Here is a 57,671-nt window from a genome sequence, read left to right as displayed (position 1 = left end):
TCCTTAATTGCCGTCTGTTCCGCCATATTGGACTTTCTCGTTGCATTCAGCTTGATCCGCATCGCCATCTTGTCCGGAGACAGCTGGCCGGTCGACGCCAATTGATTCAGCAAATAAAGCGCTTTATCCGTCTTGTCCACACTTTCGATCAACTGCTTCAGCTGTGCGCGAAGCTCGGCCAATTCGTTGCGCAGGTCTGGAAGCACACCGACCTCAATGACGGTCGCCGTTGACATGCTATTGCCGACAGTTCGTGCGACGACCATCTCTCCGGCTTGCAAAACGCCGCCGACGACCAAGCCTTTCGTTCCATTGCATTCGATATTCCGACCCGCGCGGATGTTGGAGTGCATAATGCTCTGGGAAACGATCACGTTCGCTCCGGCAATGACATTTCCGTCCTGGATAAAGGAGCTCTTCACATCCTGGCCGGCCTTGACGTATCCTTTGTTATAGCCGATAATGCCGCCGGAAATATCGATCGAGCCCTCTGCATCAAGCTCGGCGCCTTCCACAAAACCCGTCACCCGGATATCGCCGGCCGCCTTGATTCGAAATCCGGTCAGGACATTTCCGCGGACAACGACCGTTCCGACAAAGTCGATATTGCCGATGCTGTAATCGACGTCCCCATTAATTTCGTATACCGGAAACACGTTGATTTTTCCCTTGTCGGTCCTTGTAAGCAGACCATCGATCGCCGCATACATCGCCGTTTTCTCCGCGTTTACCACTACGTTTTTACCGATCTTGAAATGAGCTTCCTTTCCCGGCTTGCTCGGGATCTCTTCACCGGTGACCGTCGTCCCGGGCTCTCCCTTTGTCGGTGGGACTCGGGTCGCCAGCAGCTGGCCCTTCTTTACATTATTTAAACGAATGATTTCTTTATAATCGACTTTGCCGTCCTCAATCTCGAGCGGCTTTACATGGGTCTGCCCTCCGAAATCGACGGTGAATTCAATTCTTCCGTTCTGTCCGTGTACAGGCTCCGTTCCGATGGCTATCGGCGTTCTGCTGTATTGATATTCCTCCGCATGACCGGCGATGCGCTGCAGGATATCCCGCTGGATCCCGTAACGAATGCCATGACTTCGCAAGAACTGCTCCAGCGCTTCAATCGAGCAGGAGAACCCGTCCTCCCATTTCGTGAACTGAATATAGGCGATAACCTTGTCATCCGAAAACGTGACGCTCATGTACTGATCCAATGCATAATCTAGAGACAATCCAGCCAACCCCCTTCCTAAATGGCAAGCGTCAATCGTTTTGCATCAGCAAATCCCGATCTTTATCAAGCGCGCCCCGTAGTCTCATTATCGCCTTGGAGTGAAGCTGTGAAATACGCGATGGTGATAACGACATCACTTCAGCGATTTCACTAAGTGATAAGTCCTCATAATATAATAATGAAACGACGGTTCTTTCCTTTGGGGTTAATTTACTGATCCCTTTCTTCAGCGCTTCCCGCAGGTAAAATTCATGCACCTTATGATCCGGATTTTTTGCTTTCTCGTCAACCAGAACCGACATGCGTGTCTCCGACTCCTCCTCGCGAATCGGATCCTCCAGCGATGTCAGCGTCATCACCGCCACCTCCTGCAGCATGTGCCGAAATTCCTTCTCGGACACCTCCAGGTAGCTGCTCATCTCCGAATCGCTAACGCTGCGCAAATACTTTTGTTCAAGTTGCTGGTACGCAGTTTCGATCTTCTTCGCCTTCTCTCGGACGGAACGAGGCACCCAATCCCCCTGGCGAAGCGAATCAAGGATTGCGCCCCGAACCCGCCAGGAGGCATAGGTTTCGAACTGCAGACCGCGCTTGTAGTCGAATTTCTCGATGGCATCGATCAGCCCCATAACGCCGTTGCTGGCGAGATCTCCCTTCGAGACGTTCTTGGGAAGGCCGATGGCCAAGCGGCTTGAAACATAGTCAACGATGTGCAAATGATTTTCGATTAATTTCTTTTTCGCTTCCGGGTCCCCATCTTCCTTCCATGCACTCCATAAATCCGCATGATTCAGCATTGTAGCCTTACGTTCGTCCAATTGCCTTCACCCTCCTTATTTTTCCGCAAGGTGACGAACGGCCTTGGCCAGTTCCTCGGGATCTTTAGTTGAGACCAGCTTGGGCGGGTTGAGCGGAACGAATCCGCCCTTGCCTTTGCTGCCGTTTTCGGAGTGGATCATATCCATCAGCTCCTCATCTTCGTCCGGCGTAGCCAGATCAAGGACGGCCCCTCGTTCATCCTCTTGAGCCGTTCCGGTATCGGCGCTCTTCCCTGCCTTCGGGCTGTTTCCGTTTCGGCCGGCGATGATGTCCAGCAGCCCTTTCAATAAGAATGCCAGCACAAACCAGATCACGAAGGCGAGGAACGCCCGGGCCATACTGGTTGTCCATAGATTGTTGCGTATGGAAAAAATAAAAGTGAAAATAAATCCGGCAATTCCCGATAGGATATAAAAACGCAGTTTTTCCATCATCTCTACAGTTCCTTTATGCCCTTTTGTACACTTCGCACGGTAAATTTCCCCGTCGAACAGTCCAGTTCCACGGTTCTTCCGTAATTTTCTCCAGTATCCTCCGCAATGAGGGCAATGCCCATCTGCTGGAGTCCCTCTTTGCACGATTCGACATTCCGAGGGCCGATCCGCATGGTATCGCCGGCTCCGGCAAAGGAGAACATTTGCGCGCCGCCGGCCATTTTTGCAACCAACCTGGCTTGAACGGCGCCCAGTCCCTTCATTTTGTTCAGAAGGACCGGAAGGGCCGTGTCCGCATACTTCGCCAGATTCAGCTGCCCCTCCCTGGCAATCGAGGAGGACGGAAGCATGATATGGGCCAGCCCCCCGATCTTCGCAACCGGATCATACAAGGTCAGTCCGACGCAGGAGCCAAGCCCGGTCGTGCGCAATATGCCGTTTGGACCTGCGACGTTCAGATCCGCCATGGCCACCTTCACGATGCTTTGCTCATCAATCATGCTCTAAAGGCACTCCCAAGGCTTCGAATATTTGCGCGAACGAAGGTGGATCGGGTATGAGAAAAAACTGGCCTTCCACTTCATTCTGTCCCTCTAGAAACGTCGTGTTGATCAAGAGCGCATCGTCTCCCATTTCTCCGAATTGAAGGAGTCCGTAGCTTAATATGGCGCCCGCCATGTCCATGGCCAGTCCCGGAACGGTCGGCGTCATGGATAAATTGGTAAAATCCGCAAGCGAGGAAAGATAGGAACCGGCCAGGATGTTGCCGATTTCGCACAATGCCGACAGCTCCATCTCGGAGAATTGTTCGTCCTCCGACACTTCGATGCCCGCCAGGTTCTGGAGCAGATTTTTTCCCGCTTCAGGGCTCATGATAAAGAACAGATTGCCCGGTGCGCTGCCTTCCACCCGCAGGAAGACGGCCAGCACCACTTGCTCGCTGCCGCCCACGCTTTCCGCGATTTCTTTAAAAGGAAGCAGCTGCACTTTCGGTACGGCCATATCGATGGGCTTGTCCAGCAAGCGGGACAATGCCGTTGCAGCATTCCCCGCACCGATGTTCCCCACTTCCTTCAGCACATCCATCTTGACTTCCCTGCCATACTTAAACAGCTCCACGATTAATCCTCAAGGCCTTCAAGCTGAATAATTTCGCTCTTGTTCAGCACTTCGGACAGATTCAGCATGACCAGAAGGCGCTCCTCTCCTACCCGCGCGACGCCGCGAAGATATTTCGCTTTAATCCCGCCGACAACTTCTGGCGGTGAATCGATGTCGTCGGTATTAAGGTCGATGACGTCGCTGGCGGAATCGACGATAAAGCCGACCTGCATATCGCTGACCGCAACGATGATGATCCGGGTTTGATCGGTCGGCTCCACCTCAGCCAATCCGAAGCGCCCCCGCAGATCAATAACCGGGATGACTACGCCGCGAAGGTTGATCACACCTTTTACAAAAGCGTAGGTTTTCGGTACGCGCGTAATCGGCATCATCCGTTCAATCGTTTGAACCTTATCCACCTCAATGCCGTATTCCTCAGTGCCGAGCTTAAAGACGATAACCTTGATTTCTTCTCCCATGACTGAATCCTCCTTTAAATTATGTGGCCTGCCGCTATACGAATGAAACTTGTTTTACTTAATGAACGCATTCGCATCGATAATAAGAGCAACTTGTCCGTCGCCGAGGATCGTTGCCCCGGAAATTCCTTGAATCGCCGGCAAGTATTTGCCCAGATTTTTAATAACGATTTCGCTTTGGCCGATAAAATCATCGATCGCGAGCGCGGCTAGACGATCGCCTTTTCGAATCACGACAATTTCGGTTTCTTCTTCCTGCTCATCATCGAAATCCGGCACCTCGAACACCTTGCTGAGCGAAATAATCGGTATCATCGAATCGCGGAAGTGAACCATGCGGCTGCCGTGCACATTTTTGACGTGGCCGCGTTTGATGACAGCCGTTTCCACGATGGATGACAGCGGGATCGCATATTTCTCGGAGCCCATCTTGATCAGCATGGCTGCGATGATCGACAATGTCAGCGGAAGCTGTACAGAGAAGTTGGTTCCTTTCCCAGGGGTCGAATAGATGGTCACGTTGCCGCCAAGCGAAACGATCTTGGATTTGACGACGTCAAGCCCTACTCCGCGGCCCGATACGTCGGATATTTTCTCCGCCGTGCTGAATCCCGGAGCAAAGAGCAGCTGATGCACTTCTTCATCCGACATCGACTCCGCTTCGGACTCGGTAACCACACCCTTCTTGAGCGCATTCTGCAAGATCTTCTCACGGTAAATGCCCCGGCCGTCATCCTCAATCTCAATGAATACGTTGTTGCCGCTGTGGAAGGCCCGCAGATGGACCGTTCCGGTTTCCGGCTTGCCGGCGGCTATCCGGTCCGCGACAGGCTCGATGCCATGGTCAGCCGAGTTGCGCAGCAGGTGGACCAGCGGATCGCCGATTTCGTCGATAACGGTCCGATCCAGCTCCGTATCGGCCCCGGTGATAATGAGATCGATTTTTTTATCCAGTGTTTTCGCAAGGTCCCGGACCATCCGCGGAAAGCGGTTGAAAACTGTATCCACGGGAACCATGCGCAGCTTCAGCACGATATTTTGAAGATCGCTGCTGACCCGGCTCATATGCTCGACAGTATCGGTAAGCTCCTGGTTCTGGGCCTCGCTCGCCAATTGCTCAAGCCGTACCCGGTCAATAAGCAGCTCGCTGAACAGGTTCATCAGGACGTCCAGCCGTTCAATGTCCACGCGGATCGTTCGGGACGGGTTCGCCCCGCCGCTTCGGGCCGGAGCCTTCGCTTCCTTGGCGGCTGCAGGGGTGCTCTTCGACTCGGGTGCCGAAGGTGCCGAAGCTGCCGCAGCAGGCTGCTGCGCTTCCGGCTTGACGGTTTCGAGTGCTGCCGCAGCTTGTTGTACCATTTGCTGGAGCGTTTCATGATCCAGTGAGACAACCTGGGCTGTCTCGATTTCAGAAACGCCGAGGATTTGGCTCTCAATGTCCGCGGCTTCCCGCTGTGTTATGTAGTACAACGAAAATACGCGATCGAATTCACCTTGCTCAATGTCTTGAACGTCCGGATGCGTCTTTACGATTTCTCCGGATCTTTCCAGCGCCTCGAATACCATGTAGGCCCGAACCGCTTTAAGCTGGCAATCCTCGCGCAGGGTCACTTGTATATAGAGAACCTTATGGCCTTCCGAAATGGATTGTTCAAGCACCGAATACTGAAACTCGTCCAGCGTGATTCCGGGTTGGGAAGCCGATCCTTGATCAGCGCCTTGACCCTCTCCGGTTTGCGCTTGTTGCGCCGGGTTCTCTCCCCGGACGATGGACTGAAGAGCGGCCACAATCGAAGACACATCCGATTTGCCGTCACCTCCGGACGTAATATCCTGCACCATCGATTCAAGCGCGTCCAAGCTTTTGAAGAGCGTGTCGAAGATATAATCCTGCATCGTCAGCTTTTCATTCCGAACGAGGTCCAGCACATTTTCCATCTGGTGCGTTAACGAGGCGAGATCTTCGAAGCCCATCGTTGCGGCCATGCCTTTTAACGTGTGCGCCGACCGGAAAATCACTTGCACGATTCCCAAGTCGTCCGGATTGTTTTCTAATTGCAGCATGTTTTCATTTAATGATTGCAGATGATCATTTGACTCATCAATAAACATTGTCAAATATTGATTCATGTCCATTGAGAGACACCTCCTCCTGAGTTCACTTTCTGTTATTTACAGCTTGAACCACTTTGGGTGCAAGTTCCTGCAGAGGCAACACATCATTGACGCATCCGAGTTCGACAGCCGAGCGAGGCATTCCGTATACAACACAGGTTTCCTCGCTCTCCGCAAAGGTGGATTTAACGCCCGAATCGTAAAGCTTCTTCATCATTCTCGCTCCATCGCTTCCCATGCCGGTCATCAGCACCGCATGACGCGTAAGCTCCGTCAGCGGGAGCAGTGACTCGAACAGCGTATCGACAGATGGGCGATGGCCGTTGCGCGGCTCATCCATGCTTGTAGCAATCACATATCCATTCTTCTCCGTGCGTCTTACCCGGATATGGCTTCCCCCTGGAGCGATATAAGCTTTCCCCGGCTCCAAAGGCATTCCGTCGGCTGCTTCCAGCACCTCCAGCCTGCTAAATGAATTCAGGCGCTGTGCAAGAGATTTCGTAAACTTGGGCGGCATATGCTGCACGATAACGATCGGAGCATGAAAGCCGCTTGGAATCCCCTCCAGAAAAGCCTTCAGCGCCCGAGGCCCCCCAGTGGAGCAGCCCACCGCTACGAGATCCGTAATCGCCGCCAAGGATGACGGACCGTTGTCTGTAGGCCGGCTGTCAGCTCCGGCTGAAGACGGCTTTGGGGACTCCGGCTTCCTTCTTTTCTCCGGAGCGGCGGGCTTCCGGCGTAAAGGATCCGTGCCCGGAAGCACTTCCCGAATCCTCCGTTTCTCCTCGCCGACCGAAGGCGGTTCCTGACGTGCAAGGACCTCAGCAGCATTTGCCCGAATATGACCGGCCTGAGGCAGTTCCTTCGCACTCGGCTTCTTATCCGCCAGCTTGCCGAGAGGCTTGGAAGCTCGGGAAGAGGAGGTTTGACGCTGTGCAGCTTGCCGCGCCCTCTCTTCCTCCTCCCACAAGGCTCTGCGCTGCTTGGCCTGCATCGCCGCATGCAGCTGCTTCATCAGCTCTTGCCCGACCTGCTCGATCCCGAGCGCATTCGTAATGGAAGGCTTTCGTATAAAATCAAATGCGCCGGCCTCTAGGGCCAGAATCGTTTCCTTCATCCCCTCTTCATTCAAGCCGGACAGCATGATCACCGGACGAGGCCCTAACTCCATAATAAATTTCAGAGCGTCCAATCCGTTCATCTCCGGCATTTCCACGTCCAGGGTAACCGCATCCGGGTTCAATTCCTTCACTTTCCGGATGGCCTCTTGCCCGTTCTCAGCCGTTCCGACCACTTGAAAAAGTGCGTCTCGCTCGATGAAATCCGAGAATATTTTCCTCATAAATGCGGAATCGTCCACAACAAGCACACGAAAGGGCTCCACTATCAGTCCACCTCAGTTTCCAATTATCCAAGTAAGGATGATGCAAAAATCCAAAGAGCGACTATCAGTCAGCAATATATAGAGCGAAACGGTTGAATTCGTCTTTATATTGTACTCGGGAGCGGCTTGAATCAAATTTTGCAAAATCCTGAAGTAAGAATCACTTTGTCCGTTTGAGCAGGCGATGCATAAATCCCTTGATTCCTTTCGGGGCATCCGGCTCTGCAGGGACAGGAGATGCCATGCTGCGAAGAGCGATCCGTCTGACGTCGCTTGCAGCATCGCACTTCGGGAACGCTACCGTGAATGGAACCTGCCGCTTGACCGCCTGCCCGACATGCGGATCATCCGCGATCGAGCCCAGCAGCTGCATGTCCAAATCCAGAAAGCGGCGGGCCGTTAACATGATTTTATCCGCTGCTTCACGAGCCTCCCGTTCATCGCCGGCCCGATTGACGATCAGGCTGAGCGGGACTCTAGACCCGGTCCCATGCACGACTTTGATGAGAGCGTACGCATCCGTGATGGAAGTCGGCTCGGGCGTCGTTACGACGTAACAATGATCGGCCGAGGTAATGAACCGCATGTTTTCTTTTGACAAGCCTGCGCCTGTATCAAAAATGATGTAATCCATGTCGGACGATATGCGCTCAAGCTGATCGAGAAAATAATTCATGTCCGAATCGGAGAGAGAAAACAGGTCGGCAAGTCCGGATCCCCCCGCAATAAAGGCAAGCTGCTCGGGCCCATACTGGATCACGTCCTCCATGCTCTTCTCCCGCCGCAGCAAATGATAAAGGCTGTAACGGGACGACACGCCCATTAGCACATCGATATTGGCCATTCCGATATCGGCGTCAAACACCAGCACTTTTTTGCCCATCGATTGCAGCGCAAGCGCAAAGTTCAGCGAGAAATTGGATTTCCCGACACCGCCCTTGCCGCTCGTGACCGTTATGATCTTGGCGCTTCCGGCTGAGGTCTTAGGAGACATTCCCACGTTCTCGCTCCGCTGCGCAGATACGAGCTGTCTGAGTGAATGGGCTTGATCCGTCATGACCGCGTATCTCCCAGCAGCAAATCGCACAGCTGCTCGCTATTGGCCAAAAGCAGGTCGTCCGGTACATTTTGACCATTGGTCATGTAAGACAAGCGCAGGTTGTGCGCATGGAGCAGATTGAAGATCGGACCGAAGCTTCCGGTCTCATCCATCTTGGTGAATATGACTTTATCGAGTGCATATTTGCTGAAATGATCCGCGATTTCAATCATATCCCCGCTCTTGGACGTAAGGCTGAGAACAAGGTAGGTTTCGCTGTGCTCCGAATGGGAAAAGAGGCTTTGCAATTCGGAGACGAGCAGCTCGTTCCGATAATTCCGGCCGGCTGTATCCATTAAGATCAGATCACAGTCTTGAAGCGTTTGAAGCGCCCGCTGCATATCCCCTGGCGACTGGACCACCTCCATAGGGACATTCAAAATCGAGGCATAAGTCCGAAGCTGCTCTACCGCCGATATCCGGTACGTATCCGAGGTTATAAAGCCCACCTTGCGGTGATATCTGAACAGCTGCTCTGCAGCGATTTTGGCGATCGTTGTCGTCTTGCCGACACCCGTCGGCCCGGCGATGTATACGATCCGCGTGTCAGGTTGAATGCCCCCGCCGATGCGCTCATCAATAAAAGCCTTCGCCTGCTCGCGCATAATCGCCTGCAGCTGCTCGCTTCCAAGCTGCATCCCGCTCTCCCGCAGCGCTTCTTCAGCAACCTCAAGCCACTGCTCGCTGAGCCTCGCGGAAACGTCCTGTCTAAGCAGGCGATCCCTTATCGATTCCAGCGGCTCCGGCAGCTGTCTGGCTTCAAGATTGTGCCTGGACAGCTTGGCGATCCATTCCTTCATTTCCTTCAGTTCCTCGAGCACTCGCTGCTCTGATTCACTGATGCCCAGCCGGGAGCTCAAGGGCTCAACCGGAGGATCGTGCAATTTGCCTTGCGCTGCAGCTGCTGCCTTCGGGCTCGGGTAAGCGGCTTCGGCCGAAGCCGTTCCCGTCTGTATCGGTGGCGGGCTGTCCTCCCGGACCTCCTGCGCCTCCCCGGCTGCTGCGGCTTGGCTCATAATCTCGGCAAAGCGGACATAATCCGCTTCTTGTGCACCATCCTTCGGCTTCACCGCTTCCTGGACAGGAGCCTTTGACAAATCGGCTGCCGTCGGATTCGCGATTTCCGCTGCTCGCTGGTATGCCTTCGGTACGGCTGCCTTCGGCACTGCCGCAGGCGGCTTCGGCTTGGCTTTGACGGAGGATTTCGATTTCTCCTCCTGCTCAACCGCGGCGATAACCTCGATCTTCTTTCGGGAGAACATCCCTAGAAAGCCGCCTACCTTAATATCCTTCGTGCTCAATATGACCGCATCCGTACCCAAATCCGATCGGATCTGCGCCATCGCTTCCGGCATCGTGTCGACGATATACCTTTTTACTCTCATAAGTTCACCACTCCGACACTTTGAATTTCGACGTTCGGCTCAAGCTCGCTGTAGGATAGAACCGGAATATCCTGCATCCCGCGTTCAATCACCTGCCGCAAATACATGCGGATGGCCGGAGAGGTAAGCAGCACCGGCTGTTGTCCCATCTGGATAATCCGATTCACTTGCTCGCTCAGCTTCTGGAATACATTCTGCGTAGACACCGGGTCCATCGCCAAGTACGTCCCCTGTTCGCTCTGCTGCACGCTCTCCGCGATTTTCTTCTCAAGCTGCGGTCCGACGGTGATCACCTTCATGGCCTCTCCGTCTTGAGCAAACTGCTGTGTGATTTGCCTGGAGAGCGCTTGTCTTACATACTCTGTCAGCACATCCGGGTCCTTCGAATAATGCCCGTAATCCGCAAGGGTCTCCAGAATCGTAACCATGTCGCGAATGGAGATTTTCTCCCGAAGCAGCTTGGCGAGCACCTTCTGTACCTCCCCGATCGTCAGCACGGAAGGGATCAGCTCGTCGACAAGCACCGGATAGCTTTCCTTGATGTTGTCGACCAGCGCTTTTGTCTCCTGGCGCCCCAGCAGCTCATGAGCGTGCCGCTTGATCAGCTCTGTCAAATGCGTAGCTACGACGGAAGGCGGATCCACGACGGTATATCCCGCCAGATCGGCCCGTTCTTTCGTCGCCTCGTCAATCCAGAGGGCCGGCAGCCCGAATGCGGGCTCCGTCGTTTCGATTCCCGTAACGGAATCGTCCTCGTAGCCGGGACTCATGGCGAGGTAATGATTTAGTAGTAATTCCCCGCCGCCGACAGCATTCCCTTTTATTTTTATGACATATTCATTCGGTTTAAGTTGAATATTGTCGCGGATTCGGATCACCGGCACGACCAGTCCAAGTTCAAGCGCGCATTGTCTCCGGATCATAATAATCCGATCCAGCAAGTCTCCGCCCTGCTGGGTATCCGCAAGCGGGATCAAGCCGTATCCAAACTCGAATTCGATCGGATCCACCTGCAGCAGGTTGATGACACTTTCCGGACTGCGAACCTCTTCGATCTGCTGCTCTTCCTCCATCTGCTCCACCTCGACCTGCTTGCGGTCCAGATTGTTCTGCATTCTCCTTGCTGCTATAAACAGAACAAGCGCGATGGGCGCTGTCGTTATAAAATGAATCGGGGTAAACAATCCCAGCAGCAATACGGTGCCTGATACGATATACAGCAAGCGTGGATAGGAAAACAGCTGACCTGTCAGATCCTCGGCCAGATTTCCTTCGGAGGAAGCTCTGGTGACGATAAGACCTGCCGATGTCGATATGAGAAGCGCCGGAATCTGGCTGACCAGTCCATCCCCGATCGTCAAGATCGAGTACGTGCTCATCGCTTCGGGAAACGACATGCCATGAATCGAGATCCCGATAATAAATCCGCCGATCAGGTTGATCAGCAGGATGATGATCGAAGCGATGGCATCCCCTTTTACGAACTTGCTGGCACCGTCCATCGCACCGTAAAAGTCGGCCTCCCGCTCGATTTTCCGTCTGCGCTCCCGAGCTTGCTGCTCGTTGATTAGGCCTGCATTCAAATCGGCATCAATGCTCATCTGCTTACCGGGCATGGCGTCCAGCGTAAATCGTGCGGCAACCTCAGCCACGCGCTCGGAGCCTTTCGTTATGACGATAAACTGAACCACGATCAAAATTAAAAAGACGATGAACCCGACCGCGATTTCGCCATTGGCAATCCAGCTGCCGAAGGTAGCGACAACCTCACCCGCATTGGCTTCGGACAAAATCAGCTTGGTTGTCGATATGTTCAGCGCAACCCGAAATAAGGTCGTGATGAGAAGCAGGGAAGGAAATATCGAAAAGTCCAGCGCTTCTTTCGTGTTCATGGCCACCAGCAGGATGATCAGTGCCACCGATATATTGATGATAAGCAGTAAATCCAGCAGCCAGATCGGGATCGGAAGAATCATCATAAGTACGATGCCAATGACACCCGCAAGGACAGATAGATCTTTTATTTTCACTGCACTTAGGCCTCCGGTCCCTAATTATTTCGCTTTACCTTTAAGTTTATATACATAGGCCAGCACTTCCGCTACGGCCTGGAACAGGTCTCCGGGAATGGAATCCCCGATCTCGGACCGTTGGTACAACGCTCGTGCCAGCGGCTTGTTTTCCATCGTTATAATGCCGTGTTCCTTGGCAATTTCCTTGATGCGCAGGGCCATATAGTCCTGGCCTTTCGCGATGATCTGCGGAGCTTCCATAGTAGAACCGTCATATTTGAGCGCAACCGCAAAGTGGGTCGGGTTCGTAATAATGACGTCTGCGTTCGGTACTTCCTGCATCATTCGTTGCAGCGCCATCCGGCGCTGGCGTTCCCTGATTTTTCCTTTGATCAGCGGATCGCCTTCCATTTTCTTAAACTCATCCTTAATGTCCTGCTTTGACATGCGGATGTTTTTTTCGTATTCGTACTTCTGGTACAAATAGTCCAGGACGGACAGGATCAGCAGGCCAGCCCCGATCTTAAAGCCAAGCGACATCGTAACATTCGCTACAAATTGAAAAATAGTATCCGGACTCTTCGTCGACAAGGAGGAGAATTCCCCTCTGGCTCCCCAAAGAGTGGTGTATACGAGGTAGCCAATGATCGTTAATTTAAATATGGATTTAAAAAATTCGATCAAGGACCTCATGGAAAAAATATTTTTAAATCCTTTGATCGGATCGATCTTGCTGAGCTTCATTTTCAAGGGCTCGCCCGTCAGGAGAAAACCGACCTGAATATAATTTACGACCAGCGAGATCACAAACACAGCAACAAACAGCGGTGCGAGCAGCAGCAATATTTGAATGGCATACTCGCCCAAGAGCTGCATGACATTCTCATTCGTTACGTCCATGGAGAGCCGGTTAAGGTATACGTCCGTAAACAGCCGGACCGTATGGTCTCTCATGTAACCGCCGAACATCAGCATGCACAGGAAAGCGGATAGTAACACCGAGGCGCCCGATACTTCCATACTTTTGGCCACTTGACCCTTTTTACGCGTATCCTGGCGTTTCTTCGGCGTCGCTTTTTCCGTCTTCTCCCCAGCAAACAGCTGCAAATCCACCGGATAACGGTAGGGGGATCGGTTCCGCATCCTCTTCATCCTCCTTGCGCCGTTCCCTCGTGTAAGACGCCGAGCAGCTGCCGGAGCGCCTCGAACATTTGGGCGAACAAATGATCAAATAATGACACAAGTCCCGGCATAAGCAGCATCAGCAGCACTAACCCGACCAGAATCTTAAGAATAATGCCGATGACAAATACGTTGAACTGCGGTGCCGTTCTCGCCAAGAAGCCGAGGCCGACATCGGTCAGAAACAAGGCCGCCACAAGCGGAGCCGCCATTTGAAGGGCAAGCACGAACGAGTGGGCAAAGGTTCTGACAAGAATATCCGTAACGCTGCCGTCTAGAATCTTTGAAAATACGTTGCCCGTTATAGGCACCCAATCATAGCTGTACATAATGGCATCGAGCAGATAATGATGGCCGTTCATGCCAAGGAATACGAGCAATGCGAGATAGTACTTAAAGTTGCCGATCAGCGGCATGGATGCGCCCGTAAACGGATCGATGACGTTGGCCATGCTAAAGCCGATCTGGATATCGATCAGCGCGCCGGCCGTTTGGACGACGGCCATGATCAGATAGGCGGTGAAGCCGAGCAGCAGTCCTACCAGCACTTCCTGGACAATCAGCAGGGCATAGGATAGATCCTGCGGCACCGTTTCTCCTATTCCGAACGTAAGATAAACGATGACTGTGAGCAGAAAGGAAAACCCGATTTTAAATGAAGTCGGGATGCCCCGCGATGTAAATACGGGAGCTATTACAAAAAAAGATGTTATTCGACAAAAAACAAGCATAAAGACAGGTATACTTTGCTGCAACCATTCCATGGACACTCAGCCTATCCGATATATTTGTAGAGATTGTCCAAAATTCCGTGGGTGAAATCCACCAACGTTGTCAATATCCAAGGACCGAACAGCAGGAGCGCGATAAGAACAATTATGATCTTTGGAACGAATGCCAGCGTCTGCTCCTGTATCTGCGTCGTCGCTTGGAAAATACTTATGATAAGTCCCACTACCAGAGCGAGAACCAGCATGGGCGCGCTCACTTGAAGCACAATGTAAACGGCCTGCCCTGCAAGGCCGATAATAAATTCAGAGCTCACGGCGAGTCCCCCTGTATTCGAATTACTTGCCGTTTCAAACGTTACGGATTAAAGCTCATCAGCATGGATTTGACCACCAGATACCAGCCGTCCACAAGGACAAAGAGCAATATTTTGAACGGCAGCGAGATCATGACCGGCGGAAGCATCATCATCCCCATCGCCATCAGAACGCTGGCAACGACAATATCGATGACCAGAAACGGAATGAAGATCATAAAGCCCATCTGAAAGCCTGTCTTCAGCTCACTGATGGCAAAGGCCGGCACCATGACGGTCAACGGGATGTCCTCGTACGACTCCGGCTTCTCTGTTCCCGTGTAATTCATGAACAGCAGCAGATCCTTCTCCCGCGTATGGGAGAACATGAATTTCTTGATCGGATCCTGGGCCTTCTGCAGCGCCTCGGTTTGGCTGATTTCACCCTTGAGATACGGCTGCAGCGCAACCTCGTTCATGGTTGAAAACGTCGGAGCCATAACGAACAAGGTAAGAAAGAGGGCTAACCCGATCAACACTTGGTTCGGCGGAGTTTGCTGTGTTCCAAGAGATGTGCGGACAAACCCGAGTACAATGACGATCCGCGTAAAGCTTGTCATCAGCACGAGCAAGGCCGGTGCAATGCTAAGAACGGTAATCAGGAGGATCAAGGACAACGAGCTTGTCCCCGGAGTCTCCCCTTCCCCGCCGATTTGAATATCGATGTTCGGAATCGGATCTGCAAATGCCGTACGGGATAGCAGCATCCCGGCCAGCATAAACATCGTGATAGCAATCGTAATCTTTTTATTCATGAATCCTTATGATCCTCCCGCAGCAATTCTTCGACCTTTTGTTTCCGGTTCGGTACGCTGCGCAGTTTAGATTCGAACACCTCGTGAAAAGAGGAGCTGTCATCCCATTCGATTTCTTCCGGTTGCTTGTTTTTACGGAGTTTTGCCGCCAATTTGCTTACAAAAGGCGGCAGCGCCCCGCTGTACATTCCTGAATCCTGTTCAAATGCCGCCTGAATCAGCGCGACCTCCGCGGGATCGGAAATTTTGTCCAAGAGCCGAACGTCTTCGCCAACCCCGATCACATAGATGTTGCCCCCGATTTCAACGAGCTGAAGGGATTTGTTAGGGCCCATCCCAACCGCACCGAGCGTACGAATGGAGCGGCCCTGCATCCAGCTCTGATTCTTTTTGCCTAAGAAGCGAATCAGGAGAACGATCAATGCGATGATGATGGCAAGAACGACAAAGACATAAAATAACTGTAAATAATATCCGCCAGTACCACCTGTGCCGATTTCATCGGAAGCCGCCATCATCATAAGAAACAATCCTTATACGCCAAGCGTTTTGTTGATGGCTTCAATGACGCGGTCCGATTGGAACGGCTTAACAATAAAGTCCTTCGCTCCGGCTTGGATGGCATCGATAACCATCGCTTGTTGACCCATCGCGGAACACATGATGACTTTTGCGTTAGGATCAATCTTTTTAATTTCCTTGAGCGCAGCGATCCCATCCATTTCAGGCATCGTAATATCCATCGTAATCAGATCCGGACGAAGCTCTTTAAATTTCTCGATCGCCTGCGAGCCGTCCTGAGCCTCGCCTACAACCTCGAATCCGTTCTTGACCAGAATGTCACGGATCATCATTCTCATAAATGCAGCGTCGTCCACAATCAGAATTCGGTTAGCCATTGATAAAAATCCTCCCTAAATGTTTGTGCTATTGTAATTTTTGAATTCGGTCCCATTGGCTCACGATATCCGTCACACGTACGCCAAAGTTCTCATCGATGACGACTACCTCGCCTTTGGCAATCAGCTTGTGATTGACCAGGATGTCTACCGGTTCACCCGCCAGCTTGTCCAGCTCGATAATCGAACCTTGGGACATTTCCAGGATATCCTTAATTTGCTTCTGAGTCCTTCCTAATTCTACGGTGACCTTAAGAGGAATGTCCATCAGCAAGTTCAGATTGTTTTCATCCACCTGCGGGTAAGGCGCCGATTGAAAATTGGCGAACTGCACCGGCTGCACGTTCACATTCCGGCCGTGCATGCCGCCGTAATGCTGCGGCCCCGTCTGCGGAGGCATTTGCGGCTGTCCATACGGCATCGCATTCGGAGCCTGTCCTCCTTGGGGTTGCATGGCCGCATTGTAACCATAATGAGCTTCTTCTTGCGCATTCCCTGCATCCTGTGCATAAGCGGGCGGCTGGGTAGGCTGAGCTGCCGGTTCTTGCGCCGGAGCCGGGGCCGGTGTCTCTACCGCCGCTGCAGTCTCTTGTTTCACAGGCTGAGGCTCATCCGTGCCGTTAATCAGCATGCGAACCATGTCTTTGGAAAATTGAACAGGGAGCAGCTGCATGATGGTCGAATCAATCAAGTCGCCGATAATCAGACGGAACGAAATTTTGATCAAGGTTTCGTCCTGCGGCAGATTGTTGACGCCTTCTCCGCTCACCATGTTCAAAATATCGATGCCCGGCGGCGAAATATTGACAAACCGGTTGAATATCGTGGACATGCTCGTTGCGGAAGAGCCCATCATCTGGTTCATCGCTTCCTGGACGGCACTGATATGGATTTCGTTTAACTCCCCTTCTTCGGGGTTGCCTTCTCCGCCCAGCATCAAGTCTGCGATCACCTGGGCGTCGCGAGTCTTGATCACGAGAGAGTTAATGCCTTCGAAGCCGTCGACATACGTAACATGAACGGCAACATGCGGCTTTGGAAACTCCTCCTCGAACTGGCTTCGCTTGATGATGGACACTCTCGGCGTCGTAATATCTACTTTCTTGCCGAGGAGCGTGGATAAGGCCGTAGCGGCGCTGCCAAAGGTAATGTTACCGATCTCCCCTAGCGCATCCTGCTCCAGAGGCGTCAATACATCATCTACGGTAGCCGCCGAAGAAGAAGGATCCGATGCCATTTCCGACTGCTTCAGCAAGGCGTCGATTTCTTCCTGGGATAAATAATCTTTACTCGTCAAGTTCTTCAGCTCCTTCGATGACAATTTCATCGATTTGTACAGCAACCCGGTCTTTTACCGTTCCGGGACTGCCAATAAACTTCAGTCTGTCGCCGACCTTGATGGATAACCCGTCATGCACCGGCTTGTTCAGTGAAATAACGTCCCCGACCGAGAGTCCTAAAAATTCGGAGACGGTCAGCTGTGAAACGCCAAGCTCGGCAACGATCGGAAGCTGAGCTTTGCTTACCCGCTGCTTAAGCGCGTCCACTTCCTCGGGGATTCTGGCTTTTTTCTCAGAGATGAACCACTGATGCGCGGACAGCTTGGACATGATCGGTTCCAGCACGACATGGGGAATACAGAGATTGATCATTCCCGTGGTATCGCCGATTTTAGTGCTCAGCGAGATCAGCGCAATGGTTTCGTTCGGGGAAACGATCTGCATAAACTGAGGATTCGTTTCCAGCGCCTCAAGCCGCGGAGAAATATCCAGCACCGTTTTCCAGGCCTCTTTGAGGCTGTCGAAAGCCCGGCTGAAAATCCGTTCCATGATAATGGTCTCGATTTCGGTCATCGAGTTGATCGTGGACGGCGCGACCCCGGTTCCTCCCAGCAGGCGGTCCAGCATCGCATAGGCGATGTTTGGATGAACCTCAAGCACCATTCGCCCTTCGAGCGGCTCAGCTTCAAAAATGTTGAGCACCGTCATTTTCGGTATGGAACGTATGAATTCATCGTATGGGAGCTGTTCAACCTGCACCACATTGATTTGCACAAAAGTACGCAGCTGTGCCGAGAAATATGTTGTAAGATAACGTGCAAAATTTTCATGGATACGTGTCAAGCTGCGAATATGGTCCTTTGAGAAGCGAAGCGCTCTTTTGAAATCATAAGAACGAATCTTCTTCTGCGTTTCCTCTTTCTTCAGCTCCTCCGCATCCATCTCACCGGAAGAGAGCGCGGCCAATAGGGCGTCGATCTCATTCTGCGATAATACATCAACCATCTACTCACCCCCTTACAGGTCATCCGACGAACAGTCTAGATTCCGGCGATCAGCACATCGGTCATATCGATTTGAATCAATCTGCCGGACGTTAACGACTTGTTGATCAGATTCTGCAGCTTGGCAGTAAACTGTTCACGGCCCTTCGAATCGTTTAACAGCTCGGGCTCCGTGTCGGCTAACGTCTTGATAATGATCGGTTTGATCTTGATTTCCTTGATTTTGTCGAATTCCGCCTTAGCTTTCTTGTCGCTTAACTGAAATGCAAAAGCCATCTGGGCAATGTACTGTGGATCCGCCAGATTTGTCTTAATGCCGGTAATTTCCGATGTCATCTCCACGATCTCGTCTGCCGACAGATTCGCAGCGGCAGGCTTGTCGCTGGCCGAAGCGGTTTTCGGTTCCTCCGTCAGCTTGTCGGACAACAAGAATATCGCAAGCACGATCAATGTGATGGACAACAAAATCGTAATTAACCAGGGTAGCATCTTTTTCATGAAGGTTCCTCCATTTGCTGCACTTTAATGGTTGCTTGATGAATGCCAACCTCGTGATGATACGCTTTAATGGAAGCTACGATGTCATTTGCACTTTCCAACACAATCAATCGTTTTCCATTAATCAATGTGATATAGGTGTCCGGAGTCTCTTCAACCATTTCGATCAGCAGTGCGTTAAGCCACATCTGCGACCCGTTTAACCTCGTTACCGATATCATGGGCTGCCTCCTTGTTCATAAAAGGGAGGGAGGATCCCCCCCTGATCCAACCTTATCGTTTCAGATTAACGACTTCCTGGAGCACTTCATCGGAGGTGGTGATGATCCGTGAATTGGCCTGGAAGCCGCGCTGTGCCACGATCATCTCGGAGAACTCGCCCGTCAGGTCCACATTGGACATTTCCAGCTGCCCCGAAATGATTGCACCGGTGCCTTCCTCTGCGTTATTGCCTTCGAACATGACAGCCTCGAGGTCTCCGTCCGGCACTGCGTTCAATGTCACGCGATACAGATTGCCGCCAATCTTCTCCAAACCTTCAGGGTTCGGCACCTTCGCTACCCCGATAATCGCGCCTTCAGCCGTTGTTCCGTCACTCATCTTCTGGATGATGGCACCGTTCTGAGCGATCGTGAACGCAGTTACGTCGTCTTCCAGCGTGATCGGCTCGCCACCGGAGTCGAGCACTAGGAAACCGTCAGACGTTACAAGGTTTCGCGCAACGTCGACATGGAAATCGCCGGCACGGGTCAGGAAAGGAACTTCTTGGTCATCGCTCAGCTTGACCATGAAAAATCCGTCCCCGTCGATGCGTAAATCCGTCGGGTTGTTGGTGACCATGGCGCTTCCCGGCGTATGCAGGGTATCGATCGAGCCGATCGTTACACCAAGGCCGATCTGCTTGGCATTAACGCCGCCTGTCGGATCGTCCGTTCCCGGCGTCACGCCGGACACCGTCTGGCTAAGAATATCTTTAAACATTACCCGTCCAGCCTTAAATCCAACGGTATTGACATTGGCAATATTGTTGCCGATTACGTCCAGCTTGGTCTGAAAGCCTCTCATCCCGGAAATACCGGAGTACATGGATCTTAACACAGGGATTCATCCTCCTTCTTATATGGGCCGCTTCTGTCGGTCGGCGGCCGCCTGGCTTCCTGACGGGCCAGCCAGTAAATCATGAAATTATGACTGCGCTGTCGATCTGGGTGAACACATTGTCCTTCATGGCGTTGCCATCCATCGCCGTGACCACCGTCCGGTTCGGAATATTGACAATGAGCGCCATATCCTTCATCAGAATCAGTGATTCCTTACTGCCTTTCGCTGCGGCTTTATCGATCGCGCTCTGGATTTGAACGAGCTGGTCACCCTTGATTTCAATCCCCCGCTGCTCCAGTCGCTTCGCGGCATGGTTGCTGATGCGGAGCAGATTTTCATTTAACAGCTCCTTGAAATTGCCCTTTGGCGCATCGGATGAAGCCGATGCCGTTCGCCGCTCGGGCGATAGCGCGGCCGGATGCAATTTTCCGGGGTATAAATGGCCGATCATCATTCGATCACTCATGGCGCATTCCCTCCGGCCGAAGGTTCACCCTGATCCGATTGCCCGGAATCCGGATCTCCTACGTCGGCAGGTGCCGGTTCAGCAGCAAGCGCGTCAGCCGCACCGGCCTCAGCTCCTCCTTGACTAGGCTCCTCGGGCTCGGCAGCCGGGTTCTCAACCCTCAATATATCGCTTAGCAGCACTTCGCTGCTGCCAACCTTGGCGTAATGAACGCCGTCCCGTACAATAATCGACTCCACGATTCCGGTCTTCATGACTAGGGAATCCGTACCGTCCTTCGGCGTTTCCGTCCAGGTGAGATCATCGGTATTGACCGATTTTTCCATCCAGCTGATCTCTTTGCCGATCAGACTTGAAGCCGAGCCTAGGGATTGACTCATTGCCGTTAACTGCGTGTTGATGTTCATCAGCTGTTCAAGGGAGGTGAATTGGGCCATCTGAGCGATAAATTCCCGGTCCTGCATCGGCTGAAGCGGATCTTGGTGCCGCAGCTGTGTAATCAGGATGCTTAGAAACTGATCCTTTCCCAGCTCTTGCCCTTTACCGCCTTTGTTACTGACATTTCCTTTCGAATAGTTCGGCCACATGTTGCTTGTGGATACTGGATTCGTTGCCATTCGTGTTCACCTCCTCGCAATTAAGCTTTCGCGGTAAATGTTCCGGCTTGAACAGCTTGTCCTTCATCGGCCTGCATCTCGGAAATCCAATCATGCCATTCTTCCGTCAAGCTGGCAGCCAGTACGGCATCATCCGAAGGGGTATCTTTCCCTTTCGATCGCTGCTGGGACTGCTGCTGACCTGAGCCCGACTGTCGTCCGTCCTGATACATATTGGCTGTGGAAGGCTGACTGCTTTGCGTAACCTCGATTTTCTCCACTTGAAGACCTTGAGCAACGAGCGCTGTGCGAAGCTGCGCCATTTGCTGGTCGATCAGCTCTCTTGCATCCGCCTTAGCGGTCATGAATTGAGCGATCAGCTGTCCGTTTTGCATCGTTAATTTGATATCTACCTGGCCTAAATGCTCTGGATTAAGCGATATTCTCGCTTCCGTGAAGCCTTGCTGCTTTACGATTTCGAGCTTGTTTATAATGAAGGAAGTCATTTCACTAGCAAACCGCTCGACCGGTACCGGAGGGGCTGCAGGTTTTACCGCTACCTGAGTTCCTGAACGAAGCGCTAGCTGTCCGGCGGTTACGGTGCCGTGTTCAGGCATCCATGGTTCGCCGCTTCCATTCGAGTCAGCCGCTTTAGCGGAGACTTCTCCGCCTTGGCCAGCATTCGGCAGAAGGCCAGCATTCGGACCAGCTGACGGCGCTGCGTTGGTGGACTGTGTTCTTCCAGCCGTCGCGGTTGCCGCTGCATTGGCCTCAGTCGCAGGTGCAGAACCATTTGCCGCCTGATGTGAAGGTTTCACATGCTCGGCTGCCTGCTTCACATTGCCTGCGCTGTTGCCCATCAAGCTGTTGAACGACTGGACCAGCTGGTGTACCGCGGTCTCCGTTCCCGGACTCACCTTTCCGGCACTGCTAATCAAGGCCTTTATCTGAGTGAGTGTGTCCTGGATTACAAAACGTACCGTGTCCGTATGCTGGGCTAGCGGGGACATTGCCGCGCTGCCATCGGATCCTTGAGCCTGGACGCCGGCGCCGTTTAGCACCATGCTTGCTTGAGCAAGCCAGCTCTGCAGCTCTTCAAGCAAGGCAGGGTCTTCCGCCAATGCCTGGTCCAGTTTATCCAGCTCCCCAAGCAGGCTTTGCAGCATTTCGAGCAATCCCTCAATCGCCTCATTTGTTTCAGCCGGCAAGCCTTGTACCAAACCTTCCAGCTTGACCGTTGTCTCCGAAGCAGCTGTAGAGGAGCCGCCGCCTGCGCTCGACATCTGATATGTCAACGTCGCATCAAATGAAGCGCCCGCTGGTGAGCTGCCTTGTGCGCTCGTCTTGCCGCTTGCCGAAGAGCTGCTGATTGTGGAGGACATGCCTTGCACTGTCATCGTCATCGTCTTATTCACCTCCTCTCCCGTGCGACCGGAAAAGTTCAGACCGTAAGCGGATCTGATGTTTATTTGGAGCCCATAAGTCGATTCAGTATTCTTGCTGCAAGCTCCGGGTCTTTCGAGGACATCGCGTTCATAATTCTGGAACGCGTCGCGTCATCGACCGTATTCAAGATGGTCATGGTCTTGGCCGGGCTGATTTTGTAAGTCTGCATCAGCAGCTCCGCCGCATTGGTCGGCGTCATGCCTGCAAACGTCTGATTCAGCTGATTTTTGTCCAGGTTGCTGCTGCTCGTCTTGCTGCTTGCCGCTTCCGTATCATTTTTCTTGATTCGGGATTGCAGCGCCGCGATCGCCAAGTCCTCGGAGGGCTTGGCATCCTTCAGCATCATCGTGGCTTCCGCCGCTGTCTTCGGGTCCATCTTCTCCAGGATCGCCACCCGGTTGCTGCTCTTCATCTGGCTCAGCATCAGCACCATTTCCTCAAGGGTCAAATTTTGCATGATCGGCGCAGCCTTGCTTGGACTCATGTCCGCATACAGCTTGGCGAGCTCACGGATTTGTTTCGTATACGGATCTTCCTCCTGCTCCGGGCTTCCGGTGTTCTGGTTCTGCAGCGAATCAATCTGGCTCTCCAGCTCTTTCACTTTGTTCTCCTGGGCGGCTTTCTGCTCGGTGACCTCGCTTAGCGTCTCCTCGCGCTCCGCCAGCTGCTTCTTCAGCTCAACGATCGTCGCTTCGGCGCTTTCTTCCTGCTCCTTCGCTTCTTTCAGCTTCTGCTCTTCCGGCGTCAGCACCGGATCGGGAACCCAATCCTTCACAATCGGAATTTTGTTCGCCAGATCGATCATGCCGTCCCGAACATCCGCTCTAAAGAAGATCGCAAGCGCCCCTAGAAGAACGATCGTAAAAATGGCCGGTACGAGAATCAGCAAAATCCGTTCAAATCCACCGCTTGATTCTTCCTTATCGAGCGGCATGTCTTTTCTTGCCACGTTCATTCCTCCTTCGCGGTCTTAACCCGGCTGCCAACGGATTCATTATCGGGCTTTGATCGCAAAACGTACCGTCGCCAGCTCGTCCAGCTCGTTTTGTTCCCGAAGGAGACTTTCATGCCGAAATTTCTCGTGCGATTTGTCTCTTGCTTTTAACCACACTTTTTCATCCAGCATTTTTTCCGATAAAATCTCCTGCTTCTTCGTAACATTTACATGGGCGAGCCGAATATCATTCCGTTTCCGCTCAATACACTGCTCCAAGTACTGAGCATAGCTCTGAATATTGCGGATTTCGGCGATTGCCGCGCACCGCGTAACGGCTTCCTGCTCGGCCGCATACATCTGCTCCCGCATCCGGTACAGCTCGGTCAGGCTTTTCTCCTCCGCCTGCAGCTTCCCGATGGCGCTCGACAGCATCCATTCGGCCTGGGTCTTCTCGTTACTCTTCAGGTCTACGATTTTCTGGAATGCGTATTGAAATTTCATTCTTCAAAGTCATCTCCTTGAAAATTCGGAAATCAGACGTTCCTGAACCTCGGCGAGCGTCGTTTTTTCATTTACTTTCTGCTTCGTAAAATCCCATATCCGATGAATGTACTCGATGGATTCGTCGATGTCGGCGTTAGATCCCTGTTGGTAAGCCCCGATGTTAATTAAATCCTCGGAGTCCTTATATATGGCCATCAAGCGTTTTACGTTTTCCGAAGCCTCAATCTGCTCCTCCGGAGCGATGTCCTTCATCACGCGGCTGATACTGGCCAGCACGTCAATCGCAGGGAAATGTCCCTTATTGGCGATGCTCCGGTTCAGCACGATATGACCGTCCAGAATCCCCCGCACCGCATCGGCGATCGGCTCATTCATGTCATCGCCGTCCACCAATACGGTATAGAAGGCCGTAATGGAACCGTTCGGTCCGGTACCAGCGCGTTCAAGCAGCTTTGGAAGGCTTGCAAAGACCGAAGGGGTGTAACCTCTCATTGCCGGCGGCTCCCCGATGGCTAGTCCGACCTCGCGCTGTGCCATCGCATAGCGGGTCACGGAGTCCATCATCAGCATCACATTCAGCCCGCGGTCCCGAAAATATTCGGCAATCGTCGTCGCAATCAAAGCTCCCTTGATCCGGATCAGAGCCGGCTGGTCCGAGGTGGCTACGATGACGACAGAACGCTTCAGACCTTCGGGTCCGAGGTCCCGTTCGATGAAGTCCAGCACCTCGCGCCCGCGTTCTCCGATTAAAGCGATCACGTTCACGTCGGCCGACGTATTACGGGCGATCATTCCCATCAGCGTACTCTTCCCGACGCCCGAACCGGCAAATATGCCGACCCGTTGTCCTTTCCCGATCGAGAGAAGGCCGTCGATGGCTCTCACCCCGATGCTGATCGGCTCCTTCACTCTGGGACGATTCAGCGGATTTTGCGGAACGTTATGGGTTGAATAGTGCGGCATACGGGCCGGGATCAACGAGCCGTCTAGCGGCTGCCCCAATCCGTCAAGCACTTTGCCCAGCAGTTCCGAACCGACCTGAACGCTGAGCGGCTTCCCGGTTCCCACCACATCGCATCCCGGTCCTACGGAATGAAGCTCACCGAGCGGCATTAGCAGCACCTTGTTGTCTCTGAAGCCGACAACCTCGGCTTTCAGCGGCTTGGATTGCTTCGTCGGATAGATATAGCACACGTCCCCGATGCTCGCATCCGGGCCTTCGGACTCTACCATCAAGCCGATGACTTGGGTCACTTTTCCGTTGATGCGGACCGGGTCCAAATGTTTTAAATGCTCGATATACCGGGCGCTATTCAGCTTCTTCATCCTGATTTCTCCGTTCTTCGTCATCGAGGGCGACGCGCACCAGTTCCTTCTTGATTTCCGCCAGCTGCGTATCGATTCGTGCATCCACACTTCCGAAAGACGAGCGGATCACGCAGCCTCGGTCCTTCACCGTAGCATCCGGCAGGATTTGGAGCTCCGCCTGGGAATCGATCGCCAATGATAACTCTTCTCTTGCCGCGTACACAAACTCGAAATGCTCAGGGGCAACGCAGAGCGAAATCAAACCTTTCTCCCGTTTGCGCGCAAGATTCTTCCGAATCAGCTCCAAGGTGAACTCCGGTTCAATCGTCAGCTGATGATCGAGTATTTTCTCGGCAATGCTGCAGCTTAGCTCGACCAGAAACGGTTCAGCCTCCTGGATCAAATCTTCCTTTGCCCGGTGGGCAAGCTGCAGAAGCTCGCTGGCTTCGGCCGTTGCCTTCTCCAGCAGCTCCTTCATTTCCAGCTCGGCTTTGGCAGCTCCCTCGGAGTAGCCTTGGTTGAAGCCCTCTATCTTCAATGTCTCGGACAAATCCTCATCCTGCAGCCTTCGTTCCTTCCACCAAGCATCGATCTGCTGCTCGGCTTCAGCCAGCAGACGCTGGGCTTCCTCGGAGGCCTCGCGTATTTGCCGTTCGGCAAATTCCTGGGCATCGCGCAGCATCTCGCTCTTGATCCGCTCGGCCTCGGCCAGCGTGTGCATGACCGCCGGCGCAGCGGCGGGCGGTGCCGGCTCCGCTTGCGCTTCTTCGGCAGGAGCGGCGTACCGACGCGCTACATCCAACTCTTTCAAGACATCCATCGTTGTATAGTGGGACGGTTTGATCAAGTTAGACAATAATGTCATCTCCTCCGCCGCGGGCAATGATAACCTCGCCCGCTTCTTCGAGTCTTCGGATCGTGCTTACGATCCGTGTCTGAGCTTCCTCCACGTCACGCAGCCGCACAGGGCCCATGTACTCCATCTCTTCGCGGAAGGTTTCCGCCATCCGCTTGGACATATTGCGGAAAATAACATCCCGGACTTCCTCGCTTGCCACCTTAAGCGCAAGCTGCAAATCCGCATTCTCGACATCGCGAATGATGCGCTGGATCGAACGATTGTCGACATTGACGATATCCTCGAATACAAACATTCGCTTCTTGATTTCTTCGGCAAGCTCGGGATCCTGTATTTCGAGCGAATCCAGGATCGTCCGCTCCGTGCCTCGGTCGACTCCGTTCAATATTTGAACGATCGACTCGATGCCGCCTGCGTTGGTGTAATCTTGGGTCACCGTTGCCGACAGCTTCTGCTCCAGCACGCGCTCGACCTGAGCGATAACTTCCGGAGACGTGCTGTCCATGACCGCAACCCGCCGGGCAACCTCGGCCTGCTTCTCTTGAGGAAGCGAGGATAATATCGCCGATGCTTGGTCGTATTGCAGGTAGGAGAGCACAAGCGCGATGGTTTGGGCGTTTTCATTCTGAATGAAATTCAGGATCTGGCTCGGATCAGCCTTGCGGGCAAAATCAAACGGCCTTACCTGAAGCGTTGCGGTCAGGCGATTGATAACCTCCATCGCCTTCTGCTGCCCGAGCGCTTTCTCCAAAATTTCTTTAGCGTAATTAATGCCGCCTTGCGATATATATTCCTGTGCAAGACAAATTTGGTGAAACTCCTGAATGATGCTATCTTTCTCGCCGCTGTCGACCTTGCGCACATTCGCAATCTCCAGCGTCAGCTGCTCGATTTCGTCTTCGCGCAAATGCTTGAATATTTGTGCAGAGACTTCCGGCCCCAGCGTAATCAGCAGTATAGCGGCTTTCTGGCGCCCGGATAATTGTTGGTTGTTTCCCTTAACCAATGCTTCCACCTCTATTCCTCAGCCAGCCATGTACGCAGCAGATTCACGAATTCATCCGGCTTTTTCTTCGCCAACGTTTCGAGCTGCTTTCGGACCTGACTCTCGTTCGTTACACTCTCAAGATTGATCGATGGGAATTCGGTCACCGGCGGAAGCGGAATATCTTCCTCGAATTCTTCCTGCTGTCTTCTGCGTTTGCGAATGAAGAAATACGTGCCTCCCGCGATCAAAGCCAATGCAGCTATGCCTATTCCCCACAGTACCGGCTGGGACAGAACGGTTTTCGAATTTACATCCGGATTTACATTAAATACCTGCGAATTAACCGAAACTTTTTGAAGCAATTGTGCGTCTGTATAGGTAGTACCTGAATCGGCAAGCGAAGCTCTCACAATGTTGATGAGAATGTTCTGGATCGCCGTTCGGGTGTCTTCGTCCAGCGTTTGCTGGCCCGCAGGTGGTTCAACTGCGACATTAATGGTTAAGTCTTTAACAGTATATGGACTCGCAATGATGTCCTTTGTAATGCGATTCACTTCATAGTTGATGGTTGACGACGTCTCTTCCGACGTTGTCTGTCCGCTCTCGGAATCGCTCGGATACCCGGGAACCGCTTCTTCGCCCACACCGGCAACTCCGCCGGCAGGACTGCTGGTTCCGGTATAATTCTTCTGAATTTCCTGTACGCTGAGCTCGATCCCCTTCATCTCTTCTTCATTAACGGGGGTTACGAGATTTTCCTTGCTCTGTACCTGATCGAAATTCAGCTTGGAAGCAACGAGTACGTTCACTTTGCTTGACCCCATGTACTGGGACAGGAACTGTTGCACATTCTGTCGTACTTCGCTTTCAAATTTTTTCTGCAGTGCAAAGTTCTCTTCAACCCTGCCGATCAGTCCGCCCTGACCACCCTTGGCCGTGGCAAGAAGTTCAACTTCGTCATTGGTTATGGTTATATTCTCGATCGGAAGGTTGGGTATGGCCGTCTTCACCAGGTTGTAGTAACCGTCGATCACTTCCTGATTCGGCCGGTATCCCGGTTTAAAATGCAGGACAACGGAGGCGCTGGCCTGATCTTCATTGTTGGTCTTGGCAAACACGCTTTCTTTCGGCAGATTGAGCAGCACGGTGGCATCTTGGACGCCCTGCATCTTCTCAAGCAGACGCTCAACCTCGCCGTTCAGTGCATTTACATATTTCACTTCGAACTCGTTATCGGTCATGCCGATCGCGGATGCATTTTGCTCGAACGTTTCGAAGCCGATCGTTCCGTTTTGCACCAGGCCCTGTGAGCCGACGTCAATCTGTACTCTGGCCGCCTCGGTGCTCGGTACGGAGATGCTTCGTCCGTCCGGGCTCAGCTTGTAGGAAATACTCTGCGATTCCAGGTGGCTGATAATGCCGGCAGCATCACTGGAATTCAAATCCCGGAAAGCCACCTCGTACTTTGTCTTGGAGAACTGCATCGTCATTACAACAAGTGCAATCAGTACGAAGACTACAGTAGCGGTCAACATTATTTTTTGCTTATTGCTAAATTGATTCCAATATTGGGTCACTCGATCCCGATATTGGGCGATTCTCTCGTTCACATCGTCACCCCATCCGAAACTTTGCTAGAAACATTTAGATTTGCGTGCGCATGATCTCTTGATAGGCTTCTACCACTTTGTTTCGGACCTGTGTTGTGAGCTGTATGCTCAACAGTGCCTGCTGGGCGGATATCATCGCCTGATCCACGTTGACTTGTCCAATCATCATTTTGTCGCTCATGACATGAGCCTGTTGTTCCTGTGCGGAAACAGAGTTCAACGCATCACTCAAATACGAACCGAAGCTGCGGATGGATTCGGCAGGAGTCTTCTCTGCCACCGTGGCTTGCTCTCGCATTTGAAGGGGCGAAACGCCCGAGGCTTGGAACATTGTGTTTTGAATCATCGATTTCCCCTCCTAATTTTCTGTATCTAAACGCCTACCCTACACTATCTGCCGATCTCCAGCGCCTTCATGATCATGGCTTTCGATGCATTAATGGCAGTCACATTGGCTTCATAGGACCGGGTAGCCGCGATCATATCCACCATCTCTTTTGTGACGTCGACATTAGGCATATAGACATATCCCTCGGCATTCGCGTCCGGATGAGTCGGGTTGTATACCTGCTTAAGCGGAGATGAATCCTCCTTCACGGCAGCCACCCTTACCCCTTGGCCCGCGGTTTCCCCGTTCATCTGGGCTCTAAGCATCCCTTCGAACGACTCGCTCTGCGGCGAAAGAACTACGGTCTTGCGGCGGTATGGTACCGCTTGTCCATTCTCGATCCGGGCTCTTGTCGTTTCCGCATTGGCAAGGTTCGAAGAAATGACGTCCATGCGAAGACGTTGGGCCGTAAGGGCCGATGCATTGATCGAAAAGCCGTTGCTAATATTCATGAACCTTATCTCCCCTCAATCGCTGTACGCATCATGCGAATTTGCTCATTCACCGCTTGTATGTACGAATGGTATCGGAGCTGGTTCTCCGCGAGCAGCACCATTTCCCGATCCGCATCGACATTATTCTCGTTGTTGTTCATAGAGCTGCTGCTGTCATTCGTAATCGAAGCGCTCGGAATGCTGCCGGTTGGACCGATCGGTATATGTCTTGGATCCGTCCTTCTCCCTTGCAGCGTAAGTTGAGCTCCCTCCATCTCCTGTTTCAAAAGACTCTCGAAGGATACTTCGGATCTCTTAAAATGAGGCGTATCCGCGTTGGCGATATTGTTGGCAATGACGCTGTTTCTCAGATTCGCTGCGTCCAAACCGCCTTGAAGCCGCTGAAAGGAACTATTGTTCAACAGATTCACTAGCTCATTCCTCCTGACTGGACCTGCAGAAAAGTATTCCACTCTTCCTAGCTAAATCCTCTTTTTTCGACAAAAAACATAATCCGTACGCCCTAATCTAGGTCTTAAGTAGAAAAAGACAGCATGATGTCACATAAACTAAGTTTCTTAAAGATTGGGACTTTTTACAATAAGAAAAAAGCCCTATCTTTTTCCAAGAATAAGGGCTTTTTATTCATTTTCGTTTCGTTTTTTTCTAAAATATTGCAAATCTCAATACTGATTTTGTAAAATTTAAAGTTTTCTTCCCAAGGTATAGGTCCAGATGCAGGTCCGCTTGTTCACAAAAAATTACGAATTCGGTCCTGATCGCTTCCAACATACGCAAATATTTCGACATCTTGGACTTCATTTGCATCGACAAACATTTACACCTGAGCGCCTTCTTTGCCGAATTACAAAATATATTGGCTCAAATCCCGATCCTGGGCGATGCCGGCCAGCTTTTCTCTCACATATTGGGGCGTAATGACCATGCGCTCCAGCGTGAGCTCAGGCGCCTCAAACGACAGATCCTCCAGCAGCTTCTCCAGTATGGTATGGAGCCTGCGGGCGCCGATATTTTCAGTGTTTTGGTTTACTGAGGCAGCAATCTGGGCAATCTCCCGAATGGCCTCCGGGGAAAATTCCACTTCGAGCTCTTCGGTGCGCAGTAAATTGATATATTGCTTGGTCAGCGCATTTTTCGGTTCGGTCAAAATGGACACAAAATCATCCAACGTCAAGCTGTTCAGCTCCACGCGGATCGGGAAGCGGCCCTGCAGCTCCGGAATCAGATCTGACGGCTTCGCAATATGGAAAGCGCCTGCGGCGATAAACAGCACGAAATCCGTCTTCACCGGCCCGTACTTCGTCATGATGGTAGAGCCTTCCACGATCGGCAGGATGTCGCGCTGAACGCCTTCCCTGGATACATCCGGTCCCGATTGGCGGCCTTGGCTGGCAACCTTGTCGATCTCATCGATGAAAATAATGCCCGATTGTTCGGCACGCCGGATGGACTCCTGGATGACATCATCCATATCTATCAGCTTGGCCGCCTCCTCTTGCGTAAGCACCTTTCTCGCTTCCTTAACGGACAGCTTGCGCCGCTTCGTCCGCTTCGGCATCAGGCTGCCGAACATCTCCTGCATATTCATGCCCATCTGATCATTTCCCTGCCCCGCGAACATATCAAACATATTCGGAGCGGTGTCCTCGACATCGATTTCGATCGTCTCATCCTCAAGCTTTCCGGACAGCAGATTGAAACGGATCTGTCTCCGTTTCTCCTTCAGGCTTTCGTCTTTATCCTCCGCATCATCCTCTACGGCCTGAGACGGATTGTTGCCTCCGAACAGCATCTCAAACGGATTGCGCTGGCTCTTCTGGCTTTTGGTTGATGGGGCCAGCAGCTGCACGATCCGCTCGTTCGCCATCTCTTCCGCTTTATCCTTGACCTTCTCCGTGCGCTCCAGCTTCACCATGCGAATTGCTGTTTCCACAAGGTCGCGAACCATCGATTCCACGTCACGTCCCACATACCCGACCTCGGTAAACTTCGTAGCCTCCACCTTCACAAAAGGAGCGTTCACCAGTTTTGCAAGCCTCCGGGCAATTTCCGTTTTGCCGACGCCCGTAGGACCGATCATCAGGATGTTTTTCGGAACGATCTCATCGCGCTCCTCATCGGACAGCAAGCTGCGCCGATAACGATTGCGAAGCGCAACCGCAACAGATTTCTTCGCTTCCTTCTGGCCGACAATATATTTATCCAACTCGGAAACAATTTGTCTTGGAGTCATAGATTCTTTATTCACCGTGAATACCTCCCGCCCTGATATGGCTATACGCTGCCGTAAAGCATGATTACAGCTCTTCTACAATAATATTGCTGTTCGTATATACGCAAACCTCTGAAGCAATCTGAAGCGCCTCTCGCGCGATATCCTTGGCCTCCATATGCGATGCATGCCGTTTCAGCGCACGTCCTGCCGAGAGCGCAAAGTTGCCTCCCGAGCCGATCGCCAATACATCGTCGTCGGGCTCAATAATTTCGCCCCCGCCGGAGATCAGCAGCATCCCTGTCTTATCCACCACAATCATTAAAGCTTCCAGCTTCCGCAGCACCCGATCCTGGCGCCAGTCCTTGGCCAGCTCCACGGCCGCGCGCTGCAGGTTTCCATGATGCTCCTCCAGCTTGCCCTCAAATTTCTCAAACAACGTAATCGCATCCGCCACAGAACCGGCAAAACCGGCGACAACTTGTCCCCGGTAAAGACGGCGCACTTTTTTGGCGGTCTGCTTCATGACTACACTTTCTCCGAACGTGACTTGGCCGTCGCCGGCAATGGCTGCTTTGCCATTATGCCGTACTGCACAGATCGTCGTAGCGTGAAAAGTCATTTCCATGATGGCGGACCTCCCCTATTTTTAAAAGTTACAGCGTATTCAGTTGGTTGTCATAAATGAATTCGCGAATATGATCAAGAGCGCGATTAGCCAAAGCTTCATTCTTCTCTTTCTTATTCCGGATCCGGGTCTCAAGCTTCGGCAGCAGTCCGAAATTCGCGTTCATCGGCTGGAAATTATCCGGATCGGCGTGCGTAATATAATAGGCCATGCTGCCGATCGTCGATTCCTGCGGGAATACAATCCCTTCTTGTCCACGCGCTGCTCTTGCCGCATTGATGCCTGCAATCAATCCGGAGGCGGCGGACTCAACGTAGCCCTCGACCCCCGTCATCTGTCCGGCGAGATACAGATTCGGACGCGTCTTCACCTGATAGGTTTGCTGAAGCAGCTTCGGCGAATTGACGAACGTATTGCGGTGCATAACGCCATACCGTACGATCTCGGCATTTTCCAGCCCCGGGATCATCGAAATAATACGCTTCTGCTCTCCCCACTTCAGATGGGTCTGGAAGCCTACCAGATTGTACAGCGTGCCGGCTGCATTATCCTGACGGAGCTGAACGACGGCGTAAGGAAGCTTGCCGGTATGCGGGTTCACCAGTCCGACCGGTTTCATTGGGCCGAACAAAGCCGTTTGCTTGCCCCGCTTCATCATGACTTCGATCGGCATGCAGCCCTCGAAATAAATTTCCTTCTCAAACTCTTTGAGCTGGGCAACTTCGGCGTTGACCAGCGCATCGTAGAAAGCATCGAATTCCTCTTCCGTCATCGGGCAATTCAGGTAGGCGGCCTCGCCTTTGTCATAGCGGGAAGCAAGATACACCTTGCTCATATCAATGGAGTCCTTCTCTACGATCGGTGCAGCCGCATCATAGAAGTAGAAGTAGTCTTCGCCCATCAGCTCGCGGATTTGAGCCGACAATGCGGGAGAGGTCAAAGGTCCTGTCGCAATGACAACGATCCCTTCTTCAGGTATATGCTGAATTTCTTCATTTACTACCTCAATTAACGGATGCTGATGAAGCGTCTCCGTGATTTCGCCGGAGAAGCCGTCACGATCCACCGCAAGCGCCCCGCCCGCCGGCACGGCGTTGCGGTCCGCCGAACCGATCACGAGCGAGTTCAACATGCGCATCTCTTCCTTCAAAACGCCGACCGCATTGGTCAACGTATTTGCCCGGAGCGAGTTGCTGCAGACCAGCTCTGCGAACTTGTCTGTATGATGGGCCGGCGTCTTCACGACCGGCCGCATTTCGTATAAGGTAACGGGAATCCCGCGGCTTGCGATCTGCCAAGCCGCTTCACTGCCGGCAAGGCCTGCCCCGATCACCGTTACTCTCTGTGTGTCTGTCAACGTCATTACCCCCTGTATGCCTACATCTCTGCTGCTTCGTCCTGTTCCTCAACCATTTCGGAATAGTCGCAGGAAGTGCATTGAAGCTTGACCCCCTGCTTGCTCTTCTTCTCTACCATTAAGCTGCTGCAATTCGGACACGGTTTAGGCGAAGGTTTATCCCAGGATACGAAATCGCATTCCGGATAGCGGTCGCATCCGAAGAAGATACGCCCCTTCTTGCTCCGTCGTTCCACGACATGGCCTTCCTTGCACTTCGGACAAGTTACGCCGATGTCTTTGACGATCGGCTTCGTATTCCGGCAGTCCGGAAAACCGGAGCATGCCAAAAACTTCCCGAATCGTCCAAGCTTATAGACCAATGGCTTGCCGCATTTCTCGCAAATCTCGTCGGAAACCTCGTCTTCAATCTCGATTTCCTTCATTTCTTCCTCAGCAACCTCAAGCCGCTTCTCGAATGATTTATAGAATTCCGACAGCACCTTGACCCAATCCTCGGAGCCTTCCTCGACATGGTCCAGGTCTTCCTCCATGTTTGCCGTAAATTCCACATTCAGAATTTCGGGGAAAAATTGCTCCATCTGCTCGATGACAAGCTCCCCCAGCTCCGTCGGGACAAACTTCTTATCCTCAATGGCAACGTAGCCGCGCTTCTGGATCGTTTCTAGCGTTGGCGCGTAAGTACTCGGCCGTCCGATTCCAAGCTCCTCCAGCGTCCTTACAAGCCGCGCTTCGGTGTAACGCGGAGGCGGCTGGGTAAAGTGCTGCTTCGGCTCGATATCCTGTTTATCCAGCTTGTCGCCCGTATGCAGCTCCGGAAGGTATTTATCCTCTTCGGTCGTCCCGTCGTCATTACCCTCAACATAGACCTTCATGAAGCCCGGAAAGCGAACCTTGGATCCGGTAGCCCGAAAAACGGCAGTACCTGCCGATATATCCACAGAAAGCGTATCCAGTACAGCAGAGGCCATCTGGCTGGCGACAAAGCGTTCCCAGATCAGTTTATACAAGCGAAGCTGATCACGGCTCATGTACGGCTTCACCGATTCCGGATCCCGAAGGACGGACGTAGGCCGGATGGCTTCGTGCGCATCCTGTGCATTTGCCGCTTTCTTTGAATACTGCCTAGGGCTTTCGGGTACGAACGGTTCTCCGTATTTCTCCGTAATGTACTCCTTCGCCTCGTCTTGCGCGGTACCGGATATCCGGGTAGAGTCGGTACGCATGTACGTAATCAAACCGACAGTGCCTTCCTTGCCGAGTTCCACGCCCTCATACAGCTGCTGGGCGACCGACATCGTCTTCGCGGCCCGAAAACCGAGCTTGCGCGCCGCTTCCTGCTGCAATGAGCTTGTCGTGAACGGCGGCGACGGATGACGCTGACGCTCGCGTTCCTTGACTTCGCCGACCGTGAAAGAGGCATCCTTAATCGCCGCAAGCACCTCGTTCACGTCCTCCTGGCTGGACAGCTCCTTCTTCTCCCCGTTCAGCTGCGTAAACTTCGCTTCAAACGAAGAGCCCTTCACGGCCAGCTTCGCCGTGATCGTCCAATATTCTTCCGGCACGAATGCGCTGATTTCGTTCTCGCGATCCAGAATGATCTTGACCGCAACGGATTGAACGCGTCCTGCCGACAGCCCCTTCTTAACTTTCTTCCATAAAAGAGGGCTGATCTTGTAACCCACCAGACGGTCAAGTATCCGCCGAGCCTGCTGGGCGTTAACGAGATCCATATTAATTTTGCGCGGCGTCTTGAAGGCATCCTTGACCGCCGTCTTCGTGATTTCGTTAAATACGACCCGCAGGCTTTGAGATTCATCCAGCTCCAAAGCATGGGCAAGATGCCATGCGATGGCTTCCCCTTCGCGATCGGGGTCAGCTGCGAGGTATACTTTCTTTACCTTTTTGCTAGCATCCTTAAGTTCCTTTAAGACAGAACCTTTTCCGCGGATCGTAATGTATTTCGGATTGAAGTCGTTTTCCACCTCAACCCCGATCTGGCTTTTCGGCAAATCGCGCACATGACCCATCGAAGCCTTCACGATATATTTGCTGCCGAGATATTTGCCAATCGTCTTCGCCTTGGCAGGCGACTCTACGATGACGAGTGAATCCGCCACAGGTTCATCCTCCTCTCCAACATTCAACTTTCCCATTATATGATCTTATATATAGCACCGGGTAATTGGGTTATCTGCTTTTTTATGATTAAAGATAACAGAACTGAATGCAAATGTCCAAAATCCCACTGGGTCCCCTCCAACAACTCATCAAGCGACCCGGGTCCCTGTTCGAGCATATGGTAAACGTGCCGTTCATCGTTTGTCAACCCGGAATCCATGCCGGGGAGGCTCGAATGAGGGGCCTGCCGCTCCTTATTGTATGTATTGGGAGCCCTGTTTGGCAACCAGGAATCATATTCCTCGATAATATCTTGGACGTCCGTCACCATCTTGGCCCCCTGTTTAATGAGGGCAAGCGTTCCCCGGCTCTTGGGAGAAGTGACTTGTCCCGGAACCGAGAAAACATCCCTTCCGGCCTCCAGCGCATAATCTGCTGTGATCAGCGATCCGCTGCGGGCATCCGCCTCCACGACTACGGTTCCAAGGGACAAACCGGCAATGATTCGGTTTCTCCTCGGAAAAAATCCCGGGTGGGCTTTCGTGCCTGGAGGGTACTCGGAAACAATCAATCCCGATTCTGCGATCCGTTCATACAAGGACCGGTGCTCTGCAGGATAGATGACATCAATCCCCGCACCGAGAACCGCAATCGTTGCTCCTCCGCTTGTTAAAGCCGCCTCGTGCGCGGCGCTGTCAATTCCCCTGGCCATTCCGCTTACGACAGCCAGCCCGTACCGCGTCAGCTCCTCGGCCAATAGGCCGGCCATCTTGCGGCCATAAGCAGTCGGCATCCGGGTCCCGACCATGGCAACGCCGGGCTGGTTCAAAAGCTCCGCACGGCCGATCGAATAGATTACCCAAGGAGGCTCGGACATTGAATTCAACCGCTCGGGATATTGATCATCGAGGGCTGTAATAATACGTATTTTGGAACGGTTTGTCAACTTCCATACATCCCCTCGGGAATGCCCTGCGCTATCGCCCGCAGCATTTGACATCCGCTCCAGCAATTGTTCGACGCTCGACGGAAACCGTTTCGACAATTTATTCGCCTGCTCGACAGACAATCCACAGCTTCTCCAGTCATTCACACCATAAGAAATCATGCCTTCATGCAGCTGGCCGTGCATCATAATCCGGTGAATCGATTTCCATCCGATGCCTTCACTTTCATGCAATGCTGCCAGCAGCGCGCTCTCCAGCTTCATTCCAGTCGCCTCCTTCAAAATAAACAGAAAAAGCAACCTTTCATCTCCTGAAATCAGGACATAAAAGGTTGCTTACCTAATTTTAATATATTGGGTTGCGCAATTAGGCAAAAAGCTGCCTCGCGTTCATACGATTAATGAGTAGTGCAAGCCTCAAGCAAGCCCTTCTCCTCAAGCACACTGACAAGCGTCGATCCCATTTCGGCCGGTGTCGGAGCAACTTTAATGCCGCAAGCCTCGAGTACAGCAATCTTCTCTTTCGCTGTCCCCTTGCCACCGGAAATGATCGCGCCGGCATGGCCCATGCGTTTGCCTGGAGGCGCAGTTGCCCCGCCAATGAAGCCGACAACCGGTTTGGTCATGTTGGCTTTGATCCACTCGGCAGCTTCTTCCTCGGCCGTACCGCCGATTTCACCGATCATGATAACGGCTTTCGTGTTCGGATCCTCATTGAACAGCTTCAAGACATCGATAAACTCGGTGCCTTTAACAGGGTCTCCGCCGATTCCCACGGCAGACGATTGTCCGATGCCGCGTGCAGTCAGCTGATGAACCGCCTCATAGGTCAGCGTTCCGCTTCGCGATACGACGCCGACATGGCCCGGCGTATGGATGTAGCCCGGCATAATCCCGATCTTGCATTCGCCCGGCGTAATGACACCCGGACAGTTCGGCCCGATCAGGCGGGTCTTCTTGCCTTCCATATAACGTGCAACCTTCACCATGTCCAGCACCGGAATGCCTTCCGTGATGCAGATGACAAGCTCCATCTCGGCATCAACGGCTTCCATGATCGAATCGGCAGCAAATGCAGGCGGAACATAGATTACGCTTGCGGTTGCGCCGGTCTTCGCCTTCGCTTCCTCAACGGTGTTAAACACCGGAAGCTTCACGGTAGTTCCGTTCTCCAGCGTAATTTCCACTTCCGTGCCGCCTTTGCCCGGCGAGGTTCCGCCGACCATTTGCGTACCGTAATCGAGGGCGCCTTTCGCATGGAACAGAGCCGTTTTACCTGTAATCCCTTGTGTGATAACTTTTGTATTTTTATCGATCAAAATACTCACGATTGATTCACATCCCCTATTGTTATTTGAAAATGAAAGCAACCGCACGGCCGGACGGTCGAGCGTCCTTAGGTGCCATGCCTCTTCAGGAATGAATTATTACTGAACGAGGGAGACGATCTTCTGTGCTCCGTCGGCCATGGAATCAGCTGGTACGATGTTAAGACCGGACTCGGCCAAAATCTTCTTGCCGAGGTCAACATTCGTTCCTTCCAAGCGTACAACAAGCGGACGGGTCAAGCCCAGCTGCTTCGCCGCTTCAACTACACCGGTAGCGATCACGTCGCAGCGCATGATGCCGCCGAAAATGTTGACGAAGATTCCCTTAACTTGAGGATCGGACAAAATGATCTTGAAGGCTTCGGTAACCTTCTCGGTCGTTGCACCGCCCCCAACGTCAAGGAAGTTGGCAGGATCGCCGCCATAGTATTTGATGATGTCCATGGTAGCCATCGCAAGACCGGCACCGTTAACCATACAGCCGATGTTGCCGTCCAGAGCTATGTAACTCAAGTCGTATTTCGATGCTTCGATTTCTTTCTCGTCTTCTTCGTCCAGGTCGCGAAGCTCGACAATATCCTTGTGACGGAAGAGCGCGTTGGAGTCAAAGTTCAGCTTGGCGTCAAGGGCCATGACGTTGCCGTCGCCCGTAACGACCAGTGGATTAATCTCGGCGATCGAGCAGTCCTTCTCCACGAACGCCTTGTACAAGGCCAGCATAAATTGGACGGCTTTGCCGACCAGCTCGTTCGGAATATTAATGGAATACGCCAGTTTCCGCGCTTGGAACGTTTGAAGTCCGACAGCCGGATCGATGACTTCCTTGAAAATTTTCTCAGGCGTTGCCGCTGCAACTTCTTCGATTTCCGTACCGCCTTCTTCGGATGCCATCATGACGACGCGCCCTGTAGCGCGGTCTACAACAACACCGATGTAATACTCTTTGCGAATATCGCAGCCTTCTTCAATAAGGAGGCGCTTGACTTCCTTGCCTTCCGGACCGGTCTGGTGAGTCACCAGCACTTTGCCCAGAATTTCTTCGGCATAGGCGCGAACCTCTTCAAGGCTCTTTGCCACCTTGACGCCGCCGGCTTTACCGCGGCCGCCTGCGTGGATCTGCGCTTTAACAACGGTTACGGGACTTCCCAGGGATTTGGCAGCTTCCACTGCTTCATCCACCGTAAACGCAACCTTGCCGTTCGGAACAGCGACTCCATATTGCTTCAGTACTTGTTTTCCTTGATATTCATGGATATTCATTCTCGAATCCTCCTATCAACATGACTGGAACAAGGCGGGCTGCATGGGAGCGTTTCAATGACGCCGCTGCCCCTGTCAACCTTTATATAGTAAACCCAAGCTATTGTAACATGTTTTTAAAACGCTTACCTTAAAAATGTTCACAGATTCTCCACTCTATTTGATATAGGTATGATTCCTTCTGGAGAATAATTGGAAATTAAAGGTTAAACAAATCGTTATTTTTTTAAAAATGCTTTGAATACTTTGACAGCAACAAATCCGATCACAAATCCGATAACAGCGAGAATCAACAATAGCACAACCAATGTAATGATAATGTTCTCCCAAAGGATGTTCATAGCTACACTCCTATGCAATAAAGATTTCCAATATCATCTAAATATGGATTATAGCATATTTCCCTCCGAAATCCCTTCCATTTGCTCTATTCTTTGAATTATTTCACGAAGCTGTATAAGCAGTACAAGGGGATGCCTCCTTCTAACTCTCAGTTTGGGGTCTGAAGTTGAATAAGTGGGGGGGTGGGCGTTTTAGTTGGACTTTTTTGGGAGACTTTGGAGGGTAACTTTACATTGGCGCCTGCAAGTCCCTTTTTGGGACTTGCTCCGGGCTTGGAGTTGCTTTTGGCGCCAGCAAGTCCCTTTTCGGGACTTGCTCCGGGCTTGGAGCTGCTTTTGGCGCTCACACGTCCCTTTTTGGGACTTGCTCCGGGCTTGGACCTGCTTTTGGTGCGCACACGTCCCTTTTTGGGACTTGCTCCGGGCCCGGAGCTGCTTTTGGCGCCAGCAAGTCCCTTTCCGGGACTTGCTCCGGGCTTGGAGCTGCTTTTGGCGCCAGCAAGTCCCTTTTCGGGACTTGCTCCGGGCTTGGAGTTGCTTTTGGCGCCTGCAAGTCCCTTTTCGGGACTTGCTCCGGGCTTGGACCTGCTTTTGCCGCTAGCAAGTCCCTTTTTGGGACTTGCTCCGGGCTTGGACCTGCTTTTGGTGCGCAAACGTCCCTTTTTGGAACTTGCTCCGGGTTTCGAGCTGCTTTTCGCGCCAGCAAGTCCCTTTTCGGGACTTGCTCCGGGCTTGAACCTGCTTTTGGTGCGCACACGTCCCTTTTTGGGACTTGCTCCGGGTTTGGAGCTACTTTTGGCGCAAGCAAGTCCCTTTTTGCTCTTCTGTCAAGAAAGTAGACACCTCTAAGCTAAGCTATACACTCGTAATAGCACTGCTCAAAACGCACCGGGGACATATACCCAATCGTACTGTTAGAACGTTTTCGGTTGTAAAAAAATTCAAGGTACCGGTACAGCTTCTGCCCGGCTTCCTCTTTTGTTTTAAACTTAGGTTTGCTGTAAATGAATTCTCGTTTCAGGATACTGTGAAACGCTTCAATACAGGCGTTGTCGTAGCAGTTTCCTTTGCGGCTCATGCTGGGCTTCATGTTAAATTGCTTCAACTGTTCACGGTACTCTTTAGCGGCATATTGCGAACCGCGGTCGGAATGGTGAATCAATCCCTTCGGTGGCTTCTTCGCAGCATACGCCATCTTTAGGGCATCGAGGGTAAGGTCTGTGGTCATCCGATCGCTTAGCTTCCAACCGACGATTTGTTTGGTGTACAGATCCAGGATGCTCGCAAGATAGAGTTTCCCTTGGCGGCAGGGGATGTACGTGATGTCAGCGACCCACTTTTCGTTGGGCTTTGTGGCTTTGAAATTTTGTTCCAATACGTTAGGGGCAATCGGGAGATCATGTTTGGAATCGGTCGTAACCACTCGGAACTTACGGGCCATGCATGAACGAAGGCCATGTTCGCGTAGAATGAGGCCCACCGTACGTTCCGATACCGTCCATCCTTCCTTCACCAGCTCGTTTCGTATTCGGGGACTGCCGTAGGTTTCATCGGAGTCATAGAAGTGCCATTTCACGCGTTCAGTCAGCGTTGCCTTACGTTTTTCCCGTTCAGAAGCTTCAGAGGTACGCCATTTGTAATAACCGCTCCGAGACACGTGAAAGAGAACGCACATCTTCTCCAATCGAAACTCGGAGCGATGATCTTCGATAAACTGGAACCTTAGTTCTTTTCTTTGCTGAAGATGTGCATGGCCTTTTTTAGAATCGCAATTTCTTCTCTCAAATCATCAATTTCGCGTTTTTGGTCTTCGATAAGTTGGGTTTGCTGACGTAAGGTTTCCCCATGATTGACAGGCTCGTGCTCGAATGCTCGATACTTTTTGACCCAGTTACGTAATGTGCCTGGATTAATGTTCAACTCATCGGCGATCTGCTCCAGCGTCTTCGACTGTTCTTGCACGTACTTTACGGTTTCACGCTTAAATGTCTCGTTATAATGCTGCCTGTTACCACTCATATTTTTGACACCCTTTCGTCTGCTTTGTTTCATTATCGTTTTATCACTAAGGGGTGTCCACTTTTTATTCTAGCTGCATTTCGGGACTTGCTCTGAGCTTGCAGCAGCTTTTGGGGCTCAAAACTCTTTATCCCGAATGGTTGATCCTGTACAATGGATGACGATACATAACAGGTAAGCGGATTCAAACATAAAGGAGATTGCGGCATGCAGTGGTTGACCTCCCGTTTTTCGGTCCATTCCTTATTTTTTAAAATGCTCGTTTATTTTCTGATCGTCATCATCCTGCTTTCCTCCTACAACATCTGGTCAATGACGTTTTATACGCGGAATGTCCACAACGAGATCGTAAAATACAATTTGACGCTGATCCGGAATACCGTGGACAGCTTCGAGAAACAGTATACGACTTGGAAAAGCCTGCTCCTCAGCCTTCAGCACAACGAATTCGTGGGAAATATTAATCGGCAAGCCGACAAAGGCGGCAAGCAGGCGATCGATTACCTGCAGGTGGACTTGGTGATGGATCAAATCCGCACGATTGTGACGCAGCCGTTTTATCATTTACAGAACGTGATGATCTACTATCGAAGCCACTCATTTCTGCTGGAAAGCGACGGTATGGTGGATGATGACCGGATGTTTAGGCACTATTACGTCAGCGAGCAGTATCCGTACGAGTTTTGGATAAAGGATGCAGACAGGTCAGACGCTTTCCTGCAGGCCCTTCCGAGCAGCGGCTTTACCATTGAGCCCAAGAGCAGCGAGGTGGAACTGCTCCCGCTGGTCAGCCATGTCCCTGGAAGCCCATGGGAAATTATCGCATTGGTCAATATGAACAGCTGGTATGAATCCTATAAAGGCATGTCCGGCTCCCGCTTTCTGCTGCTTGATCAGGACGGAACGCCATTGTTTCAATCCGCCCCATCCTCTAAGGATGCCCCGCTGCCTGCATGGAATGGAACATTCGAATGGATTAAGGACAAGGGGAATTACTATTTTTTTGAAAAAGGGGACCGCTCGGGTCTTACGTATGTATCCATCATTCCCCATAATGAGCTGAACCGCAGCATCAGCCGCATGAATTGGATCGCGGCGCTGCTGTTTGCCACGACGCTGCTGATCGGAACGCTGGCATCCTGGTTCTTTACCCGCAACATTAACCGGCCTTTAAAGCGGATGATCACGGGCCTTGGCAAAACCGAACAGCACCTTTATGAGGGCACCATTTCCGAATTCAACGCGATCGCAAGCCATCTGCAGGGATTGCATCATGAACGCAAGCAGATCAAGGCATGGATGGACCATATCAAGCCTCTGCTGACAAGCTATCATTATATGGCTCGCTTCAAAAACATCAACATTGACGCAGCCGCCGCAGCTGAGCTGCCGGTAAGCGAGGGTGCCTTTATGATCGTTGTGTTCCAGCTAAGGTACAGGCATACTCCCTCGGAACTGCTCGATGAAATGCTGACCAAGGCCACCGGCAAAATCAAAGACATTATCAGCCTTCAAGTGCAGGAGGCCTTTCCGTTATCCCATACGCTTCAAATGGACAGCAAAGAGATCTTGTCAATCGTATACACGCAGGAAAGGTCGGAGCGTCTGCTCGCCTGCCTGAACGGTTTGAAGCGGATATTCGATCAAGACCAAGGCACTTACCTGGTTACGATTGCCGTGTCGTCCGTGTTCCAGCATACTTCCCATTTCGATCAGGCCTACACGGAAGCGATGTCGCTGCTGCTTCAAGCGATGCCGGTCGAAGAAACCCAGATTATATGGGAAAAGGCGCCGCGGGAGGACGTGACCGGCTTTACAGCTGAGCAGGAGCATGAATTTTACGTAATCCTGCAAGCAGGCAATGAAGTCAGCTGCCAACAGCTCATCGATCGGGCGTTTGATTCGCTTCATCGCCGGGGCGCGACGGCGGATCAGCTGCATCATTTCGCCCTTGCCGTCCTCAGTCGTATCCGAAAAACGATGGCGCTGCTGAACATCGAATCAAGCCCGCTTCCATCCGATCATCGGCCGCTTGCGCATTGCGTCACTCCCGAACACTACAAACAGGCGCTGCTGAACGAGCTTGCCCGTGCAGCGGAAGCGATTCGACGAAAGCGAGAAGAAAATTACGATATCATTCAGTTTATTGCCCAGTTTATGGAAAACCATATTTCCGAGGAAATATCACTGGAGCTATTGGCGGATAAGCTCAACATGTCGCCGACGTATCTGTCCGGCTATATTAAAGAAAAAACCGGCAGCAACTTCAGCGATCATCTACATGCGATCCGCATCCGGAAAGCGAAGGAGCTTCTCGTAACGACAAATATGCCGGTCCAGGAAGTTGGCGCGCAAATCGGCTATCGTAATGTCACATCCTTTATCCGCATGTTCAAAAAATTAACCGGCCAGCCGCCCGGCGATTACCGGAAAACCCATTGGATCCGGAATTAGCAGGCGGCCGTGCCGGCCGTTTAACCTTTAACGGAGCCGATCAACGCTCCTTTTACGAAATATTTCTGGATGAACGGGTATACCAGCAGGATCGGCACGGTGGACACCATGATGGTGGCAAATTTCAGACCATCCTCCACGACGACGATATCGCCGACCACCGGGCCGTCGGTTCCCGTGAATTGCCCGGATAGCACGATGTTTCTCAAGATGACCTGAAGCGGCTGCATATCGGCATCCCGCAGATAAAGCAGCGGGCCCATAAAATTATTCCACATGCCGACGGCGTAATACAATCCGATCGTCGCCAGCACCGGCTTGGAAAGCGGCAGCACGATCCGGAAGAAAATACCGACCTCGGATAAGCCGTCGATTTTGCCCGACTCCTCCAGCTCTTGCGGCATTCCCATGAAGAAGGTTCTCATGATCAGCAGGTTCCAGGTGCCGACGGCCCCTGGCAGAACCATGCCCCACACCGTATTGACAAAGCCGAGCTCTTTGACCACAAGAAACGTCGGGATCATTCCGCCGTTAAAAAACATCGTGAACACGATCATCATAAGAATCGGCTTGCCCATAACCATTTTGGTCTTGGACAATGAGTATGCGCCGAGCGCGGTTACCATCAGGGAAATCGCGGTTCCCAGCACGACATAGATGAAGGTATTTTTGTAACCCTTCAGTACCCTTCCATCTTCAAATACATACCGGTACATATCCAAATTAAAGCCTTTTGGCCACAGCCATACGGTGCCTGACGCAATCGCTGCCGAATCGCTGAGCGAGACGGCCAGCATATAAATGAACGGATACAGACATGCGGTTACTACGCCGAGCAAAATCAATGCGTTTAAGACATCGAACCAGTTCCACTTCCATTTCACATTCCATTCCTCCCTCTACCAGATGCTGCTGCCGCTGACCCTGCGGCTGAACCCGTTGGCTGCAATGATGAAGATAAAGCTGATGATTCCGGTAAACAGATCAATTGCCGTGGCGTAACTGTAATTGCCTTGGGTCAAACCGACGCGATAGACATAGGTGGAAATGATGTCAGCGGTTTCATACGTGGCCGGGGTTGCAAGCAAATATACTTTTTCAAAGCCGATCTCGAGAATTTTTCCGATATCCAGAATCAGAATGATGACGATCGCCGGTGCGATTCCGGGAAGCGTTATGTTCAGCGTCTGCTTCCAGCGATTCGCCCCGTCCATGCGTGCGGCTTCGTATAATTGCGGATCAATCGCCGTCAAGGCCGCCAAATAAATAATGGTCCCCCAGCCGATATGCTGCCACACGTCCGTCGTTACATAGATGGTTCTGAACCAGGAGGCCTCCACCAGAAAATTAATGCGTTCAAGACCCAAGGCGCTCAGAAGCTGGTTCACCATCCCTCCGGTAGGCGACAGGAACATGACCGCGATACCCGCCACCACCACATTGGATATGAAATGGGGAAGATAGCTGACGGTCTGGACGAACCGCTTCATGAAGGATCTTCGTACCTCATTGATCAGCAGGGCCAAAATAATCGGAGCCGGAAACCCGAACAACAGCTTATAGAACCCGAGCAGAAACGTATTTCTCAGCACGGGCCAAAAGTCGGGGGTATGAAAGAACATATTGAAATACTTGAAGCCGACCCAATCGCTCTCGGTGATGCCCTTGAACAAATTGTAATCCATGAAGGCGATCGAGACGCCGAAGATGGGAACGTATTTAAAAATGACGTAATACAGAACGCATGGGAGCAGCAATAACAGCAAATATTTATCCCGTTTCACTTTGCGCAGAAAGCCCGGGCGGCGGGATGCTTGCAACATGAAATCCTCCTTCGTAACGCTTGATCAAGCTAAGCTGGGATGGGAAGCGCATGGCTGCCACGGACCTGGCCGGCACCGGCCGCGGCCACAAACGCCACAGCCGGAACGCCGGCCTAGTGGAAGCTGCCCAAGTTAATCCCAACCTTGCGTTTTGCTATTTTCCTTCATTCACGAATTTTTGCGTCCGCTCGTAAGCGCTCTTGTGCACATCCAGCACTTGCTGCACGCCCAGCCGGTTCACCTCGGCCACGTAGGCGTCCCATTCGTCCATCTTTTTCTGTCCCAAAATAAATTTTGCTATTTGCTCTTCATGGTACTTCTTGACGGTTTCTCCCACCATGCTAAGCACTTCATTCTCTTCATTGGTATAGGCCAGCCTCGGCTGCGGTTTCGTTTCATGCTCCGGCGCGATTTTCATAGCTGCCTGCATTTTGGGTGAATACATCGATTCAAATGCGCTCATATCCAGCACCGTATGGGCGCCGATGGTGGCAATGCCCGTCTTCGTACGCAAGTCGCCGAATTCTTTGTAGTCGTCTTTAAACTTACGGACGCCGTTCTGGGTCGTGTAGGTTTCCCCTTCTTTCCCCCAGGTAGCCAGCTCGATTCCTTCCGGCGAGTACAGGAAATCCAAATACTGCAGCAGCGTATCCCGCTCCTTCGAATTGGCCGCTACGGCGAACCCGTCGGTCTGGAGTCCTGCAAACACGTTGTGGGATTTACCGTCCGGCGTTCCGACAGGCGGCAACATGTAATCGAGGCTGAACTCGGATGCCTTGTCGCCCAGCATGAGCGGCAGCTCGTCCATAATGCCGATATAATCGCTTGCGATAAACGCTTTATTCTGAAGAAGCAGATCGTTAAACTGCTTGCGCTTATGCGCCATGAAATCCGGTGCGATCAAGCCCTCGGTATAAAACTTGTTCATGTACTCGACCATGATCCGATAATTGTCCTCCGTCGGTCCGTAGCGCCATTCTTCCTTCTCGTAATCGTAATAATAGCTGCTGCTCGTATTAAACGCCGGCGCCATGTTGACCAGTGGGCTTAAACCGTTGAACACGGCGATCGGGAAGCTGTCCGGATACAGCTCTTTCAGTTTTTTGGCAACCGTATAGAGCTCGTCATAGGTAGTAGGCGGGGTCAAATTATGCTTTTTGAAAATATCATCCCGGTACAGCCAGGATCGCCTGGACTGCTGTTCGAGCCCATACAGCGGCATAAAATAGTTTTTTCCCTCCGGAGACAGGATCGCTGCCTTGACCTCCGGGTGATCCTCGAGAAACTTCTTGTAATTCGGCATCTTGTCCAAATGCTCGAAATAATCGACGAACGCTCCGCTGGCACCATGGGTATTCGCGGCGTTCAGGCTGTTGACCATCATCAAATCGGGAATTTCGCCGGATGAAATCGCCAGATTCATCGTCGTTGTATAATCGCTCATGACAGGCTGAACTTTAAACGAAATACCGGTTGCTTCCTTCAAATATTGATAAATCGGCCAATTTTCTTTATAGGGCCAGTTCGTATGGGAGAAGGTCATCATGTCCAGCGTAATCTCCTTCGTCCCGAGCGATCCTGCATTTCCCTCCTTTCCTGCTTCACCTTTCGCGCAGCCGCTCAGCAATGCACCGGTCAGTACCGCGGCGAGTGCGACCCTCCCCCATTTCCGGTTCCAAAATTTCATGTAACCCTCTCCTTCATTTCATATGATCTGCCACGCTCGCCCCCGCCACCATTTCAGCTTGCAGCTTGGGGCGTTCGTTTACGAGCTTGATTCTATCCGCTGTTTCTCTATTCTGGCTACTTACATTCTTTCCTCTTGTTGCCCGAACCTGCGATTCTGAAAAAGTGGCAATGATCTGAAATCCGGTCAACTCATCGTCGGCAGCCCGCTTCACGACTGGATTCTTTAGACCAATCCGCCTTCATCGAGGAGCTTCTGAATTGACATGTGCCAGGTAAACTTTTACAATACGGACTATACTCGATTGACGAAAATGAGGAAGCACCCTTTTCGTGTGTGCATGATGACCGCACATTGTCATTTACCTAATACGCGAAAGTGAGGTGCTTCTTATTTATGTATGGAAAGCTGCACAGCTCCTGCCTGCACGGCATCGACGGCGTCGTTATTCAGGTGGAAGTCGATCTGGCCAACGGACTTCCGCAAACCAGCATTATCGGACTTCCGGATTCCTCCATCCGTGAATCGGTGGAACGAGTCCGGGCCGCGATCAAAAACTGCGGGTTCGAATATCCTTTGAAGCGGATCACGATTAATCTCGCTCCGGCTGATCTTCGTAAAGAAGGCTCCTCCTTTGACCTGGCTGTTGCCCTCGGCATATTAATCACTAGTGAACAGCTGGAGTTCAAGGATGCCGCCTCGCTCTTAATCATCGGCGAGCTGGCGCTAGACGGAGCGCTTAGACCCGTAACCGGCGTGCTGCCGATGGTAGAGCAGGCGAAGCGGGACGGCTTCCGCGGCGTTCTCTTACCGATGGAGAACGTGCAAGAAGCCTCCTTAATCGGCGGCATCGAGGTGTACGGCTTGCCGCATTTGAAGGAGCTCGCCGGGGATGATGGGCCAATGCGGTCAAACCCTTCCCGCGCCTCGAAGCTCCCGAGCGCAGCCGTTTCGCTCTCGCGGCTCCGGTATACCGGGCGTTTAGAACACTCGAACGAGGCGGCTGACCGGAGCCGGGAGGAGCCGCTGGAGGATTACAAGGATGTGCTCGGCCACCAGCATATCAAGCGGGCGCTCACCATCGCGGCGGCAGGCATGCATAATATTATGCTGATCGGGCCGCCCGGCACCGGAAAGACGATGCTCATGAAGCGTCTGCCAACCATCCTTCCTCCGCTAGCGGAGGAGGAAGCCCTGACGACTACGAAAATTTTCAGCGCTGCCGGTAAGCTGAAGAAGACTGAGGGCCTCATGACGAAGCGACCGTTTCGCTCTCCCCATCATACGATATCCGCCGCCGGGCTTATCGGAGGCGGAACGATCCCAAAGCCCGGCGAGGTCAGTCTTGCCCACAAAGGCATTCTGTTCCTCGATGAGCTGCCCGAGTTCTCCCGGCATGTGCTGGAGGTTCTCCGCCAGCCGCTCGAGGATCGGGAGGTGACGATCAGCCGGGCGCGGGCCGTATTTACCTTTCCCGCGCATTTTATGCTCGCTTGCTCGATGAATCCGTGTCCGTGCGGCTATTACGGCAGCGACCATCCGGCACAGCAATGCACCTGCAGCGTGGCGAGGATCGCCCAATACCGCGCGCGGATATCCGGCCCCTTAATGGACCGGATCGATCTGCAGGTTGACGTGCCAAGGCCCAAAGAATGGCCGGGAAGCACGCCGCCGCTGTCCTCGAAGGCGATGCGCGACCAGGTTTATGCCGCCCAGACCATTCAGCTGGAGCGATACCGCCGCCTTCCGATCCGCTGGAACAGCGAATTGTTCGGCAGCTATTTAAGAACCCACGCTGCACTCGATAAAGCTTCAGCGGAGCTTCTCCAAGTAACGCTCGATTCCCTGGGGTTCAGCATGCGGGCATATGACCGGATATTGAAGCTGGCACGGACGATTGCGGATCTGGAGGCTTCCGCCGACATCCAGAGCCGCCATGTTGCCGAAGCCATTCAATACCGCCAGCTGGATCGGCAGTACATCGTTACGGAGGAGCCGGGCTGAGGGTGTATGACAACCAATTAAAGCCCTGCCCAATGACCTGGATGGTGGTTGATTCTGATGAATTGTTCTAACAATCAGAAATTTCAATAGAGTATGGCCTCAAACGGGTAAGTTCCGAAGGAGTCTCTATAAATCGTATAGGTTCAAAAGCATGTATGTTGGCGATACTTTAACTTCATATACATATAGAACTCTCATGGCCCAATGCACTTTGGAGCTAGTTTATATTTGGAGGAATTATGAAGAACAAACGGTCAATCATGTTAATCCTATTCTTTTTAGTTCTGGTTGGATGCTCTTCTTCCGCGGGAAGTTTCCCGTCGAATAACATGATCAAAATAAAAAAAGAGGTATACATTGCAAGCAATGACAAAATTCCTAAGGATGAATTAGCGGATCAAATAGGCGAGATAGAAGTATCCTCTACAGATGTAAGCGATCATGATGATGATCATATAATAAGCTCCAACTCCTATGAAGCAGGAACTAAACTATACAAAATTAAAGATAAGAACCATATGGATATGATTGCTGTAGAAGAGTCCGAAGAACAATATGTGATCGCTTATCATACCAAGTATAAAAAGAGTAAGTAAAAGAAAAAATGCCCCTCTTAAGGATAAATTCCTTTGTGGGGCATTGTTCACTCTCTTTGTGCCAATTGATCCTTGTCGAGTCAAGGAGATCCTACTGACAATGTATTCTATTATAGCATTATCGGACTTCCAGACTCCTCCATTGTGAATCGTTGGAACAAGATCGGACTGCGATCAAAAACTGATGGGTCGGAGTATCCCTTGAGTTAATCACGATTAATCTCGCTCCGGCAGATCTTCGCAAGGAGGGCCCCCTCCTCTGAACAGGCCGTCGCCCTCGCAAAGGGCTGCCAAAAATATTCCGAATATCAAGGTGTGAGTTGAACTACATGTGGAAAGTGAAGCAATATCAATACCATTAGCGAAGATTAGTCGTACTTATGAGAGAATTCTCAATCCCCTAGTTAGTTGAAGAACATAGTAAGACCCTGCGAATGTTAAAGTGCAGGGTCTTAACTCTTTCAACTTTTTTATTTACATTTTAATCAGTTTCTGTATCCATTTAATCGTAATTTCATCTTTGACTTCTCTACTTAAATCGGAAGGAAATTGCAAATATTGCTCGTCCTCAGGCATTTTATGCAGCTGACTATGCACGATAGGATCAGCATTACTGTCAGCAGAATAATATTGAGGAAAGCGGTAATCTTGTCCATCTAGTGATCGATAAACATAAAAATTAAACTCGATCCCATCCACTACGCAAAATGCATGGCCTTGAATTCGAGGGTCACACCATACATGAGTCCCTTTTAGCTTTTTCAATGATAGTAAAAAGCCGTCCTTCTGGGCTTCCGTAATATGAAAATCATCCAAATAATACTTTGATGAAATGCGATCAAAGTTCGTATCAATTATCTGGTAGTTTAGAATCACTTCTGCCCCTTTATGAAGAACGGGGTTAAAATAATCCTTCTGGATCCCGCCCTTATATTTTGATAATCGGCTCTTTACCAAGTAATCGATATTACTATGGTCTAAATTACGACCAAACGTTAATAAAAATCGTCGTTTTTCCAATTTTACTCTGACCCCCACTTTGAAGTGAATTATGGTATAAATCAATATTTCCTTTATGGTCGTCCCAACTATCTTTTGTATGATAGTGTCATCGAGTATGAATTCTAGATTGGGAAGTGAAAACATCTAGCCTCAAACTTTCCCTGTCAACCGCCTCAGCTACCTGAGACCGAGTTGTCCGAATATTCTCCCGCAGTTTCCCGATCACTTGTCTTATTTCTTGAGGATTCTGCACGAAACGATTTACCCCATTGATGGTAAAAATCGTTTGGAGTAGTATGAAGCTATGAGTACACCTAATATAACCAAATTTTATATCCCCACGCCTCGGCCGCATGCGGTTTTCCGGCGGCGATTGACCGAGAGGCTCAGCAAGGGGTGTTACCGCAAGTTAACCTTGATCTCCGCACCCGCGGGCTATGGCAAAACGACGTTAGTCAGCGAATGGCTCAACAGCTGCGGGCGGGCGGCCGCATGGATATCGCTCGAAGAAGGGGACAGCGAACTTACACGCTTTTTGACCTGTTGGATTACTTCATTACAGACACTTAAGGAGAATATAGGGGAAGGCATACTTGCTGTGCTTCAAACTCCCCAACCGCCGCCGACCGAGTGGATCCTGACCGCTCTCCTTCATGAAATCTCTGCGATTTCATCTCCGTTCATCCTTGTTCTAGACGATTATCACGCAGTGAAATCGGAAACGGTCGATGCTGCTTTGCTCTTCATGCTGAACCATTTTCCCTCACAAATGCATCTTGTCATAACCACCCGCGAAGACCCAAACATCCCGCTGGCTCGATTTCGGGTTCGGGACCAATTGAACGAGCTGCGTGCAGCCGATTTAAGATTTACGTTCTCCGAATCCGAGGATTTTTTGAACAATGGCATGAGCCTTGAATTATCCGGGGATCAAATAGCCTCATTGGAATCGCGTACCGAAGGCTGGATAGCCGGTCTGCATCTGGCAGCGCTCTCCATCCAGGGAGATCGTGACGCCGTTCAGCTCATTCCGTCTTTTAACGGCCGCCATCATTTCGTCCTCGATTATCTGGTAGAAGAAGTCCTGGATCGGCAGCCGATGGCCGTTCAAGCCTTTTTGCTGCGCACATCCATCCTCGAGCGGCTCTGCGGGTCTTTATGTGACGATGTCATGTTCGATGAGTCGGTTTCCAGTAATAAAACATTATTGGAGCTTGAGCGCAAGAATCTGTTCGTCGTGCCGTTGGATCATGAACGACGATGGTATCGCTATCATCATTTGTTTGCCGATTTACTCCGCAAAAGGCTGCAGGAAAGTCTTGAGGAGAGCCATATTGCGGAATTGCATAGACGAGCGAGTGCCTGGTACGAACACAATGGCTACGAAATCGAAGCATTCCGCCACGCCGTGGAATCCAACGACATGGATCGCGCCGCATTGCTGCTCGAAGGCAATGGAATGCCGCTGCATCTTCGCGGGGCTGCGAGCATTTCCTTGAACTGGCTGGCGTCATTGCCTGCTGCCGAATTGAACGCCAGACCTGCATTGTGGGTGATGTATGGTTCAGCGTTGCTGATCACGGGCAAGCTGACAGGCGTTGAGCACAAGCTGGCTGCAGCAGAGGCGGCTTTGGCAGGTGCCGAAGAAGACGTCCGTGTCAGGGATCTGATCGGAGTGATTGCCGCCACTCGAGCGACATTGGCATCATTGGTGTTGGCCGGCAGCCCTTCCGATGAGGTCAACAAATTAAGGAAAGCCGAAACGGCGATGCAAATTACACGGCCAGACGATAAGACGAATGATCTTGTCGAGCTGATTGCACCCGCAAGGGATGCCGGGGTAAGTGAACATCAAGAAATCGACCATGCAATCGACCAAGTAATTGTTCAGGCACGCCGTGCACTCTCTTATCTGCGACCGGATAATCTTCCCGTGCGGACGGCAGCCGCTTGGATGCTGGGCGTCGCCAGCCAGCGGCGCGGAGTTTATTCCGACGCTCGTGACGCCTATAACGAAGTCATATCGAACAGCCGAATGATGGGGCATCAGCTGATGGCAGTAATCGCCATCACGGGACTAGGGCAAATCGAGGAAGCTGAACATCGAACCCGCACAGCGGCGGAATATTACGAAGAGGCTCTGCGATTGGGCGGAGATTTGCCACTTCCGGCTCTTCGTGAAGCGCAGCGTGGACTAGCACGAATGCGCAAAAATGCAGTGACGAGCAGCCTCATTGAGCCGCTCAGTCAGCGGGAGCTCGAAGTGCTTGGGCTCATTGCAAAGGGGCTTTCAAACAAGGAAATCGGCGAGAAACTCTTTTTGGCCTTGGACACGGTCAAAGGGCATAATCGCAGGATTTTTGAAAAACTCCAGGTGCAAAGACGAACGGAAGCAATCGCGCGAGCCGCTGAATTGAATCTGCTCCCGAACCACCGAGAACCACACTAAAGTGTCTACAGGCACCACTCCTCTTGGAGCTATACTGCATATAAAATGAGCCAAGGGGAGATCAACATGAAAAGAATGGCAAAGGTTGCAGGGGCTTTGTTTCTAGTATCGACGTGTGCTTACATGATCGGGAGCGGAATTTTGGATCCTGTGCTGCATCGCCCGGATTTTCTTACGCATCTGTATTCCGACCGAATAAATGTGGTCATGGGCTCGTTGTTGGAATTGATCAACGCCGTAGCGGTTATGGGGATTGCCATGCTTCTGTACCCCATTTTAAAGAAGCATAACGAACCGTTTGCGCTCGGATACTTCGGATCCCGAATCGTTGAGTCTGTGCTGCTGATCATAAGTACAGTCGCTCCGTTTATACTTATTGCACTGAGTCATCATTCCATTTCGGCAGGTACGTCCATGCATCCTTACTTTGAAACGATAGGCAATGTATTGCTAGAAGCGCATTCTATGCTCTTTCAAATAGCCATGATCGTACTGAGCTTGGGCAGCTTGCTGCTTTGTCATGTCCTCTATCGATCGAGGCTGGTGCCGCGGTTTTTGTCAGTCATCGGTTTCATCGGGTATGCCGCCTTGTTGGCCAGCAGCTGTCTGGCGATCATCGGTCAAGACATCGGACCCGTTCTGTACGTTCCAGGGGCCATATTTGAAATCGTTTTTCCCATTTGGATCATGATTAAAGGATTTCGTCTTCATGCGGCGCATTAGTAATGAAGGGGATTGCGAAGAAAAAGAACATGGAGCTCGAATAGGATTTTGACTCAGAGACGAGTGCTTTGAACAAACAAGCAAGGATCGAAATCCCGCTCATCTAGAGTCGTGGACCCCGCCGGTGAAGATTCAACTCCGTAAACATGACAAAGAAGTCATGCTTGGAATAAAGCCCCCTGCACTACCGGGAGGTTTTGCAGGGCCTTACTCATCTACTATTTACTTCATGCTAATCAGTACGTTAATCCATCTGATCGTTATTTCATCCTTGACCTCGCGACTCCAATCGGAAGGAAACTGCAAATATTGTTCTTCTTCAGGCATTTTATGCAGTTGACGATGCACAATAGGATCAGCATTTTCATCATCACTGTAATATTGGGGAAACCGGTATTCTTGTCCTTCCAGTGATCGATAGACATAAAAACTGTACTCGATTTCGTCCACTACACAAAAGGCATGGCCTTGTACTCTCGGATCGCACCAGACATGGGTCCCCTTTAGCTTTTTCAAAGTAAGCAGGAACCCGTTCTTCTGCGCTTCCGTAACATGATAGTCATCCAAATAATATTTAGATGAGATTCGGTCAAAGTTCGTATCGATGATCTGGTAGTTGAGAATCACGTCGGCCCCCTTATGAAGAATGGGGTTAAAATAATCCTTCTGGATCCCGCCCTTATACTTGGATAATCGGCTCTTTACCAAGTAGTCGATATTACTGTGATCCAAATTCCGGCCAAAGGTTAAAAGAAATCGTCGCTTTTCCACTTTTACTCCAATCCCCATTTTTGGAATCAAATTATACAACCTATCATTTTTACCCACTTTGTGATTACGGCTTTAAGTATAACAGGACCAATCATCTAAACAATAGGTCAAATTGCAGGTGAAAGGTCGCTTTGGATTCACATTAACGATAGCGGGAGCATGAAAAAGGTCCATTCCATTTGCAGCTTTCACCCTAAAAAAGGGCAATGGCTGAGCCGCATATCGGATCATTCCTATGCTCTCCATGCTCTCCGAGGCTTCTCCAGGAAAACGCTGATCCATTCCAGAGGTTGAAGGCTGTTGGATACAGTACGTAGATTTGAGCAAGCCAAAAAGGTGATCGGGTTTCCCCACCCACCACCTTCTCTTTCATTATCTCGTTCGGCCACGGTCCCTTAAAACGCATCCGGAATATGCTCCAGCGCATCTACCGTCATATCGTCGCGAAGCAGGATCGAAATGACATCAAAACGAACCGGGGAGTCATGCAGCCTTTTGGAATGGACATACTGCTGCGCGGTATTTCGAACCTGCACAATTTTACGGGCATTCACGGACTCGGACGGCATTCCAAAGCCCGGCGCTCCACTTCGGCTGCGCACTTCAATAAAGATAAGCGCACCTTTCCATTCGGCAACGATATCCAGTTCGCCGAATCGGCATCGCCAATTCCGGTCCAGCACCCGATAGCCCTTCTCCTGCAGCCAGATGGCCGCGGCTTCCTCGGCGGCTGCTCCCTTTTGCCTTCGGTTGTCCTTTCCCGCCTGCGGCATTATGGCATTCCCCCTTCCCCGGCTTGTCGATCCGCCCGATATATATAGGTCAGCACTTCTGCCACCAGTTGATACAGCTCCGGCGGAATCTGTTGATCCAAATCCAGCTTCGACAAAATTTCAACCAACGCCGCGTCTTCCTGTACCGGCACGCCATGCTCTTTTGCCTTCTCAAGGATCGATTCTGCCAGCTTGCCCTGTCCTTTGGCTACGACAACCGGCGCATCGCTCTCTCCGGGCGTATATTTAAGGGCGACGGCTTTCTTTCTTGCCGTGATAAGCCCATTTTGCTGCTCGTTCATATCCGCATGTCCACCCCTTTATAGGTCTGCGGCATATAATCCGCAGCGGTGCCCTGCACCGCCTGTTCGCCGATCTGCTGCGGTCCTTCCGGCATCGGCTCGGTCTTGACGCTCAGCAGCTGATAGCCGATCGAAGCGATGCCCGAGGCAAGCTCCTGCCTCATGGCCTGGAACAGCTCTGCGGTCCATTCCTGATTATTCCGGAAGCTCAAGCTGACGATCCGGTCAACAACCTGCACATCGATCAAGGTATGACCCAGATGCTTCATATCCAGATCAAACAGCAGCCGGCAGTTGGTTGCATCCAGTTCTCCTTTGCGCCCCCTGCGCGACTGGATATGGACGGATGCGGTCTGCTCGCCTCCCGGCCCGTGCAGGGGAATGAACATCGTGACTTGCGCAAACGGAGCCGTCCTGTCCGTATTCAGCAGAAGCTGCTGCCCCGTCAAATGCTGTACGATTTGTTGGGCCGCTTCTTTGAGTGCAGGCGGGGCATCCGGACTAGCGATCACCTGCAGCAGCACCCCTTTCAGCGAATCCTGCAGAGCCGCTGGCGATTCGCCGGCCGCTCCGGCTGCAGCGATCCCGGATGCGGGCGGCTGCAGCTGCGGAGATGCCTGTACCCTATTAGAGGCCGGCCCCTGACCGTTCACGCCTGGCGCCGGGGCTTGCGATGCGGCCGGGTGGCTTGCAGGGGCCAAGCCGACGCCGCCGCTGTCCGGCCGGGCTGCCGAGGGCGATGCTGCCGCGCTAGCAGCAGCAGGTGCCTGCCCGCCTGGAGCAGCGGCAGCAAGCCCCCCGGTGCCGGGGGCTTGCCCGGCCACGGCGCCTGCGGGGGCTTGCCCGGCCACGGCGCCGGCGGCAGGGCCGGCCGCCCCGGCGGACCCGCCTGCGGCCGGGCCGCCGCTTCCGGGCAGCGCTGCCGCCTGCTGCCCGCCGGGCTGCGCGGCGCTCGCTGCGCGCGCCGCCTCTCCCGCGGGGCTGCTGCCTGCCCCGCGCAGGGCCTGCTGCTCGTGCTCCGCACCGAGCAGCTTCAACAGCCGCCCCACCCATGGCTCCGCGCCAGGGGTGGGCGGCTTTGGCGAAGGGCCTGCGGCCCCTTCGCCCGGCGCTGCCGCCGTTGCCGCAGGCGCGGCGGCATGGCCTGCGGCCGGCGCGCCTGCGGGCTGCGCCGCGTGAGCCGGCAGCTGCGCAAGCTCGCCGCGCAGCTGGTGCAGCAGGCTCTGCAGCTTCGTCAGCAGAGCCTGCGGGCCGGCAGCCTGCGTTTGCCCGGCTGGCACTCCGCTGCCCGCCGCACTGCCCTGGGCGGCCCCGGCTTGCGCGCTCGGCGCTGGTTCCGGCCCTTGGGTATGGCTTGGCATTGCTGCAGGCGGAGCCGCCAGAGGGCTGCTTCCTGCTCCGGCCGGCCCTCCGGCTGCGGTCCCCCCCTGCAGCGCATGCGCAAGCTCCCCTTCGA

Annotated in this window: 56 protein-coding genes (2 of these 56 running past the window's edge); 5 read left to right on the top strand and 51 right to left on the bottom strand. The window is 52.2% G+C overall.

Features of this window, described 5'->3' with window-relative positions; translation table 11 throughout:
• The 43 genes from MKX76_RS03500 to MKX76_RS03290 all read right to left on the bottom strand — a co-directional run.
• Positions 1–1,226, bottom strand: the 5' portion of a protein-coding gene (locus tag MKX76_RS03500) for a DUF342 domain-containing protein (RefSeq protein WP_007128728.1). The gene continues 184 nt to the left of window position 1, outside the view; only the first 1,226 of its 1,410 coding nucleotides appear in the window; it begins with the start codon at positions 1,224–1,226; the stop codon falls past the left edge of the window.
• Between the two features lie 31 nt (positions 1,227–1,257).
• Complete coding sequence (locus tag MKX76_RS03495) at positions 1,258–2,046, bottom strand: FliA/WhiG family RNA polymerase sigma factor (protein ID WP_007128729.1); 789 nt, start codon at positions 2,044–2,046, stop codon at positions 1,258–1,260.
• 15 nt (positions 2,047–2,061) lie between these two features.
• Positions 2,062–2,481 (bottom strand): hypothetical protein, encoded by a 420-nt coding sequence (locus MKX76_RS03490; RefSeq protein WP_007128730.1) that lies wholly within the window; start codon positions 2,479–2,481, stop codon positions 2,062–2,064.
• A 2-nt stretch (positions 2,482–2,483) separates the two neighbouring features.
• A complete protein-coding gene (locus tag MKX76_RS03485; protein ID WP_007128731.1) occupies positions 2,484–2,981 on the bottom strand; it encodes a chemotaxis protein CheD in 498 nt (165 codons plus the stop codon).
• Positions 2,974–3,600, bottom strand: a complete 627-nt coding sequence (locus MKX76_RS03480) for a chemotaxis protein CheC (protein WP_007128732.1) — start codon at positions 3,598–3,600, stop codon at positions 2,974–2,976. The genes MKX76_RS03485 and MKX76_RS03480 overlap by 8 nt, the downstream gene beginning before the upstream one ends.
• Before the next feature lie 2 nt (positions 3,601–3,602).
• Positions 3,603–4,064, bottom strand: a complete 462-nt coding sequence (locus MKX76_RS03475; RefSeq protein ID WP_007128733.1) for a chemotaxis protein CheW — start codon at positions 4,062–4,064, stop codon at positions 3,603–3,605.
• 54 nt (positions 4,065–4,118) lie between these two features.
• Positions 4,119–6,200 carry a chemotaxis protein CheA gene (locus MKX76_RS03470; RefSeq protein WP_007128734.1) on the bottom strand — a complete coding sequence of 694 codons (2,082 nt, stop codon included), beginning with the start codon at positions 6,198–6,200 and terminating at the stop codon, positions 4,119–4,121.
• 22 nt (positions 6,201–6,222) lie between these two features.
• Complete coding sequence (locus MKX76_RS03465; RefSeq protein WP_007128735.1) at positions 6,223–7,563, bottom strand: protein-glutamate methylesterase/protein-glutamine glutaminase; 1,341 nt, start codon at positions 7,561–7,563, stop codon at positions 6,223–6,225.
• 160 nt (positions 7,564–7,723) lie between these two features.
• On the bottom strand, positions 7,724–8,620 hold the full coding sequence (locus tag MKX76_RS03460) for a MinD/ParA family protein (protein ID WP_007128736.1): 897 nt from the start codon (positions 8,618–8,620) through the stop codon (positions 7,724–7,726).
• Positions 8,617–10,047, bottom strand: a complete 1,431-nt coding sequence (flhF, locus tag MKX76_RS03455; protein ID WP_007128737.1) for a flagellar biosynthesis protein FlhF — start codon at positions 10,045–10,047, stop codon at positions 8,617–8,619. Before flhF ends, MKX76_RS03460 begins: the two co-directional genes overlap by 4 nt.
• Complete coding sequence (gene flhA / locus MKX76_RS03450) at positions 10,044–12,077, bottom strand: flagellar biosynthesis protein FlhA (protein ID WP_007128738.1); 2,034 nt, start codon at positions 12,075–12,077, stop codon at positions 10,044–10,046. Before flhA ends, flhF begins: the two co-directional genes overlap by 4 nt.
• Positions 12,078–12,101: 24 nt before the next feature.
• Positions 12,102–13,202, bottom strand: a complete 1,101-nt coding sequence (gene flhB, locus MKX76_RS03445) for a flagellar biosynthesis protein FlhB (protein ID WP_007128739.1) — start codon at positions 13,200–13,202, stop codon at positions 12,102–12,104.
• 5 nt (positions 13,203–13,207) lie between these two features.
• Positions 13,208–14,005: a flagellar biosynthetic protein FliR gene (gene fliR / locus MKX76_RS03440; RefSeq protein WP_028405675.1), complete on the bottom strand. Its 798-nt coding sequence runs from the start codon at positions 14,003–14,005 to the stop codon at positions 13,208–13,210.
• Positions 14,006–14,016: 11 nt separating this feature from the next.
• Positions 14,017–14,286, bottom strand: a complete 270-nt coding sequence (fliQ, locus tag MKX76_RS03435; RefSeq protein ID WP_007128741.1) for a flagellar biosynthesis protein FliQ — start codon at positions 14,284–14,286, stop codon at positions 14,017–14,019.
• A 41-nt stretch (positions 14,287–14,327) separates the two neighbouring features.
• On the bottom strand, positions 14,328–15,080 hold the full coding sequence (fliP, locus tag MKX76_RS03430) for a flagellar type III secretion system pore protein FliP (RefSeq protein WP_007128742.1): 753 nt from the start codon (positions 15,078–15,080) through the stop codon (positions 14,328–14,330).
• Positions 15,077–15,601 carry a flagellar biosynthetic protein FliO gene (locus MKX76_RS03425; RefSeq protein WP_007128743.1) on the bottom strand — a complete coding sequence of 175 codons (525 nt, stop codon included), beginning with the start codon at positions 15,599–15,601 and terminating at the stop codon, positions 15,077–15,079. The genes fliP and MKX76_RS03425 overlap by 4 nt, the downstream gene beginning before the upstream one ends.
• 12 nt (positions 15,602–15,613) lie before the next feature.
• Entirely contained in the window at positions 15,614–15,979 is a 366-nt protein-coding gene (locus tag MKX76_RS03420; RefSeq protein ID WP_007128744.1) for a response regulator, read from the bottom strand.
• Positions 15,980–16,007: 28 nt separating this feature from the next.
• On the bottom strand, positions 16,008–17,276 hold the full coding sequence (gene fliY / locus MKX76_RS03415) for a flagellar motor switch phosphatase FliY (protein WP_007128745.1): 1,269 nt from the start codon (positions 17,274–17,276) through the stop codon (positions 16,008–16,010).
• Positions 17,266–18,264 (bottom strand): flagellar motor switch protein FliM, encoded by a 999-nt coding sequence (fliM, locus tag MKX76_RS03410; RefSeq protein ID WP_007128746.1) that lies wholly within the window; start codon positions 18,262–18,264, stop codon positions 17,266–17,268. Before fliM ends, fliY begins: the two co-directional genes overlap by 11 nt.
• Before the next feature lie 35 nt (positions 18,265–18,299).
• Positions 18,300–18,761 carry a flagellar basal body-associated FliL family protein gene (locus MKX76_RS03405; RefSeq protein ID WP_007128747.1) on the bottom strand — a complete coding sequence of 154 codons (462 nt, stop codon included), beginning with the start codon at positions 18,759–18,761 and terminating at the stop codon, positions 18,300–18,302.
• Positions 18,758–18,982, bottom strand: coding sequence for a flagellar FlbD family protein (locus tag MKX76_RS03400; protein WP_007128748.1), 225 nt, complete (start codon positions 18,980–18,982; stop codon positions 18,758–18,760). The genes MKX76_RS03405 and MKX76_RS03400 overlap by 4 nt, the downstream gene beginning before the upstream one ends.
• Before the next feature lie 52 nt (positions 18,983–19,034).
• Positions 19,035–19,859 (bottom strand): flagellar basal body rod protein FlgG, encoded by an 825-nt coding sequence (flgG, locus tag MKX76_RS03395; RefSeq protein WP_007128749.1) that lies wholly within the window; start codon positions 19,857–19,859, stop codon positions 19,035–19,037.
• Positions 19,860–19,938: 79 nt separating this feature from the next.
• Complete coding sequence (locus tag MKX76_RS03390; protein WP_028405677.1) at positions 19,939–20,328, bottom strand: TIGR02530 family flagellar biosynthesis protein; 390 nt, start codon at positions 20,326–20,328, stop codon at positions 19,939–19,941.
• On the bottom strand, positions 20,325–20,945 hold the full coding sequence (locus tag MKX76_RS03385; protein ID WP_028405678.1) for a flagellar hook capping FlgD N-terminal domain-containing protein: 621 nt from the start codon (positions 20,943–20,945) through the stop codon (positions 20,325–20,327). The genes MKX76_RS03390 and MKX76_RS03385 overlap by 4 nt, the downstream gene beginning before the upstream one ends.
• Before the next feature lie 20 nt (positions 20,946–20,965).
• Positions 20,966–22,327, bottom strand: coding sequence for a flagellar hook-length control protein FliK (locus MKX76_RS03380; RefSeq protein WP_341032992.1), 1,362 nt, complete (start codon positions 22,325–22,327; stop codon positions 20,966–20,968).
• 62 nt (positions 22,328–22,389) lie between these two features.
• Complete coding sequence (locus MKX76_RS03375) at positions 22,390–23,325, bottom strand: MotE family protein (protein WP_100085182.1); 936 nt, start codon at positions 23,323–23,325, stop codon at positions 22,390–22,392.
• A gap of 39 nt (positions 23,326–23,364) precedes the next feature.
• On the bottom strand, positions 23,365–23,808 hold the full coding sequence (gene fliJ, locus MKX76_RS03370; protein ID WP_007128754.1) for a flagellar export protein FliJ: 444 nt from the start codon (positions 23,806–23,808) through the stop codon (positions 23,365–23,367).
• A gap of 9 nt (positions 23,809–23,817) precedes the next feature.
• Positions 23,818–25,137, bottom strand: coding sequence for a flagellar protein export ATPase FliI (gene fliI, locus MKX76_RS03365; RefSeq protein ID WP_341032990.1), 1,320 nt, complete (start codon positions 25,135–25,137; stop codon positions 23,818–23,820).
• Positions 25,121–25,975 carry a FliH/SctL family protein gene (locus MKX76_RS03360; RefSeq protein WP_341032988.1) on the bottom strand — a complete coding sequence of 285 codons (855 nt, stop codon included), beginning with the start codon at positions 25,973–25,975 and terminating at the stop codon, positions 25,121–25,123. The genes fliI and MKX76_RS03360 overlap by 17 nt, the downstream gene beginning before the upstream one ends.
• Positions 25,968–26,984, bottom strand: a complete 1,017-nt coding sequence (gene fliG, locus MKX76_RS03355) for a flagellar motor switch protein FliG (protein WP_007128757.1) — start codon at positions 26,982–26,984, stop codon at positions 25,968–25,970. Before fliG ends, MKX76_RS03360 begins: the two co-directional genes overlap by 8 nt.
• Before the next feature lie 11 nt (positions 26,985–26,995).
• The gene (gene fliF / locus MKX76_RS03350; RefSeq protein ID WP_341032987.1) at positions 26,996–28,576 is read right to left on the bottom strand and encodes a flagellar basal-body MS-ring/collar protein FliF; all 1,581 of its coding nucleotides are present in this window, start codon (positions 28,574–28,576) and stop codon (positions 26,996–26,998) included.
• A 34-nt stretch (positions 28,577–28,610) separates the two neighbouring features.
• Positions 28,611–28,922, bottom strand: coding sequence for a flagellar hook-basal body complex protein FliE (gene fliE / locus MKX76_RS03345; protein ID WP_007128759.1), 312 nt, complete (start codon positions 28,920–28,922; stop codon positions 28,611–28,613).
• A 44-nt stretch (positions 28,923–28,966) separates the two neighbouring features.
• Positions 28,967–29,416, bottom strand: coding sequence for a flagellar basal body rod protein FlgC (gene flgC / locus MKX76_RS03340; RefSeq protein WP_007128760.1), 450 nt, complete (start codon positions 29,414–29,416; stop codon positions 28,967–28,969).
• A gap of 5 nt (positions 29,417–29,421) precedes the next feature.
• Positions 29,422–29,829 (bottom strand): flagellar basal body rod protein FlgB, encoded by a 408-nt coding sequence (gene flgB, locus MKX76_RS03335; protein WP_144878808.1) that lies wholly within the window; start codon positions 29,827–29,829, stop codon positions 29,422–29,424.
• A 434-nt stretch (positions 29,830–30,263) separates the two neighbouring features.
• Positions 30,264–31,667 (bottom strand): ATP-dependent protease ATPase subunit HslU, encoded by a 1,404-nt coding sequence (gene hslU, locus MKX76_RS03330; RefSeq protein ID WP_007128762.1) that lies wholly within the window; start codon positions 31,665–31,667, stop codon positions 30,264–30,266.
• Positions 31,668–31,716: 49 nt separating this feature from the next.
• A complete protein-coding gene (gene hslV / locus MKX76_RS03325) occupies positions 31,717–32,259 on the bottom strand; it encodes an ATP-dependent protease subunit HslV (protein ID WP_007128763.1) in 543 nt (180 codons plus the stop codon).
• A 28-nt stretch (positions 32,260–32,287) separates the two neighbouring features.
• Positions 32,288–33,622 (bottom strand): FADH(2)-oxidizing methylenetetrahydrofolate--tRNA-(uracil(54)-C(5))-methyltransferase TrmFO, encoded by a 1,335-nt coding sequence (trmFO, locus tag MKX76_RS03320; RefSeq protein ID WP_379401403.1) that lies wholly within the window; start codon positions 33,620–33,622, stop codon positions 32,288–32,290.
• A gap of 14 nt (positions 33,623–33,636) precedes the next feature.
• Positions 33,637–35,736, bottom strand: coding sequence for a type I DNA topoisomerase (topA, locus tag MKX76_RS03315; RefSeq protein WP_341032986.1), 2,100 nt, complete (start codon positions 35,734–35,736; stop codon positions 33,637–33,639).
• A 35-nt stretch (positions 35,737–35,771) separates the two neighbouring features.
• Positions 35,772–36,947 (bottom strand): DNA-processing protein DprA, encoded by a 1,176-nt coding sequence (dprA, locus tag MKX76_RS03310; protein WP_007128766.1) that lies wholly within the window; start codon positions 36,945–36,947, stop codon positions 35,772–35,774.
• Positions 36,948–37,081: 134 nt separating this feature from the next.
• Positions 37,082–38,011: a succinate--CoA ligase subunit alpha gene (gene sucD / locus MKX76_RS03305; protein WP_007128767.1), complete on the bottom strand. Its 930-nt coding sequence runs from the start codon at positions 38,009–38,011 to the stop codon at positions 37,082–37,084.
• 99 nt (positions 38,012–38,110) lie between these two features.
• Positions 38,111–39,271, bottom strand: a complete 1,161-nt coding sequence (gene sucC / locus MKX76_RS03300; protein WP_028405690.1) for an ADP-forming succinate--CoA ligase subunit beta — start codon at positions 39,269–39,271, stop codon at positions 38,111–38,113.
• A 1,191-nt stretch (positions 39,272–40,462) separates the two neighbouring features.
• The gene (locus MKX76_RS03295) at positions 40,463–41,323 is read right to left on the bottom strand and encodes an IS3 family transposase (RefSeq protein WP_251537007.1); all 861 of its coding nucleotides are present in this window, start codon (positions 41,321–41,323) and stop codon (positions 40,463–40,465) included.
• An 11-nt stretch (positions 41,324–41,334) separates the two neighbouring features.
• Positions 41,335–41,631 carry a transposase gene (locus tag MKX76_RS03290; RefSeq protein ID WP_007129247.1) on the bottom strand — a complete coding sequence of 99 codons (297 nt, stop codon included), beginning with the start codon at positions 41,629–41,631 and terminating at the stop codon, positions 41,335–41,337.
• 207 nt (positions 41,632–41,838) lie between these two features.
• Between MKX76_RS03290 and MKX76_RS03285 the strand changes: the two genes are divergently transcribed.
• Positions 41,839–44,085 (top strand): helix-turn-helix domain-containing protein, encoded by a 2,247-nt coding sequence (locus MKX76_RS03285; protein WP_341032984.1) that lies wholly within the window; start codon positions 41,839–41,841, stop codon positions 44,083–44,085.
• 20 nt (positions 44,086–44,105) lie between these two features.
• Here MKX76_RS03285 and MKX76_RS03280 read toward each other — a convergent pair whose 3' ends face one another.
• The 3 genes from MKX76_RS03280 to MKX76_RS03270 all read right to left on the bottom strand — a co-directional run bounded on the left by MKX76_RS03280 (position 44,106) and on the right by MKX76_RS03270 (position 47,595).
• Entirely contained in the window at positions 44,106–44,969 is an 864-nt protein-coding gene (locus MKX76_RS03280) for a carbohydrate ABC transporter permease (RefSeq protein WP_251537516.1), read from the bottom strand.
• Positions 44,970–44,984: 15 nt separating this feature from the next.
• On the bottom strand, positions 44,985–45,908 hold the full coding sequence (locus tag MKX76_RS03275) for an ABC transporter permease (protein WP_341032983.1): 924 nt from the start codon (positions 45,906–45,908) through the stop codon (positions 44,985–44,987).
• A gap of 154 nt (positions 45,909–46,062) precedes the next feature.
• Positions 46,063–47,595: an ABC transporter substrate-binding protein gene (locus MKX76_RS03270; protein ID WP_341032982.1), complete on the bottom strand. Its 1,533-nt coding sequence runs from the start codon at positions 47,593–47,595 to the stop codon at positions 46,063–46,065.
• Positions 47,596–47,991: 396 nt separating this feature from the next.
• Between MKX76_RS03270 and MKX76_RS03265 the strand changes: the two genes are divergently transcribed.
• Together MKX76_RS03265 and MKX76_RS03260 are read left to right on the top strand one after the other, a co-directional pair.
• Positions 47,992–49,599, top strand: a complete 1,608-nt coding sequence (locus MKX76_RS03265) for a YifB family Mg chelatase-like AAA ATPase (protein WP_341032981.1) — start codon at positions 47,992–47,994, stop codon at positions 49,597–49,599.
• A gap of 239 nt (positions 49,600–49,838) precedes the next feature.
• Complete coding sequence (locus MKX76_RS03260; protein ID WP_341032980.1) at positions 49,839–50,195, top strand: hypothetical protein; 357 nt, start codon at positions 49,839–49,841, stop codon at positions 50,193–50,195.
• Between the two features lie 474 nt (positions 50,196–50,669).
• Here the strand turns inward: MKX76_RS03260 and MKX76_RS03255 are convergent, their stop codons facing one another.
• Entirely contained in the window at positions 50,670–51,215 is a 546-nt protein-coding gene (locus MKX76_RS03255; protein ID WP_341032978.1) for a hypothetical protein, read from the bottom strand.
• Positions 51,216–51,501: 286 nt separating this feature from the next.
• Between MKX76_RS03255 and MKX76_RS03250 the strand changes: the two genes are divergently transcribed.
• Positions 51,502–53,646, top strand: coding sequence for a LuxR C-terminal-related transcriptional regulator (locus MKX76_RS03250; RefSeq protein ID WP_341032977.1), 2,145 nt, complete (start codon positions 51,502–51,504; stop codon positions 53,644–53,646).
• A 66-nt stretch (positions 53,647–53,712) separates the two neighbouring features.
• Positions 53,713–54,369, top strand: a complete 657-nt coding sequence (locus MKX76_RS03245; RefSeq protein WP_341032976.1) for a DUF4386 domain-containing protein — start codon at positions 53,713–53,715, stop codon at positions 54,367–54,369.
• A 222-nt stretch (positions 54,370–54,591) separates the two neighbouring features.
• On the opposite strand, the gene MKX76_RS03240 is transcribed toward MKX76_RS03245, so the two are convergent.
• The 4 genes from MKX76_RS03240 to MKX76_RS03225 form a co-directional block, all read right to left on the bottom strand.
• Positions 54,592–55,140: a hypothetical protein gene (locus MKX76_RS03240; protein ID WP_341032975.1), complete on the bottom strand. Its 549-nt coding sequence runs from the start codon at positions 55,138–55,140 to the stop codon at positions 54,592–54,594.
• A gap of 395 nt (positions 55,141–55,535) precedes the next feature.
• Positions 55,536–55,913 (bottom strand): YraN family protein, encoded by a 378-nt coding sequence (locus tag MKX76_RS03235; RefSeq protein ID WP_213617083.1) that lies wholly within the window; start codon positions 55,911–55,913, stop codon positions 55,536–55,538.
• On the bottom strand, positions 55,913–56,215 hold the full coding sequence (locus MKX76_RS03230) for an EscU/YscU/HrcU family type III secretion system export apparatus switch protein (RefSeq protein ID WP_213617085.1): 303 nt from the start codon (positions 56,213–56,215) through the stop codon (positions 55,913–55,915). Before MKX76_RS03230 ends, MKX76_RS03235 begins: the two co-directional genes overlap by 1 nt.
• A protein-coding gene (locus tag MKX76_RS03225) for a hypothetical protein (RefSeq protein ID WP_341032974.1) crosses the window boundary here: on the bottom strand, positions 56,212–57,671 show its 3' portion. The gene runs 565 nt beyond the window's last position; the window shows 1,460 of its 2,025 coding nt (coding positions 566–2,025); the start codon falls outside the window, past its right edge; it ends in the stop codon at positions 56,212–56,214. The genes MKX76_RS03230 and MKX76_RS03225 overlap by 4 nt, the downstream gene beginning before the upstream one ends.

It is taken from the genome of Paenibacillus sp. FSL R5-0810, assembly GCF_038002285.1.
Classification (GTDB): domain Bacteria; phylum Bacillota; class Bacilli; order Paenibacillales; family Paenibacillaceae; genus Paenibacillus_AQ; species Paenibacillus_AQ lactis.
Note: the sequence above shows the minus strand (reverse complement) of the source record. Positions and strands in the feature narration are given on the sequence as shown.

Coding starts and splice junctions, on each gene's coding strand:
- MKX76_RS03475 (WP_007128733.1), bottom strand. CDS start 4,064: ATGGGAGAAGAAATCAAGGTTATCGTCTTTAAGCTCGGCACTGAGGAA.
- MKX76_RS03385 (WP_028405678.1), bottom strand. CDS start 20,945: ATGGCAACGAATCCAGTATCCACAAGCAACATGTGGCCGAACTATTCG.
- sucC (WP_028405690.1), bottom strand. CDS start 39,271: ATGAATATCCATGAATATCAAGGAAAACAAGTACTGAAGCAATATGGA.
- MKX76_RS03250 (WP_341032977.1), top strand. CDS start 51,502: ATGAGTACACCTAATATAACCAAATTTTATATCCCCACGCCTCGGCCG.
- trmFO (WP_379401403.1), bottom strand. CDS start 33,622: ATGACGTTGACAGACACACAGAGAGTAACGGTGATCGGGGCAGGCCTT.
- dprA (WP_007128766.1), bottom strand. CDS start 36,947: ATGAAGCTGGAGAGCGCGCTGCTGGCAGCATTGCATGAAAGTGAAGGC.
- MKX76_RS03400 (WP_007128748.1), bottom strand. CDS start 18,982: ATGATATCGGTAACGAGGTTAAACGGGTCGCAGATGTGGCTTAACGCA.
- fliP (WP_007128742.1), bottom strand. CDS start 15,080: ATGAATAAAAAGATTACGATTGCTATCACGATGTTTATGCTGGCCGGG.
- hslV (WP_007128763.1), bottom strand. CDS start 32,259: ATGGAAATGACTTTTCACGCTACGACGATCTGTGCAGTACGGCATAAT.
- flgC (WP_007128760.1), bottom strand. CDS start 29,416: ATGAATATTAGCAACGGCTTTTCGATCAATGCATCGGCCCTTACGGCC.
- MKX76_RS03470 (WP_007128734.1), bottom strand. CDS start 6,200: ATGGACATGAATCAATATTTGACAATGTTTATTGATGAGTCAAATGAT.
- MKX76_RS03460 (WP_007128736.1), bottom strand. CDS start 8,620: ATGACGGATCAAGCCCATTCACTCAGACAGCTCGTATCTGCGCAGCGG.
- MKX76_RS03375 (WP_100085182.1), bottom strand. CDS start 23,325: ATGAACGTGGCAAGAAAAGACATGCCGCTCGATAAGGAAGAATCAAGC.
- MKX76_RS03235 (WP_213617083.1), bottom strand. CDS start 55,913: ATGCCGCAGGCGGGAAAGGACAACCGAAGGCAAAAGGGAGCAGCCGCC.
- MKX76_RS03290 (WP_007129247.1), bottom strand. CDS start 41,631: ATGAGTGGTAACAGGCAGCATTATAACGAGACATTTAAGCGTGAAACC.
- fliJ (WP_007128754.1), bottom strand. CDS start 23,808: ATGAAATTTCAATACGCATTCCAGAAAATCGTAGACCTGAAGAGTAAC.
- MKX76_RS03485 (WP_007128731.1), bottom strand. CDS start 2,981: ATGATTGATGAGCAAAGCATCGTGAAGGTGGCCATGGCGGATCTGAAC.
- MKX76_RS03285 (WP_341032984.1), top strand. CDS start 41,839: ATGCAGTGGTTGACCTCCCGTTTTTCGGTCCATTCCTTATTTTTTAAA.
- fliE (WP_007128759.1), bottom strand. CDS start 28,922: ATGATTCAAAACACAATGTTCCAAGCCTCGGGCGTTTCGCCCCTTCAA.
- MKX76_RS03230 (WP_213617085.1), bottom strand. CDS start 56,215: ATGAACGAGCAGCAAAATGGGCTTATCACGGCAAGAAAGAAAGCCGTC.
- MKX76_RS03420 (WP_007128744.1), bottom strand. CDS start 15,979: ATGGCTAACCGAATTCTGATTGTGGACGACGCTGCATTTATGAGAATG.
- MKX76_RS03265 (WP_341032981.1), top strand. CDS start 47,992: ATGTATGGAAAGCTGCACAGCTCCTGCCTGCACGGCATCGACGGCGTC.
- MKX76_RS03390 (WP_028405677.1), bottom strand. CDS start 20,328: ATGAGTGATCGAATGATGATCGGCCATTTATACCCCGGAAAATTGCAT.
- MKX76_RS03490 (WP_007128730.1), bottom strand. CDS start 2,481: ATGATGGAAAAACTGCGTTTTTATATCCTATCGGGAATTGCCGGATTT.
- flhF (WP_007128737.1), bottom strand. CDS start 10,047: ATGAGAGTAAAAAGGTATATCGTCGACACGATGCCGGAAGCGATGGCG.
- MKX76_RS03425 (WP_007128743.1), bottom strand. CDS start 15,601: ATGATGATGGCGGCTTCCGATGAAATCGGCACAGGTGGTACTGGCGGA.
- MKX76_RS03380 (WP_341032992.1), bottom strand. CDS start 22,327: ATGACGATGACAGTGCAAGGCATGTCCTCCACAATCAGCAGCTCTTCG.
- fliI (WP_341032990.1), bottom strand. CDS start 25,137: ATGAAGAAGCTGAATAGCGCCCGGTATATCGAGCATTTAAAACATTTG.
- MKX76_RS03260 (WP_341032980.1), top strand. CDS start 49,839: ATGAAGAACAAACGGTCAATCATGTTAATCCTATTCTTTTTAGTTCTG.
- MKX76_RS03245 (WP_341032976.1), top strand. CDS start 53,713: ATGAAAAGAATGGCAAAGGTTGCAGGGGCTTTGTTTCTAGTATCGACG.
- flhB (WP_007128739.1), bottom strand. CDS start 13,202: ATGCGGAACCGATCCCCCTACCGTTATCCGGTGGATTTGCAGCTGTTT.
- fliR (WP_028405675.1), bottom strand. CDS start 14,005: ATGGAATGGTTGCAGCAAAGTATACCTGTCTTTATGCTTGTTTTTTGT.
- MKX76_RS03275 (WP_341032983.1), bottom strand. CDS start 45,908: ATGTTGCAAGCATCCCGCCGCCCGGGCTTTCTGCGCAAAGTGAAACGG.
- MKX76_RS03270 (WP_341032982.1), bottom strand. CDS start 47,595: ATGAAATTTTGGAACCGGAAATGGGGGAGGGTCGCACTCGCCGCGGTA.
- fliM (WP_007128746.1), bottom strand. CDS start 18,264: ATGGTTGATGTATTATCGCAGAATGAGATCGACGCCCTATTGGCCGCG.
- MKX76_RS03405 (WP_007128747.1), bottom strand. CDS start 18,761: ATGAAAAAGATGCTACCCTGGTTAATTACGATTTTGTTGTCCATCACA.